A 57671-nucleotide genomic window follows, 5' to 3' on the forward strand; every position below is an offset into this window, starting at 1 on the left:
TCCTGACGCTGTTTATTGGTGGGCCGCTTCTTGGCTTCATGCTGCTGCGCGTCGCGGGTGTTGACGGTTGGGCGATGCGTTTGCTGCCTGTCGTTTCACTGCTGGCGCTGGTGGTGAGCGCAGTCGTCACCCTGATGCAGGGCGCGGAGCTGGCAACCATTCACAGCTCTGTTCAGCAGGCGTCTGCCCTGGTGCCGGCATACGGCTCGCTGATGGCCTGGCGCGTGGTACTGCTGGTGGCGGCACTGGTGTGCTGGATTGTGCCTCAGCTTAAGGGGTATCAACCCGCGCTGCCGCTCCTGTCACTGGCTTTTGTGCTGGTCCTCGCAGGTGAACTGATCGGCCGCGGTGTGTTCTACGGTTTGCATATGACCGTAGGTATGGCCGTCGCCAGTTAACGTTGCAGTGGGTGAGATAAAGCCGGGACGGAGCGCCCGGCTTTTTTTATTTTAATCATGAAATTTTTCGACTGACGTTTTGTTTTCACTTCGGGCATTAATAAATAAAAACAGATACATAATTCATATCTATAGCAGGCGTTGCATTAGCAGGATAAGTTTTTTAAATCGACAGGGAACATATCGTGCGTGGCGGTGAAACCAGTGGATTGACTTTGTTTTTGCCAGTGGCATGATGCGCACGAAATCTGAACTTCCTCACGGTTTTTAATCCATGACCATCTATACCCGGCCAGTGCTTTTATTGCTCTGTGGCCTGCTTCTGCTGACCCTGGCGATCGCAGTGTTAAATACGCTCGTCCCGCTGTGGCTCGCCCATGAAAACTTACCGACCTGGCAGGTGGGTATGGTCAGCTCGGCCTTTTTTACCGGCAACCTGCTGGGTACGCTGGTTACAGGAAGCCTGATTAAACGCTTTGGTTTTAACCGCAGCTATTATCTGGCCTCGCTGCTCTTCGCTGTCGGATGTGCCGGGCTGGGCCTGATGGTCGGCTTCTGGAGCTGGATGGTATGGCGCTTTATCGCCGGAGTGGGTTGCGCGATGATTTGGGTGGTGGTTGAAAGCGCGCTGATGTGCAGCGGCACGTCACGTAACCGCGGACGCCTGCTGGCAGCCTATATGATGGTTTATTACATCGGTACCGTGCTTGGTCAACTGATGGTGAGCAAACTGCCAACCGACCTGATGAGCGTTCTGCCGTGGGTGACGGGAATGGTGCTGGCAGCAATCCTGCCGCTGCTCTTTACGCGCATTGTGAACCAGAATAGCGAACACCAGGAAGCAACCCACGTCTGGCCAATGCTGAGACTGCGTCAGGCGCGTCTTGGCGTTAACGGCTGTATTATCTCCGGAATTGTGCTTGGTTCACTGTATGGCCTGATGCCGCTTTATCTGAACCATCAGGGCGTCAGCGATTCCGGGATCGGTTTCTGGATGGCGGTGATGGTGAGTGCGGGGATTGTCGGTCAGTGGCCGATTGGACGCCTGGCCGATCGCTTTGGTCGCCTGTTGGTGCTGCGTGTTCAGGTTTTCGTGGTGATCATGGGTTGTCTCGCCATGCTCAGCAATGCGGCGATGGCGCCTGCGCTGTTTATTCTGGGTGCCGCAGGTTTTACGCTCTATCCGGTCGCGATGGCCTGGGCCTGTGAGAAAGTTGAACACCACCAGTTAGTGGCAATGAACCAGGCGTTGTTACTGAGCTATACCATCGGCAGCCTGCTGGGACCGACCTTTACCGCGATGCTGATGCAGAATTACTCCGACAATTTGCTGTTTATTATGATCGCCAGCGTATCGTTTATTTATCTCTTAATGCTGCTGCGCAAAGTGGGAGAACACCCGACGCCTGTGGCGCATGCCTGATTAATAAAAAGCCAGTCGATGACTGGCTTTTTTGTCCCCATCACATATAAGACTTTTACGTATTGTTTGTTTATTGCACCAGGCGATAATTCAGGTGAGTTATATCACTAAAAGGCAACAATCATGTCTACTCGTCGTTTTACCACTACCGCTCTGGCAGTAGTGTTGTCTTTAACGTTTGCTGCAGCTCCGGTCATGGCTAACCCGGGTAACGGGAATGGCAGTGGTCACGGGAACAGTGGCGGACAAGGTAATGGCGGCAGTCACGGCAATTCCGGTAGTCATGGCAACGGAAATTCCGGTACCCACGGTAATAAACAAAATAACGGTCAGGAAAATCCAGGTAAATCGAATAAAAGCGTCAGTGACGATGTCGACGCCCGTGTGAGCTTCGATCATGCCCGTCACCTGGCACTCAATTACGGCTTAACAGGTTATGAGTCACTGCCTCCGGGTATTGCGAAAAACCTCGCACGCGGTAAACCGCTCCCTCCGGGCATTGCGAAGAAAACCGTGCCGGCTTCTATGCTGGGCCAACTTCCTTCCTATCCTGGTTATGAATGGCGTGTCGTCGGTGACGATCTGGTCTTAATTGCGCTGAGTACTGCGGTTGTGACCACCATTATTAATGGCGTCTTCAGATAATATAAAAAAGGCCCGGTTCTCACCGGGCCTTTTCTTAATACATTACCTTGTGGCCGTACTGTTCAAGAATACCTTTCACGCGTTCCATCGTCTCTTTCTTCGGCGGCTTAACGCCATCGAGTTTATATTCTTCGCCCATGGCGACCCACTTGTGTTTACCCAGTTCGTGGTAGGGCAGAAGCTCAATTTTCTCAACGTTGCCCATATCGCGGGTAAATTCTCCCAGCCGATGCGCGGAATCGTCATCATCTGACCAGCCAGGTACAACAACATAGCGGATCCAGGTTTTGATGCCTTTCCCGGAGATGTATTTGGCGAACTCCAGCGTACGGTGGTTGGAAACACCCACCAGATTCTGGTGGATCTCATCGTTCATCTGTTTGAGATCGAGCATCACGAGGTCGGTGACGTCGAGCAGTTCGTCAATGACCGGATCGTAGCGGCGGACAAAACCGTTTGTATCGAGACAGGTATGAATGCCTTCTTTGCGGCAGGCGCGGAACCAGTCGCGCACGAATTCGGCCTGCAGAATGGCTTCACCGCCGGAAGCGGTTACGCCGCCGCCGGATGCGTTCATAAAGTGACGATAAGTCACCACCTCTTTCATCAGTTCTTCGACGGTCACTTCTTTGCCGCCGTGCGTATCCCAGGTGTCACGGTTATGGCAGTACAGGCAGCGCATCAGGCAGCCCTGGAAAAAGGTGATAAAGCGGATACCCGGGCCATCGACAGTGCCACAGGATTCAAAGGAGTGAATGCGACCAATAATTGACATTGCGGTGATATCTCCAGCATCGGCCCGTCCGGGGCCTGTGTATGCACAGCTCAAAACCGGCTGTGTTTAAGTCTGTTTTGGCTGTTATCCATAGAGTATAGATAGCGGACGAAAGAGACTGTGATGGAGAGAGTGTTAAAAAGGCCCCACGTATGTGGAGCCTTTATTGTACGCCTTTTAACGCGTGATTTCAGTCAATTCCACTTACATGGACTGAGTGAAAGTACGGGTGATAACGTCCTGCTGCTGTTCTTTCGTCAGGGAGTTAAAACGTACTGCGTAGCCGGATACACGGATGGTCAGCTGAGGATATTTCTCAGGGTGTTCCATCGCATCAAGCAGCATTTCACGGTTCATTACGTTCACGTTCAGGTGCTGACCACCTTCAATGGACGCTTCGTGGTGGAAGTAACCATCCATCAGACCCGCGAGGTTAGTTTTACGTACTTCGTCGTCTTTACCCAGCGCATTTGGCACGATAGAGAAGGTGTAAGAGATACCATCTTTCGCGTAAGCAAACGGCAGTTTAGCAACGGAGGTCAGAGAGGCAACAGCACCTTTCTGGTCACGACCGTGCATTGGGTTAGCACCTGGGCCGAATGGCGCACCTGCGCGACGACCGTCTGGGGTGTTACCGGTTTTCTTACCATACACAACGTTAGACGTGATGGTCAGAACAGACTGAGTCGGGATAGCGTTACGGTAAGTGGTCAGTTTCTGAATTTTCTTCATGAAACGTTCAACCAGGTCAACCGCCATGTCATCAACGCGAGAGTCGTTGTTACCAAACTGCGGATATTCGCCTTCGATTTCGAAGTCAACAGCCAGACCGTCTTCGTCACGAATTGGTTTAACTTTCGCATATTTGATTGCAGACAGGGAGTCAGCCGCAACGGACAGACCTGCGATACCACACGCCATGGTGCGGATAACGTCACGGTCATGCAGCGCCATCAGAGAGGCTTCGTAGCTGTACTTGTCGTGCATGTAGTGGATAACGTTCAGGGCAGTGACGTACTGTTTAGCCAGCCAGTCCATGAAGTGATCCATACGCTCCATGACTTCATCGAAGTTCAGAACGTCGCCTTTGATTGGTTCAGACTTAGGACCAACCTGCATTTTCAGTTTTTCATCAACGCCGCCGTTGATTGCGTACAGCATGGTTTTCGCCAGGTTTGCACGCGCACCGAAGAACTGCATTTGTTTACCAACAACCATTGGGCTTACGCAGCATGCGATAGCATAGTCATCGTTGTTGAAGTCCGGACGCATCAGGTCATCGTTCTCGTACTGCAGAGAAGAGGTGTCGATGGACACTTTAGCGGCGAATTTCTTGAAGTTCAGAGGCAGTTTTTCAGACCACAGAACGGTGATGTTCGGCTCCGGAGAAGGACCCATGGTGTACAGGGTGTTCAGGAAGCGGAAGCTGTTTTTGGTAACCAGAGTACGGCCATCAACACCCATACCACCGATAGATTCCGTTGCCCAGATTGGGTCACCAGAGAACAGCTCATCGTATTCAGGGGTACGCAGGAAGCGAACCATACGCAGTTTCATGACCAGGTGGTCAATCATTTCCTGAGCGTCTTGCTCGGTGATTTTACCCGCTTTCATATCACGTTCGATGTAAGCATCCAGGAAGGTGGATACACGACCGAAGGACATTGCTGCACCGTTCTGAGACTTAACAGCGGCCAGGTAGCCGAAGTAGGTCCACTGGATAGCTTCCTGAGCGTTGGTTGCAGGACCAGAGATATCGCAGCCATATTTAGCCGCCATTTCTTTGATCTGACCCAGCGCGCGATGCTGTTCAGCGATTTCTTCACGCAGACGAATAGTCGCTTCCAGGTTTACACCGTTTTCCAGATCAGACTGCAGGGAAACAAACTGCGCGTATTTGTCTTTCATCAGGAAGTCGATACCGTACAGCGCAACGCGACGGTAGTCACCGATGATACGGCCACGGCCATAGGCATCTGGCAGACCAGTCAGAACGCCAGATTTACGGCAGTTCAGAATGTCTTTGGTGTAAACATCGAATACACCCTGGTTGTGGGTTTTGCGGTATTCGGTGAAGATTTTTTTCAGCATTGGGTCCAGCTCGCGGTTATACGCTTTGCAGGAACCTTCAACCATTTTGATACCACCGAACGGGATGATCGCACGTTTCAGTGGTGCTTCAGTTTGCAGACCAACGATTTTCTCAAGGGCTTTGTTAATGTAGCCAGCATCGTGAGAAGTGATGGTAGAAGCAACGGAGGTGTCAAAATCAACTGGCGCGTGAGTGCGGTTTTCCAGTTTTACGCCTTCCATTACGCTGTCCCACAGCTTGGTGGTCGCGTCAGTTGCACCAGCCAGGAAGGATTCGTCACCTTCATACGGGGTATAGTTTTTCTGAATGAAGTCACGTACGTTTACTTCATTCTGCCAGTCACCTTTCGCAAAACCTTCCCAGGCTGTGGCTAACTTTTCATTAAGCTCGGACATGTAACACCTACCTTCTTAAGTGGATTTTTTATTTACTGCCTGAGATAACCATCAATGATGGTCGTCGCCACGCAGGTAAATGACCCAGTATGTCAACCCAACTAACAGACCCCCACCGATAATGTTCCCGATAGTGACAGGGATCAGGTTATCAGTAATGAAATTCATAATAGTCAGGTGAGAGAAACTTTCCGGGGTTGAACCAACAGCAGTCCAGAACTCCGGGCTTGCAAAGTTGCGGATTACAATTCCCATTGGGATCATAAACATGTTCGCAATACTGTGCTCGAAGCCGCTGGCAACAAACATCGCAACCGGCAGAACCATAATCATGGCTTTATCCATCAGGCTACGACCCGAGTAGCTCATCCAGACAGCCAGGCAGACCATCAGGTTAGCGAGGATGCCGAGAGCAACGGCTTCGATAAATGTGTGGTGCATTTTGTGGTCTGCGGTCTGCAGGACGTTGAGTCCCCAGCCACCGTTGGCGGTCATATACTCGCCAGAGAGCCACATCAACAGAACAAAGAGCAGACAGCCAATCAGGTTGCCAACATAGACATTAAGCCAGTTGCGCGCCAGTTGACCCCAGGTAATTCTTCCGCTGGCTTTTGCCACGACAATCAACACTGTAGAAGTGAAGAGGTCGGCGCCGCAGATGACGCAAAGAATCAGTCCCAGTGAGAAGCAAATACCGCCAATCAGTTTCGCCATGCCGAAAGGCATCGCGGCAGTACCGGTGGTGGCAGTGATGTAGAAGACAAACGCGATAGAGATGAACACACCAGCCGTGATCGCCAGATAGAACGTCTTCATCGGGTGTTTCGTTGCTTTATAGACACCCGCTTCTTCGGCAACTTTGGCCATAGCAGCTGGGAGTAAAAGATCAAAAGGGTTGTCAGCTTTCACACTAACTCTCTCTTTATTAAGTCGGCGACGAGATACTAACAAAGCATTATAGAAGAGAAATTGATATAGATCATATCTCGCCTGGCTTATAGGCCCGCAATGTGTATGGATTTACAGCAAAAGCGGAGTAAGTATTTGATTATCCGTATAAAAATAAATTTTAAAAGTTATGAAAAGAGTTGAATTATTTCTTTCGGCCACCTCTGCAACAGTTAATTAATATGGAGTAATTACCATAAAAAGTAACAGTAAAGCCCAGGTAAATATTATTATATTTACCCATATTTAACTTTATTATTACAATCAACAGTCATTGCCGAAAAAAATAAAAAACGGGGCAATGAAATTGCCCCGTAATATAGCCCAGACGATTGAATACGCCTACAGCTGATAATGTTATATGCGCTTATTTTGACCAGTAAGCGGATTTCGCCTTCTGCAATTTTTCATACGCTTTCAGCAGAGACTGATGTGCCGGGAAGGCTTTCAGATCGCTATCCACAGCCTGAAGACCGTAGAACGGCGCTTCACCGCTCAGTGCTGCGCTGGCGGCTTCAACGGCGTCAGCACCGTACATGCGAACAAACGCATTCAGGTATTGCAGCGGCTGACGATCGTCTTCCTGCGCGAGAAGCAGCAGGGTTTGCAGGCAGCGATAGTAGTTAGTGCGCTCGGCAGAGAAGACAGACTGGTTAAACTCCATAGTCCACTCGGTCCAGGCCAGAGCCTGATCCAGATCGCCGCCAGCCAGTGCCAGCATTGCTTTCAGCTCACCAATACGCAGGGTATACCAGCCGTTATCTTTACCGGTCGCCAGACCCAGCAGCTCGCGTACGCGGGTGAAGTCATCATGGCCTTCTTCGTCCAGTTGCGCGATCAGGTTCAGGTAATCTTCTTTTTCCCATTCGCTGCCCGGCAAGGCCAGCAGGGTTTCACGCAGGTGCGCGCCCATGCTGTTGTTCGCCAGCCACAGATCTTCTGCCGGATAGATGTCGGACATGCCCGGCACCAGAATGCGGCAGGCGTACACGCCAAGGTGTTCGTAGTCAGCGATGTAGACTTCTTTATCTTCCGCCTTAAAGATAGCCATCAGCGTGGCGAACTCTTCTTCGGTGGTACCTGCAAAGCTCCAGTCGACGAACGGATAGTCCGCGTCCTGCTTAAACAGATCCCAGGAGATCAAACCGCTGGAGTCGATGAAGTGGGTTTCAAGGTTGGTGTGCTCGGCCACTTCTTCGTCGTCAAAGGTCGGTGGCGTAAACACGTCCAGATCTTTCAGGCCACGGCCCTGCAGTAACTCGGTGACGGTACGCTCCAGCGCCACGCCAAAGTCAGGGTGCGCGCCGAAAGAGGCGAAGCAGGTTCCGTTTTCAGGGTTAAACAGCACCACACAGATAACCGGGTATTTACCGCCCAGCGAGCCGTCATAGGCAAAGATTGGGAAACCTTCCGCTTCCAGCCTGGCAATGGATTCCACCACGCCCGGGTAGCGCGCCAGCACGTCAGCCGGAATTTCAGGCAGGCTGATGGATTCGGCAATGATGCGGTTTTTAATGTGGCGTTCGAAGACTTCAGACAGCCCCTGTACGCGCGCTTCATTACGGGTATTACCGGCAGACATACCGTTGGACACATACAGGTTGCCAACGATGTTCATCGGGATATAGACGGTCTGCTCATCAGACTGACGCGTGAACGGCAGGGCGCAGATACCACGATCCTCATTGCCGGACTGCAGATCGATCAGCATGCTGGCGGTCAGTTCGTTTTCCGGATCGTAGAACGCACGCAGACGCGCGTCGAGAATGCCTTCCGGCAGCGCGTCGTCTTCAGGCAGCGGGAACCATTTTTCGTTCGGATAGTGCACAAACGGGCCGTTGGCGATGGTTTCACCCAGCCAGAAATCGGCGAAGAAATAGTTGGTCGACAGACGTTCAAAATACTCACCCAGCGCAGAGGCTAGTGCCGCTTTTTTTGTCGCACCTTTACCATTGGTAAAGCACAGGGCACACTCTTTATCGCGAATATGCACGGACCAGACATGAGGCACCGGGTTGAGCCAGGAGGCTTCTTCGATATTAAAGCCCAGGTCGGTCAGTTTCTGCTGGAAGCGAGCGATGGAATCTTCCAGAGCGGCGTCTTTGCCGGGGATAAACGTTTGAGTCATGGCGTTCACTTTTATCGTACGTAAAGCGCGCAATGATACGGGTTTTGCGTGACAGGTGCTATCTTCGGCGAAAATAAAAGACTCGACTATGCTTACAGACAGTAACTTACTGTTAAGGCATAGAAAAATGAAAGCATTTGATCTCCAGCGGATGGCGTTTGATAAAGTTCCTCCCGAATTTTTGGGCGAAGTGGCCCTGCGCAGCCTGTATACCTTTGTATTGGTCTTCCTGTTTCTCAAAATCACCGGGCGGCGTGGTGTCCGGCAGATGTCCCTCTTTGAGGTGCTGATTATTCTGACGCTGGGTTCAGCGGCGGGGGATGTCGCCTTTTACGACGATGTGCCGATGGTGCCGGTCTTTATCGTTTTTGTCTCACTGGCGCTACTTTACCGGCTTGTCATGTGGCTGATGTCGAAAAGTGAAAAGCTGGAAGATCTTCTCGAAGGGAAGCCGGTGGTTATCGTCGAGAACGGGCGGCTGGCCTGGGAAAATGTACAGAGTGCCAACATGACCGAGTTCGAGTTTTTTATGGAACTGCGTCTGAACAGCGTTGAACAACTCGGGCAGGTGCGGCTGGCAATCATGGAAACGAACGGGCAAATCAGCGTCTATTACTATGCTGACGACGAGGTGAAGCCGGGGCTCTGTATTCTGCCGGATATGCTTATTGAGCGTTTCACGACCGTGCCTGAGTCAGGCGAATATGCCTGTATAAGATGTAGCCATGTTGTGGCGATGCAACCGGGCGATCATCAATTATGTCCCCGCTGTACAAATCCGGAATGGACGAAGGTTAGCCGGGCCAAACGCCTTACCTGACAGCCATATTGTCGGTTTTGCCGCAGTGAGATGGCAGATTGTATTGTGTGACGCGGGACACATTTCACCGGTCATAAGTTTTAGACATTGCGGCGCGTGTCACTGAATGATAAAACCGATATCCACAGTTATAACTTATTGCTTTTAGCGTGGTGAGGGGAAATGGCTCAAGTCTTTAATTTCAGTTCAGGTCCGGCGATGTTGCCGGCAGACGTGCTTAAACAGGCTCAACAGGAACTTTGTGACTGGAACGGTCTGGGTACGTCGGTGATGGAAATCAGCCACCGTGGTAAAGAGTTTATTCAGGTGGCGGAAGAGGCAGAAAAGGATTTTCGCGATCTGCTGAACATTCCCTCAAACTACAAAGTTTTGTTCTGCCACGGCGGTGGCCGCGGTCAGTTTGCTGGCGTCCCGCTGAATATCCTCGGCGACAAAACCACGGCAGACTACGTTGATGCGGGTTACTGGGCGGCAAGTGCGGTTAAAGAAGCCAAAAAGTACTGCTCGCCAAATGTTATCGACGCCAAAATTACCGTTGATGGCCTGCGTGCCGTGAAGCCGATGAGCGAATGGCAGCTCTCTGATAACGCTGCGTACCTGCACTATTGCCCAAATGAAACCATCGACGGGATTGCCATCGACGAGACCCCGAACTTCGGTAAAGACGTGGTGGTTGCAGCCGATTTCTCCTCTACCATTTTGTCCGCGCCAATTGACGTCAGCCGCTACGGTGTTATCTATGCGGGTGCGCAGAAAAATATCGGCCCGGCGGGTTTGACTATTGTCATCGTGCGCGAAGATTTGCTGGGTAAAGCCCATCAGTCTTGCCCGTCTATTCTGGATTATACGGTCCTCAACGATAACGACTCCATGTTCAACACCCCCCCTACGTTTGCCTGGTACCTCTCTGGCCTGGTCTTTAAATGGCTCAAGCAAAACGGCGGCGTGGCGCAGATGGACAAAATCAATCAGCAGAAAGCCGACCTGCTGTATGGCGTGATCGATAAGAGCGATTTCTACCGTAACGATGTCGCGAAAGCTAACCGTTCTCGTATGAATGTGCCGTTCCAGCTGGCGGACAGCAACCTGGATAAAGTCTTCCTTGAAGCGTCCTTCGCTGCAGGCCTGCATGCGCTGAAAGGCCACCGTGTTGTAGGCGGTATGCGAGCCTCTATCTATAACGCGATGCCGCTGGAAGGGGTTAAAACCCTGACCGATTTCATGATCGACTTCGAACGTCGCCACGGTTAATTACGCTGTTTTTCACCCCCGTAGCCCTGCTGCGGGGTTTTTATTATGTTGAGTTGAGAGTTAAGTTTCATGGAATCCCTGACGTTACAACCTATCGCGCGGGTAGATGGCACCATTAATCTGCCTGGTTCAAAAAGTGTCTCGAACCGCGCTCTGCTGCTGGCAGCTCTGGCAAACGGCACCACCGTCCTCACAAACCTGCTGGACAGCGATGACGTGCGCCATATGCTCAATGCGCTGAAAGCGTTGGGAGTTCATTACACGCTGTCTGACGACCGCACCCGCTGTGAAGTGACCGGCAACGGCGGCGCGTTACGCTCGGCTGAAGAGCGTGAACTGTTTCTGGGTAATGCGGGGACGGCGATGCGCCCGCTGGCGGCGGCCCTGTGCCTGGGCAGCAACAATATTGTGCTGACCGGTGAGCCACGCATGAAAGAGCGTCCCATAGGCCATCTGGTAGATGCCCTTCGTCAGGGCGGCGCGCAGATTGAGTATCTGGAGCAGGAAAATTACCCGCCTCTGCGTCTGCGCGGTGGTTTCAATGGCGGTAACGTCGACGTGGATGGCAGCGTCTCCAGCCAGTTCCTGACGGCTCTGCTGATGACTGCGCCGCTGGCACCACAGGATACGGTCATCACCATCAAAGGCGACCTGGTCTCTAAACCGTACATTGATATTACGCTGCACCTGATGAAAACCTTCGGGGTTGAGGTGGAGAACCGCGCTTATCAGCAATTCGTGGTTCGCGGTGCGCAGCAGTACCAGTCTCCGGGTCATTACCTTGTGGAAGGTGATGCTTCGTCTGCCTCCTATTTCCTGGCGGCAGGGGCGATTAAGGGCGGTACGGTGAAAGTGACCGGCATTGGCCGTAACAGCGTTCAGGGCGATATCCGTTTTGCTGACGTGCTGGAAAAAATGGGCGCCACGATTACCTGGGGCGATGATTTCATCTCCTGCACCCATGGCGAGCTGAACGCTATCGATATGGACATGAACCATATCCCGGATGCGGCGATGACCATTGCCACGGCGGCGCTCTTCGCAAAAGGCACCACGACGCTGCGTAACATTTACAACTGGCGCGTAAAAGAGACCGACCGTCTGTTCGCGATGGCGACCGAACTGCGTAAAGTGGGCGCCGAAGTGGAGGAGGGCGAAGACTACATCCGCGTCACGCCTCCGGCAAAACTGCAATTTGCGGAAATCGGCACCTATAACGATCACCGCATGGCAATGTGCTTCTCGCTGGTGGCGCTCTCCGATACGCCTGTGACCATTCTCGACCCGAAATGTACGGCGAAAACCTTCCCGGACTACTTCGAGCAATTGGCGCGTATCAGTACCCCTGCCTGATTTGCCTTCGCGCCAGCCTCTGTGCTGGCGCGCTCACACCGTTCCCACTCATTGACGTGATGATCTACACTTCTGAAGATGTGCGCCTGCCGCCTGCAAGCAACGCGAACGATGTAGAAGTATCATTGCGCAATAATTCTTCATCTAAATACCTGTAATTCGCGTTTTTGCACACAACGTTAACGATTGTGGGCATTGGCGCGTATAATGCGCGGCGTTTACGTTAACGGTATGCCTGTTTAAGGAGATAAAGATGACGGCAATTGCCCCGGTCATAACCATTGATGGCCCAAGCGGTGCAGGAAAGGGCACCTTGTGCAAGGCAATGGCGGAAGCATTGCAATGGCATCTGCTGGACTCTGGTGCTATTTACCGCGTGTTAGCGCTTGCGGCGCTGCATCACCATGTTGATGTGGCCTCCGAAGACGCGCTGGTTCCGCTGGCTACCCATCTTGATGTTCGCTTTATCTCAACCAACGGAAATCTGGAAGTGATTCTCGAAGGTGAAGATGTCAGCGGTGAAATTCGGACTCAGGACGTGGCGAATGCCGCTTCACAGGTTGCCGCTTTCCCGCGCGTGCGTGAAGCACTGCTGCGCCGTCAACGCGCCTTCCGTGAACTGCCTGGTCTGATCGCTGACGGGCGTGACATGGGAACCGTTGTCTTCCCTGATGCGCCAGTGAAAATTTTCCTCGACGCCTCCTCGGAAGAACGGGCTCAACGCCGCATGCTTCAGTTGCAGGAAAAGGGGTTTAGTGTTAACTTTGATCGCCTTTTGTCCGAGATAAAAGAGCGCGATGACCGCGATCGTAACCGCGCCGTCGCCCCACTTGTTCCTGCAGAAGATGCATTAGTTCTGGATTCAACCAGTTTAACTATTGAGCAAGTGATTGAAAAAGCGCTACAATATGCGCGCCAAAAACTGGCACTCGCGTAATTGCGACCGATTTAGCAGTACCCCCGCTGCAATGGATTGACGGCGGGTATGTGAAACAACCCCATCCGGCACGGAGCCAGGTGGACGTTATATTAACCTGAAGATTAAACATGACTGAATCTTTTGCTCAACTATTTGAAGAATCCTTAAAAACAATCGAAACCCGTCCGGGTTCCATCGTTCGTGGTGTTGTTGTTGCTATCGACAAAGACGTAGTACTGGTTGACGCCGGTCTGAAATCTGAGTCCGCCATTCCGGCAGAGCAGTTCAAAAACGCCCAGGGCGAGCTGGAAATCCAGGTTGGTGACGAAGTTGACGTTGCTCTGGATGCAGTAGAAGACGGCTTCGGCGAAACCCTGCTTTCCCGTGAAAAAGCTAAACGTCACGAAGCTTGGATCACGCTGGAAAAAGCTTACGAAGAAGCTGAAACTGTGGTCGGTGTTATCAACGGCAAAGTTAAAGGTGGCTTCACTGTTGAGCTGAATGGTATTCGTGCGTTCCTGCCAGGTTCTCTGGTAGACGTTCGTCCAGTCCGTGACACCCTGCACCTCGAAGGCAAAGAGCTTGAGTTCAAAGTAATCAAGCTGGACCAGAAGCGTAACAACGTTGTTGTATCCCGTCGTGCCGTTATCGAATCCGAAAACAGCGCAGAACGCGATCAGCTGCTGGAAAACCTGCAGGAAGGCATGGAAGTCAAAGGTATCGTTAAGAACCTCACTGACTACGGCGCATTCGTTGACCTGGGCGGCGTTGATGGCCTGCTGCACATCACCGACATGGCGTGGAAACGCGTTAAGCACCCAAGCGAAATCGTGAACGTGGGCGACGAAATCACTGTTAAAGTGCTGAAGTTCGACCGCGAGCGTACTCGTGTATCCCTCGGCCTGAAACAGCTGGGCGAAGATCCATGGGTAGCTATCGCTAAGCGTTACCCAGAAGGTACTAAACTGACTGGTCGCGTTACCAACCTGACTGACTACGGCTGCTTCGTTGAAATCGAAGAAGGCGTTGAAGGCCTGGTGCACGTTTCCGAAATGGACTGGACCAACAAAAACATCCACCCATCCAAAGTTGTTAACGTTGGTGATGTAGTGGAAGTTATGGTTCTGGATATCGACGAAGAACGTCGTCGTATCTCCCTGGGCCTGAAACAGTGCAAAAACAACCCATGGCAGCAGTTCGCGGAAACCCACAACAAGGGTGACCGTGTTGAAGGTAAAATCAAGTCTATCACTGACTTCGGTATCTTCATCGGCCTGGACGGCGGCATCGATGGCCTGGTTCACCTGTCTGACATCTCCTGGAACGTTGCAGGCGAAGAAGCAGTTCGTGAATACAAAAAAGGCGACGAAATCGCTGCAGTTGTTCTGCAGGTTGACGCAGAGCGTGAACGTATCTCCCTGGGCGTTAAACAGCTCGCAGAAGATCCGTTCAACAACTGGGTTGCACTGAACAAGAAAGGCGCAATCGTAAACGGTAAAGTCACTGCAGTTGACGCTAAAGGCGCAACCGTAGAACTGGCTGACGGCGTTGAAGGTTACCTGCGCGCTTCTGAAGCTTCACGTGACCGCGTTGAAGATGCGACTCTGGTTCTGAACGTTGGTGACGACGTTGAAGCTAAGTTCACCGGTGTTGACCGTAAGAACCGTGCAATCAGCCTGTCTGTTCGTGCTAAAGACGAAGCTGATGAGAAAGATGCAATCGCCACTGTTAACAAACAGGAAGATGCAAACTTCTCTAACAACGCAATGGCTGAAGCTTTCAAAGCAGCTAAAGGCGAGTAATATCAGGTTGTCCGCATCATTTTGAGCTGTAACGCATTTACAGCGAGAAGGATGAGGAGCAAACTTGACAGATTAGAGGATTCGTCCTGTAATCAATAACAAAGGGCGGCTACGGCCGCCCTTGTTTAATGAGCTGTTCAGCTAATTGGTTTGAAAGGAACCGGAGGAATCATGACCAAGTCAGAATTGATTGAAAGACTTGCCAGTCAGCAACCGCATATCCCTGCGAAAGCAGTGGAGGATGCCGTAAAAGAGATGCTGGAGCATATGGCCTCCACTCTTGCCCAGGGCGAGCGCATTGAAATCCGCGGTTTCGGTAGTTTTTCTCTGCACTATCGTGCTCCACGTACCGGGCGTAACCCGAAAACTGGCGATAAAGTCGAACTGGAAGGTAAGTACGTTCCACACTTTAAGCCGGGTAAAGAACTGCGCGATCGCGCCAACATTTACGGCAACTGAGTTTAGCCATCAGCGCTAAACTGGGTTCGAAAGAAAGCACCTGCGGGTGCTTTTTTTGTGCCTGTCGCTTTTATTCTGAAGATGCCGCGCAATTTTCCTTTTGTTTTCTGCAAACGGATAAAAAAGTTTCAGCGCCCGCTGTAAACCGCGTTTCTTCTGGCTGACGACTCACCCTGCCTGCTTCCATACTGTCACCCTCAAACAGGGAGGTAGTAATGGGCATTCCCGCGATAAGTCTTTGCGCCATTCTGGCGATCATGCCGTTACTCTGGTTACCTGTCCTGCCTGAACGTCATACCGTGTGGGTAATGATAGCCGGTGGGATAGCGCTGGCCGCCCAGCGACACAACGTCCTGAAGTATATGGGGATCATGGTGTTATTTTGTGCCTGGGGTCTTCTTGCTGCGCAGGAAAGCGTCTGGCCGATGCAACATTTAACGACGGGAGCAGTGCAGGCAGAGATAGAAATCACGGCCACCGATGGTGCAACAATGCATAAGGGCAACATTCTGCGTGTCGATGGTCAACGCTGGTGGGCATCCACGGGCGTGACGCTGTATGGCAATTACCTGCCGCAAAAGGTGTGTGCCGGTCAGCGCTGGGCCATGACGCTCAGGCTCCGGCCTGTGCATGGCGAGCTAAACGACGGGGGATATGATCCCCAGCGAAGCGCCTTTGCCCGACACCAGACGCTCAGCGGACGTTTCACGCAGGCGAAAATCGTCGATGAAAACTGCAGCTTGCGTGCTCAGTACCTGATGTCACTGCAACACCGACTTTCTGCTTTTCACTGGGGCGCGGTTATGCTTGGGCTGGGGATGGGAGAACGTCTGGAGGTGCCCCGGGAAATTAAAGATCTGATGCGCGACACCGGCACGTTGCACCTGATGGCAATTTCGGGTCTGCATATTGCGCTGGCCGCATCCATCGTCTGGTTACTTGTGCGTGGGCTTCAGTTTTTGATGCCGGGCCACTGGATCCACTGGCAGATTCCTCTCCTGGCCGGGTTGCTCTTTGCCGCTTTCTACGCCTGGCTTACCGGGCTGCAACCGCCCGCATTGCGAACGGTTATCGCACTTGCCGTGCTGGCGGCATTGCGCATTGGCGCCCGTCAGTGGTCTCCCTGGCAGGTGTGGTGTTGCTGTATCGCGGCAATCCTGATAAGCGATCCCTTAGCCGTGCTTTCTCAAAGTCTGGCCCTTTCAGCTTTTGCCGCCGCCGCGCTGATTTTCTGGTTTCAGTGGCTGCCTCTTCCTCGCGGGCACCAGGCTCGCTGGTTACAGCCTTTGCTGAATCTGCTCTATCTGCAAACCGGCATGTTGCTTCTGCTTGTGCCATTACAGGTGCTGATTTTTCATGGGTTTAGCCTCTCTTCCCTGGTGGCTAATCTCTTTGCCGTCCCCCTGGTCACTTTTGTCTGCGTACCGCTGATCCTGGCCGGCATGTTGCTTCATCTGTTGCCGCTGACGGCGCTGGAAAGTGCCCTCTGGTTTGCAGCTGATAAATCCCTGGGGGGGTTGTTCTGGATGCTGATGCGCCTGCCGGATGGCTGGCAGAATGTTGATGAACGGTGGCAATACCTGACGTTATTGCCCTGGCTTGCCATTATCGGCTGGCGCTTTCATGCATGGAAATCCGTTCCTGCAGTTTGTCTGGCAGGGAGTGTCTTACTGGCATTTCCACTCTGGCGAACGGTGCGGAGTGAGGGCTGGACACTGCATATGCTGGATGTGGGGCAGGGGCTGGCAATGGTCATTGAACGCCATGGTAAAGCCCTTCTTTATGATACCGGGCTCGCCTGGCCGGGTGGTGATAGCGCCCGGCAGTTAATCATTCCGTGGCTACGCTGGCACCATTTGCAACCAGAAGGCGTCATTCTCAGTCATGAGCATCTCGACCATGCGGGCGGCCTGGCGACGCTGCAAAAAACATGGCCCACGTTATGGATAAGAAGCCCGTTAGATCGGGCGGAGCATCGGCCTTGTTTTCGCGGGCAGAGATGGATATGGGAGGGGTTAACCTTCACCGTCCACTGGCCACCTGAGGGCTATTCCGAAAGGGGGAACAATCGCTCCTGTGTGGTAAAAATCGACGATGGTGAGCAGAGTGCGTTGCTTACGGGGGATATTGAAGCGCAAGCGGAACAGACTATGCTTAGCCATTACTGGCGTCATCTGACGTCCACTGTGATACAGGTACCCCATCATGGCAGCAATACGTCTTCATCATTGCCACTGGTGCAACGGGTAGAGGGGAGGATCGCGCTCGATTCTGCGGCCCGCTATAACGCATGGCATTTTCCGTCGGCAAAAGTTATCAGACGTTATCGAAAAGAGGGCTATATCTGGCACGATACCCCCCATTCTGGACAAATATCGGTGACATTCTCGCAACATCGATGGCAAATACAGCGCGTACGTGATGAATATTTACCGCGTTGGTATCATCAGTGGTTTGGCGCGCCCGGAGATAACGGGTAGAATATGCGGCTATTTCAACAGATGCTGGTTTTTTGAATGCATAACGACAAAGATCTCTCCACGTGGCAAACCTTCCGCCGACTCTGGCCGATGATTGCACCTTTTAAAGCAGGCTTGATCGTGGCGGGTGTAGCGTTAGTCCTCAACGCAGCCAGCGATACGTTTATGTTATCGCTTCTCAAACCGTTACTGGATGACGGTTTTGGTAAAACAGATCGCTCAGTGCTGATATGGATGCCACTGGTGGTTATTGGACTGATGATCTTACGCGGTATCACCAGCTACATTTCGAGCTACTGTATCTCCTGGGTTTCCGGGAAAGTCGTTATGACCATGCGCCGTCGGCTGTTTGGCCACATGATGGGCATGCCAGTAGCGTTCTTTGATAAGCAGTCTACCGGTACCTTGCTGTCACGTATTACCTACGACTCCGAGCAGGTGGCATCATCGTCGTCCAACGCGCTGATTACCGTGGTGCGTGAAGGTGCATCGATTATCGGTCTGTTCATCATGATGTTTTATTACAGCTGGCAGCTGTCACTGATCCTTATCGTGCTGGCACCGGTTGTCTCTATTGCTATTCGCGTCGTTTCAAAGCGTTTTCGCAACATCAGTAAGAATATGCAGAACACGATGGGCCAAGTTACGACCAGCGCTGAGCAGATGCTGAAAGGGCATAAAGAGGTGTTGATTTTCGGCGGGCAGGAAGTCGAAACCAAACGCTTTGATAAAGTCAGCAACAAAATGCGTCTGCAGGGGATGAAAATGGTTTCGGCCTCTTCAATTTCTGACCCTATCATCCAGCTGATCGCTTCTCTGGCGCTGGCCTTTGTTCTGTATGCGGCCAGCTTCCCGAGCGTGATGGAGACGCTGACGGCAGGTACCATCACCGTGGTCTTCTCATCGATGATTGCCCTGATGCGTCCGCTGAAATCACTGACGAACGTCAACGCTCAGTTCCAGCGCGGGATGGCTGCCTGCCAGACCCTGTTCAGCATTCTGGATACCGAACAGGAGAAAGATGAAGGTAAACGCGAGATTGAACGCGCCCACGGCGATGTTGAATTCCGCAATGTGACTTTCACCTATCCTGGCCGCGAAACGCCGGCTTTGCGTAATATCAACCTGTCCATTCCCGCGGGTAAAACCGTTGCGCTGGTAGGCCGCTCCGGCTCAGGTAAATCCACCATCGCCAGCCTGATCACCCGTTTCTATGATATCGACGAGGGTGAAATCCTGCTGGATGGCCATGACCTGCGGGAGTATACCCTGCAGTCGCTGCGTAACCAGGTGGCGCTGGTCTCCCAGAATGTGCATCTCTTCAACGATACGGTGGCAAATAATATTGCCTATGCGCGTACAGAAGAGTACAGCCGTGCAGAGATTGAAAAGGCCGCTCGTATGGCCTATGCGATGGACTTTATCAACAAGATGGATAACGGTCTGGATACCATTATCGGTGAGAACGGTGTACTGCTCTCCGGTGGCCAGCGCCAGCGTATCGCCATTGCTCGTGCGCTGTTGCGTGATAGCCCGATTCTGATTCTGGATGAAGCAACCTCTGCGCTGGATACGGAATCTGAACGTGCCATTCAGTCGGCGCTGGATGAGCTGCAAAAGAACCGTACGTCGTTGGTAATTGCGCACCGTCTGTCGACTATCGAGCAGGCTGACGAAATCGTTGTTGTTGAAGATGGCGTGATTGTCGAACGCGGAAGCCACTCTGATTTGCTGGCGCACCGCGGCGTTTACGCCCAACTGCATAAGATGCAATTCGGCGAATGATTGCACGCATCTGGTCCGGTGAATCACCGCTGTGGCTGCTGCTTCTGCCGCTTTCCTGGCTTTATGGCCTGGTGAGCGGCCTCATTCGTCTGCTTTACCGCCTGGGGTTAAAGCGAGCATGGCGCGCGCCGGTGCCGGTTGTCGTGGTGGGTAACCTGACGGCTGGCGGCAACGGTAAAACACCGGTGGTGATCTGGCTGGTGGAGCAACTGCAAAAACGCGGTATACGCCCAGGCGTGGTATCGCGTGGGTATGGCGGAAAAGCGGCGCAGTATCCCCTGTTGTTGACCGCGGAAACTACGACCGCTGAAGCGGGTGATGAGCCAGTATTGATTTACCAGCGTACAGGCGCACCTGTTGCGGTTTCCCCGGTACGCAGTGATGCCATTCAGGCACTTCTTGCCGAATACACGGTAGACATTATTATTACTGACGATGGTCTGCAGCATTACGCGCTGGCGCGTGATAAAGAGATTGTGGTCATTGACGGGGTTCGCCGGTTCGGTAACGGCTGGTGGCTACCCGCAGGACCAATGCGCGAACGCGCTTCGCGTCTCAGGTCCGTTGATGCGGTGATTGTTAACGGTGGAGAGGCTAAACCGGGTGAGATCCCTATGCATCTCAGGCCGGGAATGGCGGTGAATCTATTGACCGGAGAGCGCCGTGCTGTCTCGTTGTTACCCGCGCTGGTAGCCATGGCGGGTATCGGTCATCCTCCGCGTTTCTTCGCGACGCTGGAACAGTGTGGTGCCCGGCTTGAAAAACGCGTTCCGCTGGCCGATCATCAGGCGCTGGTGCCAGATCAGGTCGCGGCCCTGACAGCTCCGGGGCAGACGCTAATCATGACTGAAAAAGATGCGGTGAAATGCCGCGCCTTTGCGAAGGATAACTGGTGGTATCTGCCGGTTGACGCTGAACTCAGCGGTGAGCAACCGGAACAATTGCTCAAGGAACTGATTGCGTTAGTGCAGTAATGGCTTACGCGGTTCTGGTGGCGCTTTGACTGACAGGAAAACGCATGTCTTTACCGCAACTCTCGCTTTCAGCCGCACGTCATTTGCACCTTGCCGCACAGGGGCTGCTCAAAAAGCCCCGCCGCCGCGCGCAGCCCGCCGATATTCTCTCTACCGTTCAGCGCATGTCGCTCCTTCAAATTGACACCATTAATATCGTGGCCCGTAGCCCTTACCTTGTGCTGTTTAGTCGACTGGGGAATTATCCGCCTCAGTGGCTGGATGACGCCCTCAGTAAGGGGGACTTAATGGAGTACTGGGCGCACGAGGCCTGTTTCCTGCCGCGCAGCGATTTTGCCCTGGTTCGCCATCGCATGCTGGCCCCCGAAAAGATGGGCTGGAAATACCGCCAGGAATGGATGCAGGAGCACGCGACTGAAATAGCACAGCTTATCGAGCATATTCAGCAAAACGGCCCTGTACGTTCCGCCGATTTTGAACATCCGAGAAAAGGGACTAGCGGCTGGTGGGAGTGGAAGCCGCACAAACGCCACCTTGAAGGACTGTTTACGTCCGGCAAAGTCATGGTGATTGAACGGCGTAATTTTCAGCGCGTGTATGACCTGACGCACCGCGTGATGCCCCACTGGGACGATGAGCGTGACTTACTTACCCAGGAGGCAGCGGAAGCCATCATGCTGGAGAACAGCGCCCGCAGTCTGGGCATTTTCCGGCCGCAGTGGCTGGCGGATTACTATCGCCTTCGCCAGCCGGCCCTGAAACCGCTGCTGGAAATGTGGCAGCGTGAACATCGTGTTATCCCCGTCACGGTAGAAACCCTCGGGGACATGTGGCTGCATTCGGATCTCCTCCCGCTTTTACCCCAGGCTCTGGACAGTAAGCTTCAGGCAACCCACAGCGCGGTGTTATCGCCTTTCGATCCGGTCGTGTGGGACAGAAAACGGGCCGAACAGCTGTTTAATTTCAGCTATCGGCTTGAGTGTTACACCCCCGCGCCAAAGCGTCAGTACGGCTACTTTGTGTTGCCTCTGCTGCACAAAGGGCAACTGGTCGGTCGAATGGACGCCAAAATGCACCGCAAAACCGGCACGCTGGAGATTATCGCGCTCTATCTTGAAGAGGGGATCAAGACCACCGCGGCGCTGGAAAAAGGATTAACCTCCGCCATTAGCGAATTCGCATGCTGGCAGGGGGCCCACGACGTGGCGCTGGGTAGGGTGCCTGACGGGTTGTTTAGCACCTGTCGACGTGGCTGGGAAACAGACACTCCCTGAAAAAGGAATGTGTTAAGCTTTAGCGATTACCCATACGGAGGAACTATGGATCACCGTTTACTTGAAATTATTGCCTGCCCGGTGTGCAACGGCAAACTTTACTACAGCCAGGACAAACAAGAGCTGATTTGCAAGCTGGACAGTCTGGCATTCCCGCTGCGCGACGGTATTCCGGTATTGCTGGAAAACGAAGCCCGCTCCCTGGTGGCAGAAGAGAGCAAACCATGAGTTTTGTTGTCATTATTCCTGCGCGTTATGCATCAACCCGTCTGCCGGGTAAACCGCTGGTGGATATCAACGGCAAACCGATGATTGTGCATGTCCTTGAACGTGCGCGTGAGTCCGGTGCTGAGCGCGTTATCGTGGCAACCGATCATCCGGACGTTGCCCGTGCGGTTGAGGCGGCTGGCGGAGAAGTGTGCATGACCCGCGCCGATCACCAGTCCGGCACAGAGCGGCTGGCAGAAGTGGTTGAGAAATGCGGTTTCAGTGATGATACGGTCATCGTTAACGTACAGGGCGACGAGCCGATGATCCCGGCGGTCATTATTCGCCAGGTGGCGGAAAACCTGGCGCAGCGCCAGGTCGGTATGGCTACGCTCGCGGTACCTGTGCTCCACGCTGAAGAGGCGTTTAATCCGAACGCGGTGAAAGTGGTGATGGATGCCGAGGGCTATGCGCTCTACTTCTCTCGCGCCACTATTCCCTGGGATCGTGATCGTTTTGCGGTTTCAAAAGAGACCATTGGTGATTCATTCCTGCGTCATCTGGGGATCTACGGCTACCGCGCTGGCTTTATTCGTCGTTATGTCACCTGGACACCCAGCCCGCTGGAGCATATCGAAATGCTGGAGCAGCTCCGCGTGCTCTGGTACGGGGAAAAAATCCACGTTGCCGTTGCGCAGGAAGTGCCAGGTACGGGTGTTGACACCCCGGAAGATCTTGAGCGCGTCCGCGCCGAATTGCGTTAATAGCGCCCGCATCCCTCCTTACGGGGGGATGTTCTCTCCCGGTTATTTTCCCTTTCTTTTCCATAATTGATCTCTGTCGGGTGACATCTTCTGTCCGCGCGCTCATTATAAAAGCAGTAGTCTTAATGGGGGTAATCTCATATGGAACAGCTGCGTGCTGAACTGAGCCATCTGCTGGGTGAGAAGTTAAGCAGGGTTGAGTGTGTGAACGAAAAAGCAGATACCGCACTCTGGTCGTTATATGACAGCCAGGGAAACCCAATGCCGCTGATGGCCCGAAGTTTTACCTCGCCGGGCGTTGCCAGGCAGCTGGCCTGGAAAATGTCGATGCTTGCGCGACAAGGGACCGTCCGCATGCCGACGGTGTATGGCGTGATGACGCATGAAGAACACCCCGGCCCCGATGTCCTGCTGATTGAGCGGTTACGTGGCGTGCCTGTGGAAGCGCCTGCTCGTTCACCGGAACGCTGGGAGCAGCTGAAAGATCAGATTGTCGAGGCGCTGCTAGGCTGGCACAGACAAGACAGCGGTGGGCTCGTCGGCCCGGTAGACAGCACCCAGGAAAACCTGTGGCCACTGTGGTACCGCCAGCGGGTCGAAGTGTTGTGGGGCACCCTTAATCAGTTTAATAACACCGGTTTGACCATGCAGGACAAACGTATTTTGTTCCGCACCCGGGAGTGTTTGCCCGCGCTGTTTGACGGCTTTAACGACAACTGCGTGCTGGTTCACGGCAATTTTACCCTGCGCAGCATGCTGAAAGACCCTCGCAGCGACCAGCTTCTGGCAATGGTAGGGCCGGGGATCATGCTCTGGGCACCGCGCGAGTACGAGTTGTTCAGGCTCAGTGACAGCGGGGCCGCAGAGGGGTTACTCTGGCATTATCTCCAGCGCGCGCCGGTTGCAGAAGCGTTTCTCTGGCGCCGCTGGCTCTATCTGCTCTGGGATGAAGTGGCGCAACTGGTCAATACTGGCCGTTTTAATCGCGCCAACTTCGATCTCGCCACGAAATCACTCCTGCCCTGGCTCGCCTGACGCGCCTTTTAGCCATTGCCAGAGGCGTCCAAGCGTTTCGTAACCGACACGATCGCTGTGCATCAGCCACACCGGGGACGGGATCGCCCGTTCCCACGGGTTAAGCGGCGCGTCGATGGCCATCTGGTTAGCCGGCGCGGGGAGGGGATGCAGGCCAACTCTTTCGAAGAAAATCATCGCCCGCGGCAGGTGCGAGGCGGACGTAACCAGCAGGAACGGAGCATCGCCAATCGCCTGCTTCACGGCGGCAGCTTCTTCTTCAGTGTCTTTTGGGCTGTCCAGCGTGATGATAGCGGAACGCGGTACACCCAGCGATTCAGCCACTCTGGCTCCGGCTTCGGCCGTGCTGACCGGGTTTGTTTTTGCCGCCGCACCGGTAAAGATCATTTTCGATCCCGGATTCGCCAGCCACAGGCGAATGCCTTCGTTCAGTCGAGGCAGGCTGTTGTTAATCAGGTTTGAACTGGGCGCCCAGTTCGGATCCCAGGTGTAACCCCCACCCAGCACCACGATATACTTCACCTCCTGATGACCCAGCCATGTCGGGTACCTGTTTTCGACAGGGCGTAACAGGCTATCCGCGACCGGTTGCAGACTCAGCAGCAGGAGGACCAGCCAGCCGACGGTAATAAGCGTTTTGCCACTTTTCTGAAAGCGACTAAACCACACCAGCGCCAGCCCCAGCGCAATGATGATAAGCAGCAGTGGAAGGGGAAGCATCATCCCCCCAATGTATTTCTTCAGGGTAAAAAGCATCCTTTTTGGTTCCTTTTTTAACCATATAGCAGGTGATTACTCGTGATATTACACCAGAGAGGTTCATTCTCCGCGCGGGTGTGACAAAATAGCGGTTTTGCAGTTAGCGAGTGGAACTCTCCCAATGCGGGATCGCAATTTTGATGACATCGCGGAAAAGTTTTCGCGCAACATTTATGGCACCACGAAAGGGCAGTTGCGTCAGACGATCCTCTGGCAGGATCTGGACAACATCCTGGCCTCGTTTGAGGGGCAAACGTTGCGCGTGCTGGACGCTGGCGGCGGTGAAGGGCAGACGGCTATCAAAATGGCCCAGCGCGGTCATCACGTAACGCTTTGCGATCTTTCTGCTGAGATGATCGCGCGTGCGACGCGTGCCGCAGAAGAGAAAGGTGTGAGCGACAACATGCATTTTATACAATGCGCCGCTCAGGACATCGCACAGCATTTGGAAACCCAGGTTGATCTGATATTGTTTCATGCAGTGCTGGAGTGGGTTGCCGATCCGCAAAGCGTGTTACGCACCCTGTGGTCGATGTTGCGCCCGGGCGGTACGCTGTCACTGATGTTCTACAATGCTAACGGCTTCCTGATGCACAACATGGTTGCGGGTAACTTCGACTATGTTCAGGTCGGGATGCCAAAAAAGAAAAAACGCACGCTTTCCCCGGATTATCCGCGCGATCCGCAGCAGGTGTATGGCTGGCTGGAAGAGATTGGCTGGCAGATAACCGGGAAAACGGGCGTCAGGGTGTTTCATGATTATCTGCGTGAAAAACACAAACAGCGTGACTGTTTTGACACCTTAACAGAATTGGAAACGCGGTATTGCCGTCAGGAACCTTTTGTCAGTCTTGGCCGCTATATTCACGTCACCGCGCACAAGCCGCAGATGCAAGGATAACCTATGAGTGAATTTTCCCAGACAGTCCCCGAACTGGTTGCCTGGGCCAGGAAAAACGATTTCTCCATCTCGCTGCCGGTAGACAGACTCTCTTTCCTGCTGGCGGTTGCCACGCTGAACGGCGAACGGCTGGATGGTGAAATGAGCGAGGGTGAACTGGTGGATGCGTTCCGCCATGTCAGTGATGCGTTTGAGCAAACCAGCGAAACCATTAGCGTGCGTGCCAACAACGCAATCAACGATATGGTGCGTCAACGTCTGCTGAACCGCTTTACCAGCGAGCAGGCGGAAGGAAACGCCATCTATCGTCTGACGCCACTGGGTATCGGCATCACCGATTACTACATCCGCCAGCGTGAATTTTCCACGCTGCGTCTTTCCATGCAGCTCTCGATTGTGGCGGGTGAACTTAAGCGCGCTGCCGATGCAGCGGATGAAAACGGTGACGAATTCCACTGGCACCGTAACGTCTATGCGCCGCTGAAATATTCGGTGGCAGAGATTTTCGACAGCATCGATCTGACCCAGCGTCTGATGGATGAACAGCAGCAACAGGTAAAAGACGATATCGCGCAGTTGCTGAATAAAGACTGGCGTGCGGCCATCTCCAGCTGTGAAATGTTGCTGTCGGAAACCTCGGGTACGCTGCGTGAACTGCAGGATACGCTGGAAGCGGCAGGGGATAAGCTTCAGGCGAACCTCCTGCGCATCCAGGATGCGACCATGGCCCATGACGATCTGCATTTTATTGACCGTCTGGTGTTCGATCTGCAGAGCAAACTCGATCGTATTATCAGCTGGGGTCAGCAGTCGATTGACCTGTGGATCGGTTATGACCGTCACGTGCATAAATTTATCCGTACCGCGATCGATATGGATAAAAACCGCGTCTTTGCTCAGCGTCTGCGCCAGTCGGTACAGACCTATTTCGATGCGCCATGGGCGCTGACTTACGCCAGCGCCGATCGTCTGCTGGATATGCGCGACGAAGAGATGGCCCTGCGCGATGAAGAAGTGACCGGTGAACTGCCACCGGATCTGGAATATGAAGAGTTCAACGAAATTCGTGAGCAACTTGCGGCGATGATCGAAGAACAGCTCGCTGTCTACAAAACCAGACAGGTGCCGCTGGATCTTGGGCTCGTGGTGCGCGACTATCTGGCGCAATATCCTCGCGCGCGCCACTTCGACATCGCCCGCATCGTGGTAGACCAGGCCGTGCGTCTGGGCGTCGCGCAAGCAGATTTCACCGGGCTGCCGCCGAAGTGGCAGCCGATTAACGATTACGGAGCCAAGGTACAGGCGCATGTCATTGACAAATATTGAACAAGTGATGCCAGTTAAGCTGGCACAGGCGCTGGCGAATCCGTTGTTTCCGGCGCTGGACAGCCAACTGCGTGCCGGTCGTCACATTGGCTTAGACGAGCTGGACAATCACGCCTTTTTGATGGACTTCCAGGAGTACCTGGAGGAGTTTTACGCCCGCTATAACGTGGAGCTTATCCGCGCACCGGAAGGGTTTTTCTACCTGCGTCCACGTTCCACAACCCTGATTCCGCGTTCCGTGCTCTCTGAGCTGGATATGATGGTCGGCAAAATTCTTTGCTACCTCTATCTCAGCCCGGAGCGTCTGGCAAATGAAGGCATCTTCACCCAGCAGGAGCTTTACGACGAGCTGCTGGCGCTGGCGGATGAGAGCAAGCTGCTTAAGCTGGTGAACAACCGCTCCACGGGCTCGGATCTTGACCGCCAGAAATTGCAGGAAAAAGTTCGCTCTTCCCTTAACCGTCTGCGTCGTCTGGGCATGGTCTGGTTTATGGGCCATGACAGCAGCAAATTCCGCATCACGGAATCTGTCTTCCGCTTCGGCGCCGATGTGCGTGCGGGCGACGATGCGCGTGAAGCGCAGCTTCGCATGATCCGCGACGGTGAAGCGATGCCGGTGGAAAACCATTTGCAGCTCGATGATGAGCATGAAGAGAATCTGCCGGATAGCGGGGAGGAAGAGTAATGATTGAACGCGGTAAATTTCGCTCACTAACGCTGATTAACTGGAACGGCTTCTTTGCCCGGACGTTCGATCTGGATGAACTGGTTACGACGCTCTCCGGTGGTAATGGTGCGGGTAAATCCACCACCATGGCGGCGTTTGTTACGGCACTGATCCCCGATCTGACGCTGCTCCATTTCCGTAACACCACCGAAGCGGGGGCGACCAGCGGCTCTCGCGATAAAGGCCTGCACGGCAAACTCAAAGCAGGCGTCTGTTATTCGGTACTGGACGTCATTAACTCCCGACATCAGCGTGTGGTGGTGGGGGTACGTCTGCAGCAGGTCGCAGGCCGTGACCGTAAAGTGGACATTAAACCGTTTGCCATCCAGGGTCTGCCAACCTCCATGCAGCCCACAGCGCTGCTGACGGAAACCCTGAATGAGCGCCAGGCGCGCGTGCTGACGCTGCAGGAGCTGAAAGATAAGCTCGAAACCATCGAAGGCGTGCAGTTCAAGCAGTTCAACTCCATTACGGATTACCACTCCCTGATGTTCGATCTGGGCGTTGTGGCGCGTCGTCTGCGCAGCGCGTCTGACCGTAGCAAATACTACCGTTTGATCGAAGCATCGCTGTACGGTGGTATCTCCAGCGCCATTACCCGCTCCCTGCGCGACTACCTGTTACCGGAAAACAGCGGCGTGCGTAAGGCCTTCCAGGATATGGAAGCTGCGCTGCGTGAAAACCGCATGACGCTCGAAGCCATTCGCGTGACGCAGTCTGACCGTGACCTGTTTAAGCACCTGATTAGCGAGGCCACCAACTACGTGGCGGCGGACTATATGCGTCACGCCAATGAACGTCGTGTCCATCTCGATCAGGCGTTAGAGTACCGCCGCGAGCTGTTTACCTCCCGTAAACAGCTGGTGGCTGAGCAGTATAAGCACGTCGAAATGGCGCGTGAACTGGGCGAGCACAACGGTGCCGAAGGCGATCTGGAAGCCGATTACCAGGCTGCCAGCGATCACCTGAACCTGGTGCAGACCGCCCTGCGTCAGCAAGAGAAGATCGAGCGCTACGAAGCGGATCTCGATGAGCTGCAAATTCGTCTCGAAGAGCAAAATGAAGTGGTGGCGGAAGCTGCCGACATGCAGGAAGAGAACGAAGCACGTGCCGAGGCCGCCGAGCTGGAAGTGGATGAGCTGAAAAATCAGCTGGCCGATTACCAGCAGGCGCTGGACGTGCAGCAGACGCGTGCAATTCAGTATACCCAGGCACTTCAGGCGTTACAGCGTGCAAAAGAGCTGTGTCATCTGCCTGACCTCACCCCGGAAAGCGCTGACCAGTGGCTGGATACCTTCCAGGCCAAAGAGCAGGAAGCGACCGAGAAACTGCTCTCGCTTGAACAGAAGATGAGCGTCGCGCAAACGGCGCACAGTCAGTTTGAGCAAGCGTACCAGCTGGTTGTGGCAATTAACGGCCCGCTTGCGCGTAACGAAGCGTGGGAAGTTGCCCGTGAACTGCTGCGCGACGGTGTGAACCAGCGCCATCTGGCCGAGCAGGTTCAGCCGCTGCGTATGCGCCTGAACGAACTGGAACAGCGTCTTCGCGAACAGCAGGAAGCCGAGCGTATGCTGGCGGAGTTCTGTAAGCGCCAGGGCAAAAATTACGATTTCGACGATCTTGAAGCTCTGCATCAGGAGCTCGAAGCGCGTATTGCTGCGCTTTCCGATTCCGTATCCAACGCCAGTGAACAGCGCATGACGCTGCGCCAGGAGATGGAACAGCTGCAGTCCCGTTCTAAGGTGCTGCTGCAGCGTGCACCAGTCTGGCTGGCTGCCCAAAGCAGCCTGAATCAGCTCAGTGAACAGTGCGGCGAACAGTTTGAGTCCAGCCAGGACGTGACCGAATATCTGCAACAGCTGCTGGAGCGCGAGCGCGAGGCGATTGTTGAGCGCGATGAAGTCGGCGCCCGTAAACGTGAGATCGATGAAGAGATTGAGCGTTTAAGCCAGCCTGGTGGTTCGGAAGATTCACGTCTGAACGCCCTGGCTGAACGTTTTGGCGGCGTGCTGTTGTCCGAAATCTATGACGATGTCGGTCTGGACGATGCGCCGTACTTCTCAGCCCTGTATGGCCCATCACGTAATGCGATTGTGGTCCCGGATCTGTCGCTGATTGCTGACCAGCTGGCAGGACTGGAAGATTGCCCGGAAGACCTCTATTTAATCGAAGGGGACCCGCAGTCGTTCGATGACAGCGTATTCAGCGTCGATGAGCTGGAAAAAGCGGTTGTCGTCAAAATCGCCGATCGTCAGTGGCGTTATTCTCGCTTCCCTGAGCTTCCGCTGTTTGGTCGCGCAGCGCGTGAAAACCGGATTGAAAGTCTGCACGCCGAGCGTGAGACGCTGTCTGAACGTTTTGCGACCCTGTCGTTTGACGTGCAGAAAACCCAGCGTCTTCATCAGGCGTTCAGCCGCTTTATCGGCAGCCATCTGGGCGTGGCGTTTGAAGCTGACCCGGAAGCCGAAATTCGCAAGCTCAACACTCGTCGCGGCGAGCTTGAGCGTGCGATCTCAAACCATGAAAATGACAACCAGCAAAGCCGCGTTCAGTTCGAACAGGCGAAAGAAGGCGTTGCGGCCCTTAACCGCATCCTGCCTCGCCTGAATCTGCTGGCAGATGACACGCTGGCTGACCGCGTGGATGAGATTCAGGAACGTCTGGATGAAGCTCAGGAAGCGGCACGTTTTGTTCAGCAGTACGGTAATCAGCTGGCGAAGCTCGAACCAATGGTCTCCGTGTTGCAGAGCGATCCGGAGCAGTTCGAGCAGTTAAAAGAAGATTACGCCTGGTCGCAGCAGGTGCAGCGCGAAGCGCGCCAGCAGGCGTTTGCCCTGACGGAAGTGGTGCAGCGCCGGGCCCACTTCGGCTACTCCGATTCCGCGGAGATGCTGAGCGGTAATAGCGATCTCAATGAGAAGCTGCGTCAGCGCCTTGAACAGGCTGAAGCGGAACGTACTCGCGCCCGTGATGCGATGCGTAGCCACTCGGCACAGCTGAACCAGTACAATCAGGTCCTGGCCTCGCTGAAAAGCTCCTTCGACACCAAGAAAGAGCTGTTAAACGATCTTCAGAAAGAGTTGCAGGACATTGGCGTCCGTGCTGACAGCGGAGCAGAAGAGCGGGCGCGTATCCGCCGTGATGAACTGCATGCGCAGCTCAGTAATAACCGCGCACGTCGTAATCAGCTGGAAAAAGCGCTGACCTTCTGTGAAGCGGAAATGGATAACCTGACTCGTCGCCTGCGTAAGCTGGAGCGTGATTATCACGAAATGCGTGAGCAGGTCGTGACCGCGAAGGCGGGCTGGTGCGCCGTCATGCGGATGGTGAAAGACAATAACGTTGAACGCCGTCTGCATCGTCGCGAGCTGGCCTATCTCTCTGCGGATGAACTGCGCTCTATGTCGGATAAGGCGCTGGGTGCCTTGCGTCTGGCGGTGGCGGATAACGAACACCTGCGCGATGTGCTGCGTATGTCCGAAGATCCGAAACGCCCTGAGCGTAAGATCCAGTTCTTCGTGGCCGTTTATCAGCACCTGCGTGAGCGTATTCGTCAGGACATCATTCGTACCGACGATCCGGTCGAAGCCATTGAGCAGATGGAAATCGAACTGGGCCGCCTGACGGAAGAGTTGACCTCCCGCGAGCAGAAGCTGGCTATCAGTTCCCGCAGCGTGGCGAATATCATCCGTAAAACCATCCAGCGCGAGCAGAACCGAATTCGCCAGCTGAACCAGGGCTTGCAGAGCGTATCGTTTGGTCAGGTGAACAGCGTGCGTCTGAACGTGAACGTGCGTGAAGCGCACTCGACGCTGCTGGAAGTGTTGTCTGAACAGCACGAACAGCATCAGGATCTGTTCAACAGCAACCGTCTGACCTTCTCCGAAGCGCTGGCGAAACTGTATCAGCGCCTTAATCCGCAGATTGACATGGGGCAACGCACGCCGCAAACCATTGGTGAAGAGCTCCTGGATTACCGTAACTACCTGGAAATGGAAGTGGAGGTTAACCGTGGTTCAGACGGCTGGCTCCGTGCGGAGTCCGGTGCACTCTCTACCGGTGAAGCTATCGGTACCGGGATGTCGATTCTGGTGATGGTGGTCCAGAGCTGGGAAGATGAGGCGCGTCGTCTGCGCGGCAAAGATATCTCCCCATGTCGACTGCTGTTCCTGGATGAAGCTGCGCGTCTTGACGCCCGCTCAATTGCCACGCTGTTTGAACTCTGTGAGCGTCTTGATATGCAGCTCATTATCGCAGCGCCGGAGAACATCAGTCCTGAGAAAGGCACCACGTATAAACTGGTGCGTAAGGTATTCCAGAATACCGAACACGTTCACGTGGTCGGGTTACGCGGTTTTGCCCCACAGCCGCCAGAATCCTTACCGGAAACAACGGCAGACGCGTCCTGAGGCGTTTTCTAACCGTGAGCGGCGCACCAGCGCCGCTTTTTTTTTCGCTTAACTTGTGTTTAAGGCTGCGTTATCTTTAAACTTCTTTACATAAGGTAAGGCAACAGGTTTGCCGTCACCCTATAATAAGAGAAAGCCCCAACGTGATGGGCATGTCGTGAAAACAGGGGGCAAGGGATGTTGCTAAAGAAAAAATGTGGTCGTCAGCTGTCTGCGCTAAGTTTATGCCTGGCAGTGACGTTTGCTCCACTGTTAACCGCTCAGGCCGACGAGCCTGAAATTGTGCCGACTGACAGCACAGCAACGACTGGCACACAGCCAACGTCGCTGTCTCAACCGCTGGAGCAGTCTCCTGCGACGGCCATCATGGCCGGTATTAAACCGTTGCCAGAAGGCATCGACGCGGAATCGCTTCGCCAGCAGTTGCTGTCTGGGCTGCCAGCAGGCTACACGCCTGTCTATACCAGCCAGCTCACGCTGCTCTATGCGGCGCGTGACATGAAACCCATGTGGGAAAACCGCGATGCGGTGCGCGCCTTCCAGCAACAGCTGGCAGAAGTCGCCATTGCAGGGTTCCAGCCGCAGTTCACAAAATGGGTTGAGCTCTTAACCGATCCTGCTGTCACCGGGCAGGCGCGGGACGTGGTGCTTTCCGATGCCATGATGGGGTATCTCCAGTTTGTGGCCGGTATTCCGGTCAATGGTAACCGTTGGTTGTACAGCGATAAGCCTTACAAGCTGGTGACTCCGGCACTGTCGGTAATTAACCAGTGGCAACTGGCACTGGATAGTGGCGATCTGCCGCGCTTTATTGCGAGCCTCGCGCCGGCACATCCGCAATACGCGACCATGCATCAGTCGCTTCTGGAACTGGTCGGGGATTCACGTCCATGGCCGCAGATGCGTGGTACCGCGACGCTGCGTCCTGGACAGTGGAGCAGCGATGTGCCTGCCCTGCGTGAGATCCTCAAACGCTCCGGTATTCTGGATAGCGGGCCTAAAATTGCCCTGCCGGGTGACGATGCGCAAAGCGTCGTTGTCAGCCCGTCAGCCCCGGTGAAAGAGAAAAAAGCCGCCGTTCTGAGTGATAAGCCCGCGGCCTACGATCGGGAGCTGGTTGCAGCGGTTAAGCAGTTTCAGGCTGCTCAGGGGCTGGGTGCTGATGGCGTGATTGGCCAGTCAACGCGCGACTGGCTGAACGTCTCACCTGCGCAGCGGGCAGGGGTGCTGGCGCTCAATATCCAGCGTTTACGCTTGCTGCCAGGGACCCTCTCTACCGGCATCATGGTGAATATTCCGGCGTATTCGCTGGTCTATTACCAGAACGGCAGTGAAGTGCTGGCGTCACGCGTGATTGTGGGACGTCCCGATCGCAAAACGCCGATGATGAGCAGTGCGCTGAACAACGTGGTGGTTAACCCGCCGTGGAACGTACCGCCGACGCTGGCGCGTAAAGACATTCTGCCCAAGGTCTGGAACGATCCGGGTTACCTGGAACGCCATGGCTATACGGTGATGCGCGGCTGGAACAGCAAAGAGGCGATAGACCCCTATATGGTCGACTGGTCAACCATTACCGCGTCTAATCTGCCATTCCGGTTCCAGCAGGCACCCGGTGCACATAACTCGCTCGGACGCTACAAGTTCAATATGCCGAGTTCAGATGCTATCTATCTGCACGATACGCCGAACCACAATCTGTTCCAGAAAGATACCCGCGCGCTGAGTTCAGGCTGTGTGCGTGTCAATAAAGCCTCGGAGCTGGCTAATATGCTGTTGCAGGATGCAGGCTGGAACGATACGCGCATCTCTGACGCCCTGAAGCAGGGGGATACGCGTTACGTTAATATTCGCCATAATATTCCGGTCAATCTTTATTATCTGACGGCGTTTGTGGGTGAGGACGGGCGAACGCAGTATCGTACAGATATTTACAATTATGATCTCACGGCGCGATCCGGCGCACAAATTTTGCCAAAAGCTGAACAATTAATCAGGTAAATGAAGCAGTTCGGGAAAATAGGTTGTCGTAAGTAATGGTGAATACGGGGCTATATGGCTGGAGGCCGCGTATTTACTGGGGTTGGGTGCCTTGACGTAGTCGGCTTTGCCAGTTAAGGTGCCCTTCGTGCGCTAAGCATATTTACGATAAACATTGACCTGTAGACCTGATTATCATGGACAAATTTGACGCTAATCGCCGCAAACTGCTGGCGTTAGGTGGTGTTGCGCTCGGCGCAGCGGCCATCTTGCCGACGCCAGCATTTGCCACCCTCTCGACACCTCGTCCGCGAGTTTTAACGCTCAACAATCTCCACACCGGTGAGTCGTTAAAAGCGGAGTTCTTCGATGGCAGAGGCTATATTCAGGATGAATTAGCAAGACTTAACCATTTTTTCCGTGATTTCCGCGCGAATAAAATAAAAGCCATCGACCCAGGACTGTTTGATCAGTTATTCCGCCTTCAGGGCCTGCTGGGTACCAGCAAGCCAGTGCAGCTTATTTCTGGTTATCGCTCTGTTGATACCAATAATGAACTGCGCGCCCACAGCCGTGGGGTAGCGAAAAAAAGCTATCACACGAAGGGACAGGCAATGGATTTCCATATTGAAGGCGTTTCGTTAGCCAATATTCGCAAAGCTGCGTTATCTATGCGCGCAGGTGGTGTAGGATATTACCCAAGTAGCAACTTTGTGCATATTGATACCGGTCCGGTCCGGCACTGGTAATAACGAAACACAGGAGCAGTATGAACTATCGTATTATTCCGGTTACTGCATTCTCCCAGAATTGTTCATTAATCTGGTGTGAGCAAACCAAACTGGCCGCGCTTGTCGATCCCGGCGGTGACGCTGAGAAAATCAAGCAGGAAGTCGCTGATAGCGGTGTCTCGCTGATGCAGATTTTACTGACGCATGGTCATCTTGATCATGTTGGTGCGGCGGCGGAGCTGGCACAGCACTTCGGTGTGCCTGTGATCGGTCCGGAAAAAGAAGATGAGTTCTGGCTGCAGGGTTTACCAGCCCAGAGCCGCATGTTTGGCCTTGATGAGTGTCTGCCCCTGACGCCCGATCGCTGGCTAAATGAAGGAGAGCGCGTTAACGTAGGGAATGTGACTTTACAGGTGTTGCATTGTCCTGGGCATACGCCAGGCCATATTGTCTTCTTTGATGACCAGTCCCGTCTGCTGATTTCCGGCGATGTGATTTTCAAAGGTGGCGTAGGACGCAGCGATTTTCCACGTGGCGACCACGGACAGCTGATTCAGTCGATTAAACAGAAGTTGTTGCCGCTGGGCGATGATGTGACGTTTATCCCTGGACACGGTCCGATGTCGACGCTGGGTTATGAACGACTCTATAACCCGTTCCTTCAGGACGAAATGCCTGTCTGGTAACCAGAATAAAAAAAAGCCTGCATTACGCAGGCTTTTTTTATGGGGGCAATTTACAGCACGGCGACGATGGCTTCGCACAGCGGCGCCATATTGTCTGGGGTCATGCCTGCAACGTTGACGCGGCCAGACGCCACGGCGTAGACGCCAAACTCTTCACGCAGACGCAGAACCTGTTCTTTGGTCAGGCCGCTGAAAGAGAACATACCGTTCTGCTTAATAATAAAGCTGAAGTCACGGTCAGCGCCTTTCTCCGCAAGGGTGTTCACAAACAGCAGACGCATGCGCTGAATACGCTGACGCATATCGTTCAGCTCTTGTTCCCAGATAGCACGCAGTGCATCGTTGCTCAGGATAGTCGCAACGACAGAGGCACCGTGTGCAGGCGGGTTAGAGTAGTTAGCGCGGATCACGGATTTCATCTGGCTGAATGCACGATCAACGGTTTCAGTGTTCGCCGCAACCAGCGTACAGGCACCGACACGCTCATTGTACAGACCGAAGTTCTTGGAGTAAGAGCTTGCCACGATCAGTTCCTGATGCACGGCAGCAAAAGCGCGCAGGCCTTCCGCATCTTCTTCCAGACCACGGGCGAAGCCCTGGTATGCAAAGTCAAACAGCGGCAGCCAGCCTTTTTCTACGGAGAGCTTCGCCAGCTGTTCCCACTGTTCAAGCGTTGGATCAATACCGGTTGGGTTGTGGCAGCAGCCGTGGAACAGCACCACATCACCCGCCTGAGCCTCATTCAGGCTGGCCAGCAGACCGTCGAAGTCCAGAGAGTGGTTAGCCGCGTCGTAGTAAGCATATTCGCGTACTTCCAGGCCTGCAGAGTTGAATACGCTCTTGTGGTTTGGCCAGCTTGGGTTGCTCACCCAGACACGCTTAACAGAGGTGTTTTTCGCAAGGAAATCCGCCGCGACGCGCAGCGCGCCGGTACCGCCAGGGGTCTGTGCTGTACGCGCACGCTTGTCGCTCACAATTGCACTGCCTTTGCCGAACAGCAGTTCCTGAGTGCAACGACCAAATTCAGGGATACCATCAATACCGAGGTAATTTTTGGTGGTTTCATTTTCCAGCAGATACTGCTCAGCTTTTTTAACGCTGGTCAGCACCGGGGTTTTGCCGGTTTCATCTTTATATACACCAATACCCAGGTTGATTTTACCAGGGCGGTCGTCGGCACGAAACAGATCGGCCAGGCCCAGAATAGGGTCGGCAGGAGCGGCGGTAATGTTCTCAAACATGACGAAGTTCCATTGTGATTACAGAAGTGAAATCCGCTATCAGGTTAACGGTAGATTTACAAAATGCCAACCGTTTGCGACAAAAAGCGTGCGGCTTTTCAAAAGTCGCCATTTTTTGCTATCAGACATAAAAAAACAGGGCCGAAGCCCTGTTCATTAAGCATATAACAAAGTGGTGTACTGATTAGAACTGGTAGGTCACACCCACAGCTGCCATATCGTCGTTGCCGTTCAGACCGCCAACCGCTTTCGCGTAGTCGGTGTCTTTGTCCAGCAGGTTGATGTAGTAGTCAGCCCACACGTTGAAGTTTTTGTTGAAGTAGTAAGTGGTACCCACCTGGATGAATTTAGCCAGGTCTGCATCGCCACCGCTGAAGCCGCCGACGGCAGCCAGGTCTTTACCTTTGGTCTGCACGTAGGAGATGGCTGGACGCAGGCCGAAGTCAAACTGGTACTGAGCAACCACTTCGAAGTTCTGAGTTTTGTTAGCAAAACCAGCATCACCGCTAGAACCGGTACGGGTGGTGTTACGGGTTTCTGCATAGGTGGTTGCCAGGTACAGGTTGTTAGCGTCGTATTTCAGACCAACACCCCATGCTTCAGCTTTGTCACCCTGACCATCAGCCTTCTGGTTCAGAGTACGGTTAGCGTTGCTGTAAGATGCGATTGCACCGAAGCCTTCGCCGAAGTCGTAACCCAGGGAGTAACCTACGCCGTCACCGTTAGAGGTTTTAACGTCAGCACGGTCGTTTTTACCCTGGTACTGTACGCCCATGCTCAGACCGTCAACCAGACCGAAGAAATCGCTGTTACGATAGGTCAGCAGGCCAGTGCCACGGCTGGTCATAAAGTTATCAACGTAGTTACCGCCCCAGGTCATACCTGAGAAGGACGGCGCCATATCGGTGTATGACTCAACGTCATAAACGATACCGTAGTTACGACCATAGTCGATGCTGCCAGCGTCACCCGCTTTCAGGCCCGCGAAAGCCAGACGGTTTTTGTTCGCCTGAGCAGTGTTCTCAGCCTGGTTAGCCATGAAACGGTATTCCCACTGGCCATAACCGGTCAGTTGGTCGTTGATCTGAGTTTCACCTTTGAAACCGATCTGCGCGTAGGTAGCGTCGTTGTTATTCGTGTTATCGCCAGAGGTCACGAAATCGTGCTCGGCGTTAACTTTCCCGTAGAAGTCCAGTTTGTTGCCGTTCTTGTTATAGATTTCTGCAGCGTTAGCTGCACCGGCTACCAGCAGGGCAGGGATTACCACTGCCAGAATATTGCGCTTCATCATTATTTATTACCCTCATTGGTTTTTTTATGACACTCGCCACTGCCGTCAATAAATTCTGTCAATAAATATTTCCGGAACTATTGATGAGAGTTAGGTGTCTTTATGTATCTGACAGGCATCTTTCCATTCATAGAACCGTTTCGCTAGCCTGAAAGTGCTACAATTCTCAAGATTAAGTTACAAAAAGAAATCATGTGTAACTAAATGTGTATTTTTCGGAACTTTGTGAACCACCTCAAATTTCAGCGTCCACTGGCGAATTAAACGGCAGATACTTTGATATCTATATGAAAAGCTTATAATTAATTTAGATAAAGGCAATTCGTATAAACAGAAGCCAAACGGCTCATTTTTTCTTATGACCCGAAAAAGACTTCTGGATGGCTGTAAAACTGGTTGAATTTTGTGCTATTGCTTCAGATTGCAATAAGCGCAATAAGAATAGGGTTTATTTTTTGTGCGTAGATGTTTCGTGGAAACAAAACGTAACAGGTAGTGGTTGTAACGGGGGTGTGGTTTAAAAATGCTGACTTTGCGCTGACGAAAACTGACAATGCAGAATAAAATAATGGCCAGCAATTGCTGGCCATTTGTTATTCAGTCGATTAGAAACTGGCGTTACGCGGTGTGCGTGGGAATGGAATAACGTCACGGACGTTCTGAACACCGGTGACATAGGCGATCAGACGCTCAAAGCCCAGACCAAAACCGGCATGCGGGACGGTACCGTAACGGCGTAAATCGCGATACCAGCTGTAATCCGCAGGATTAAGGCCCATCTCTTCCATGCGTGCGTCCAGTACGTCAAGACGCTCTTCACGCTGAGAACCACCGATGATTTCACCAATGCCCGGTGCCAGGACGTCCATCGCCGCAACGGTTTTACCGTCTTCGTTAAGGCGCATATAGAAGGCCTTAATGTCTTTCGGGTAGTTTTTCACCACAACCGGTGCTTTGAAGTGCTTCTCGGCCAGGTAACGCTCGTGCTCAGACGCCAGGTCAACGCCCCAGTAAACCGGGTTCTCAAACTTCTCACCGCATTTCTCGAGGATGGCCACTGCGTCGGTGTAGTCCACCTGCGCGAAATCTGCTGAGACGAAACGCTCCAGACGTGCGACTGCATCGCTGTCGACACGTTCTGCGAAGAATTTCATGTCGTCAGGACGCTCTTCCAGCACCGCTTTGAAGACATATTTGAGCATCGCTTCTGCCAGACCCGCGACATCATCCAGATCTGCGAACGCCACTTCAGGCTCCAGCATCCAGAATTCCGCCAGGTGACGGCTGGTGTTGGAGTTTTCTGCACGGAAGGTTGGACCAAAGGTGTAGATTTTGGACAGCGCGCAGGCGTAAGTTTCCCCGTTGAGCTGGCCAGAAACCGTCAGGAAGGCCTCTTTACCGAAGAAGTCTTTGTCATAGTCCACTTTACCTTCTGGCGTACGCGGCAGGTTTTCCATGTCCAGCGTAGAGACGCGGAACATTTCACCCGCGCCTTCCGTATCGGACGCGGTGATCAGTGGGGTAGACACCCAGAAATAACCCTGCTCGTCGAAGAAACGATGCAGCGCCTGTGCCAGCGTATGACGCACGCGGGCAACCGCACCAATCAGGTTGGTGCGTGGACGCAGGTGCGCCACTTCACGCAGGTATTCGATGCTGTGACGTTTTGCCGCCATTGGGTAGGTGTCGGGATCTTCAACCCAGCCAGTGACTTCAATGGCTGAGGCCTGAATTTCGAAACTCTGACCCTGACCAGGTGATGCCACAACAACACCGGTTACGATAACGGAACAACCCGTTGTCAGGCGCAGAACGTCATCATTGTAATTGGGCAGAGAATTATTAATGACGGCCTGTACAGGATCAAAGCAGGAACCGTCATAGACGGCAAGGAAGGAGATGCCAGCTTTAGAATCTCGGCGAGTACGCACCCATCCGCGCACGGTGACTTCTTGGTCAACGGCGACACGGCCCTGGAGTACGTCGGCTACAGGCACAACGCTCATAATATTCTCTCTGTTAATAGTCGGAAAAAATAAACACTTGTCCACCCTTACTGGGGGGGATATCTATGTTACCTGGCATCCGCCATCAGACAAGCAGATTTCGCAGTCAAAAGAGAAGAATTAAGAAATAAATTGAGGAGAGGGGAGCCTGAAAGGCTCCCGAAAGCGGTTAACTGGCTTTTTTGATCTGCGGCAGATCGAATGCTTTGCGTAATGCGCGCACAAAGGCTTTGTCATGGCAGATGGTTTTACCGGGGCTATCGGAGAGCTTCGCTACCGGCTTACCGTTACATTCCACCAGTTTTATCACGATGTTCAGAGGTTTTACCTGAGGGATGTCGCAGGTCAGGCGGGTGCCAATCCCAAAGCTCAGGTTAATTCTGGAGGTGAAATGACGATAGAGATCGACCGCTTTCGCCAGATCGAGGTTATCAGAGAAGACCAGCACCTTGCTCATTGGGTCAATGCCCAGTTTTTCGTAATGGGCAATGGCCTTTTCACCCCATTCAACCGGATCCCCGGAATCATGGCGTAATCCCTGATAACGTTCGGCAAATTCAGGGCCAAAATCACGCAGGAACGCGTCCATCGTAATACAGTCGGTAAGCGCGATGCCCAGTTGATTGGGATACTCTTCCAGCCACGCGGCCAGTGCGGCACGCTGGCTGTTTGCCAGGTCCGGGCTTATCTGCTGATGCGCCTGGAACCACTCATGCGCCTGGGTACCCATTGGGGTCAGATCCAGACGACGTGCCAGATCGTAGTTGCTGGTGCCCACGAACCACGGCTCCTGCTGCAGACGCTTCACAATAGCCTGCTGCACTTCGCGAGAGAAACGGCGACGCGTGCCAAAATCCATCAGGCGGAAGCGGGACATATCGAGCCCTTCGGTCAGCGTTGAGAATGCGGCCAGTTTATTTTCCAGCGACGCGACCGCCTGCTCAACGCCGGTTTCCGGCGAACGGTAGCGGTGGGCCAGTTCACTGATCACCGCGAGAAGCGGAACTTCCCACATGATCACTTCACGCCACGGGCCTTCAAGACGAATATCCAACTTGCCGTTATCATTGACCACGGTCACCTGCTCCGGCTTATAGCGGAAGTCGCGCAGCCAGTTCAGGTAGTCAGCTTTAAAGAAGGGCAGGCCAGAGAGCCACTGATATTCGTCGTCCTGCAGCGTCAGATGCTGCATAGCATCGACCTGTTCACGAATGGAGTCTGCGTAGATACCGAGCAAGTCGTCACCACGGCAGCGGAATTCCGCCGCGACATGGACGTCATAGTAATGGTGGAAAACGGCTTGCTGCATATGCAGTTTATACGCGTCGGTATCCAGCAATGTATGCAGAACAGGAGAAGCGAATTGAGTCATAGGTGCGCAGTAGCATCCTCTCACAGGAGCGTTTAGTACAATAAACAACTCCGGAGTATACCTTGTTTAGTGATTTATTGAACCCCGATCACAACATAAGCGCTCTTTATGGTCGAGGGCATTTTGTGCCCCGTGTTATACAAATGTAGCGAAAAAGGTGTTTGTACCTGAAAAGATGAACATTCTGCATAGCGCGTTTTACACAACAGGAATAGACTGGATTCGTTATTCGACAAACGATGCATAAGGTTTTCTATGACACAACAGCCACAAGCCAAATACCGCCACGACTACCGTGCGCCGGATTACCTGATTAGCGATATCGATCTGACTTTTGACCTGGATGCCACTAAAACCGTTGTCACGGCGGTAAGCCAGCTCACGCGCCAGAGCGCGACGGCTGTGCCGCTGCGTCTGGATGGTGAAGACCTGACGCTGGTCTCCGTGCAGATCAATGATCAAGCATGGTCTGACTATAAAATAGAAGGCAACCAGCTGGTTATCGACAACCTGCCGGAACGCTTTACGCTGCGCATCGTGAATGAAATCAGCCCGGCTGCCAACACGGCGCTGGAAGGGCTTTACCAGTCTGGCGTGGCCCTGTGCACCCAGTGTGAGGCCGAAGGTTTCCGCCACATTACCTGGTATCTTGACCGCCCGGACGTGCTGGCACGCTTTACAACGAAAATCATTGCCGATAAAACCCTCTATCCGTTCCTGCTTTCCAACGGCAACCGCGTAGGTGAAGGCGAGCTGGAAAACGGTCGCCACTGGGTACAGTGGCAGGATCCATTCCCGAAACCGTGCTACCTGTTTGCGCTGGTGGCGGGTGATTTCGACGTGCTGCGTGATACGTTCAAAACCCGTTCAGGCCGCGACGTCGCGCTGGAGTTGTTCGTCGACCGCGGCAACCTGGACCGCGCGCCATGGGCGATGACCTCGCTTATCAACTCCATGAAGTGGGATGAAGAGCGCTTTGGCCTCGAGTATGACCTCGACATCTATATGATCGTTGCTGTCGACTTCTTCAACATGGGCGCGATGGAGAATAAAGGTCTTAACGTCTTTAACTCCAAATACGTCCTGGCACGTACCGATACCGCGACCGATAAAGATTACCTGGATATTGAACGCGTCATCGGACACGAGTATTTCCATAACTGGACCGGAAACCGCGTCACCTGCCGTGACTGGTTCCAGCTGAGCCTGAAAGAGGGCCTGACCGTCTTCCGTGACCAGGAGTTCAGTTCGGATCTGGGTTCCCGTGCGGTGAACCGCATTAACAACGTGCGCACCATGCGTGGCCTGCAGTTTGCGGAAGATGCCAGCCCAATGGCACACCCTATCCGTCCCGATAAAGTCATCGAGATGAATAACTTCTACACCCTGACGGTGTACGAAAAAGGGGCGGAAATTATCCGCATGATCCATACCCTGCTGGGTGAAGAGAACTTCCAGAAAGGGATGCAGCTCTACTTCGAGCGTCATGACGGCAGCGCAGCCACCTGCGACGATTTTGTGCAGGCGATGGAGGATGCGTCTAATGTCGATCTTTCCCATTTCCGCCGCTGGTACAGCCAGGCCGGGACGCCGATTGTCACCGTCAAAGACGACTACAACCCGGAAACCGAGCAGTACACCCTGACCATCAGCCAGCGCACACCGCCAACGGCAGAGCAGGAAGAAAAACACCCGCTGCACATTCCGTTCAGTATTGAACTGTATGACAACGAGGGTAATGTGATCCCGCTGCAGAAGGGCGGCCATCCGGTCCACCACGTCCTGAACGTGACCCAGGCGGAACAGACCTTTATCTTTGATAATGTCTATTTCCAGCCGGTTCCCGCGCTGCTGTGTGAATTCTCTGCGCCCGTGAAACTGGAATATAAGTGGAGCGACCAGCAACTGACGTTCCTGATGCGCCATGCGCGCAATGACTTCTCACGCTGGGATGCGGCGCAAAGCCTGCTGGCGACCTACATCAAGCTGAACGTTAATCGTCATCAGCAGGGCCAGCCGCTGTCGCTGCCGGTTCACGTTGCGGATGCATTCCGCGCAGTCCTGCTGGATGAGAAGATTGACCCGGCGCTGGCGGCTGAAATTCTGACGTTGCCATCCGCAGGCGAAATCGCCGAACTGTTCGACATCATCGATCCGATTGCCATTGTGGCGGTGCGTGAAGCGCTGACCCGTACGCTGGCGAACGAGCTTGCGGACGAATTCCTCGCAATCTACAACGCCAATAAGCTTGACGCTTATCGTGTGGAACATGCTGACATCGGTAAACGTTCCCTGCGTAACACCTGCCTGCGTTATCTGGCCTTCGGTGAGCGCGAGCTGGCAAACACGCTGGTGAGCAAGCAGTATCACGAAGCAGACAACATGACCGACGCGCTGGCAGCCCTGGCTGCAAGTGTTGCCGCTGAACTGCCGTGCCGTGATGCGCTGATGCAGGAGTACGATGACAAGTGGCATCAGGATGGTCTGGTGATGGACAAGTGGTTCATCCTGCAGGCCACCAGCCCGGCGGCCGATGCCCTCAGCAATGTACGCAGTCTGCTGAAGCATCGCTCCTTCACCATGAGCAACCCAAACCGCGTGCGTTCCCTGATTGGCGCGTTTGCCAGCAGCAACCCGGCGGCGTTCCATGCGGAAGATGGCAGCGGTTATCAGTTTATGGTGGAAATGTTGACCGAGCTGAACAGCCGTAACCCACAGGTGGCGTCACGCCTGATTGAGCCGCTGATCCGTCTGAAACGCTATGATGCACAGCGCCAGGCGAAAATGCGTGCTGCGCTTGAGCAGCTGAAAGGGCTGGAAAACCTGTCTGGCGATCTGTACGAGAAGATCGCTAAGGCACTGGCCTGATCGAAAGACCCATCCTCCCTCTCCCGGTGGGAGAGGGAGGATGTCAGCCGTGAGCCGTCATTAACGCTCGCTCGCTGACCCCGCGCTTCATCACCCGATTCAGCACTTCCGCCTCCAGCTCTGCCAGTCTTGCCGACCCTACGCGGCGCGGACGCGCAATATCGACCGTGACATCAAGACCGATTTTCCCTTCTTCTATTAGCAGCACGCGGTCTGCCATCGCGACGGCTTCGCTCACGTCGTGCGTCACCAGAAGCACCGTAAAGCCATGCTTTTGCCAGAGTGCGGCAATCAGGTCCTGCATTTCGATTCGCGTCAGGGCGTCGAGCGCGCCGAGTGGCTCATCCAGCAGCAGCAAGCCCGGACGATGTATCAGCGCCCGCGCCAGCGCCACGCGTTGCTTCTGCCCGCCGGAGAGCGCCGCAGGCCATTCACCCGCACGGTTTTCCAGCCCTACGGCGGCCAGCGCCTGGCGGGCTTCATCCCGCCAGTTGCCGTTGAGGCCCAGTCCGACATTATCAATCACCGTTTTCCAGGGCAGCAGGCGCGCGTCCTGAAACATCATGCGGGTATCATCCTGAATAGTGGCCAGCGGTGTCGCGCCTGCCAGAATTTCGCCGCCGTTGGGGGATTCCAGCCCGGCTAAAAGGCGTAACAACGTACTCTTGCCGCCGCCGCTGCGGCCCACAATGGCGACAAATTGTCCGGCAGGAATATGCAGATCCAGCGCGTTGAGAATCGTGTTTTCGCCATAGCGCTTCGTGACACCGTTAAGGAGCAGCGGTGTACCCTGAGTCAGTCGGGCAGTATTCATGCTTTAGCCTCCTGTGAAATATAGGCTGGATTCCAGCGCAGCCAGCTGCGTTCCAGCCACTGGGCGCTGACGTCGGCAAGTTTGCCGAGCAGGGCATAGAGGATAATGGCCACCACCACCACGTCCGTTTGCAGAAATTCGCGGGCGTTCATCGCCAGATAGCCAATCCCTGAGTTTGCAGAGATGGTCTCTGCCACAATCAGCGTCAGCCACATCAGGCCGAGCGCAAAGCGCACGCCGACCATTATGGAGGGCAGGGCGCCCGGCAGGATCACATGCATAAAGAGGGCAAAACCGGACAGGCCGTAACTGCGTGCCATTTCGACCAGTCCGCGATCGATGTTGCGGATCCCATGCCAGGTATTAATGTAAATCGGGAACAGCGTACCCAGCGCGACGAGAAAAATTTTGGCGCTCTCATCAATACCAAACCATAAAATGACCAGCGGGATCAGCGCCAGATGCGGCACATTACGCAGCATCTGAATGGAGGTATCGAGCAGCCGCTCGCCCCAGCGAGAAAGCCCGCTGATCAGACCCAGTACCAGGCCGATGCTTCCGCCAATCGAAAAACCAATTACCGCGCGCCATGAGCTGATGGCCAGATGCTGCCAGAGTTCGCCGCTGACGCTCAGCGACCAGAATGCCTCTATTACGCCCTCCGGAGAGGGCAGAATACGGCTCGACAGCCAGCCGGCAGAGGACGCGAGTTGCCAGACAAGCACAATGCCAACGGGTAAAAACCATGGGGCGGCACGTAGCAACCATTTTTGTGAGGGGGCAGACATGGCAACTCCTTAGCTTTGTGCGGCTCTTCGCGGGATAAACTCGTTAGCCACGGCTTCGCCCTGAAGCTGGAGCTGGCGGGGCTGCGGTACGTCCGGGATGGCGACATCCAGATGCGGGAATAACAGCTCGCCCACTTTGTAGGCCTCTTCCAGGTGCGGATAACCGGAGAGGATAAAACTGTCGATACCCAGGTCCGCGTATTCATTGATCCGCGCAGCCACAGTTGGACCGTCGCCGACCAGCGCGGTACCCGCACCGCCGCGCACCAGGCCGACGCCCGCCCACAGGTTCGGGCTGATCTCCAGATTCTCGCGCTTACCGTTGTGCAATGACGCCATTCTGTGCTGGCCGACGGAGTCGGTTTTCGCAAACGCCGCTTGAGCTTTAGCGATAGTCTCATCATCGAGATGCGCGATCAGCCGGTCGGCCGCCTGCCAGGCTTCTTCATTGGTTTCACGCACAATCACATGCAGGCGAATACCAAAGCGTACCTTGCGACCATGCGCTGCCGCTTTAGCGCGCACCTGGGCAATTTTCTCTTTGACCAGCTCGGGCGGCTCACCCCAGGTGAGGTAGAGATCAACCTGTTCTGCCGCCAGATCCTGCGCCACATCTGATGAGCCGCCGAAGTAAAGAGGAGGGCGCGGCTGCTGCACCGGCGGGAAGTAGAGCCTGGCGTCGCGAACGTGAATATGTTTACCTTCGAAGGTGACGGTTTCCCCCTCCAGCAGACGTCGCCAGACGCGGGTGAACTCGGCGGACGCTTCATAGCGTTCGGTGTGATCGAGGAACACGCCGTCACCCGCCAGCTCCTGCGGATCGCTTCCGGTGACCAGGTTAAACAGGGCCCGGCCGTTAGAGAGCCTGTCGAGCGTTGCCGCCTGGCGCGCCGCGACGGTCGGGGAGACCACGCTCGGACGCAGTGCCACGAGGAACTTCAGGCGTTGGGTCACGGGGATCATCGATGCGGCTACCAGCCACGCATCCTCGCACGAGCGTCCGGTGGGGATCAGTACGCCGGTAAAACCGATTCGGTCGGCTGCCTGCGCAATCTGCTGCAGATAGCCGTGGTCAACCGGGCGTGAACCCTCTTCTGTGCCAAGATAGTGTCCATCACCGTGGGTGGGTAAAAACCAGAAAAGATTCAGACTCATGATTTGGTTCCTTCTTTGCCTGCGGGTTGCCAGATGCGTTCGCGAATATTCACCTGTTTTGGAACAAGGCGATTTTGATAGAAGAGATCTGCGGTTTGCTGCTGCAGCGCAGCGACGTGTGCGTCCACCGGGGTAATGGTGGTCTGTGGACGGTGATCGAGATAGCTCGCGATCACCGGCTCAGGTAAGCCCATGGTTTTCGCCAGCAGGGTAATGCTCTCCTGACGTTGGCTTTGCGTTAGCGCATCCGCCTGAGTAAAGGTGTTGAGAACATCCTGAATAAAAGCGCCATTCTTTTCCGCATACGGGCGCGCGGCGAGGTAGAACGAGCCGGTTTGTTTCAGCGTGGTGCCATCTTTTAATACCCGCACGCCACCCTGCAGTAAAGCTGCGGAGTAGTAGGGATCCCAGATAGCCCATGCGTCGACATTGCCCTGCTGGAAAGCGGCTCGAGCATCAGCCGGCGTCAAATAAACGGGTTGAATGTCGGTGAATTTAAGCCCGGCCTCCTGCAGGGCCCGCAGCAGCAGGTTATGCGAGCTTGAGCCTTTCTGGAATGCAACCTTGTGGCCTTTGAGATCGGCGACCGTCTTAATGGTGCTATTTTCAGGGACCAGAATGACCTCAGCCTTCGGTTTGGCCGGCTCAACGCCGACATAAACCAGGTCGGCCCCCGCCGCCTGCGCGAATATTGGCGGAATATCCCCGGTGCTGCCGAGGTCGATGCTTCCGACATTCAGGGCTTCCAGCATTTGCGGGCCAGCAGGGAACTCAATCCAGGAGAATGTGGTCTTCGGGAAGCGTTTTTCCAGAAGCTGATGGCTTTTGGCCAGCACCATACTGACGCTGCCTTTCTGATAGCCGATGCGTAAATGTTCAGGCGCCGTCTCTGCCGCGTGGGCCAGCGAGGTGAGCGCTAACAGCCCGGCCAGTCCGAGACGGGTTAATCTTTTAAACATGGGCGACTCCCTGTGACGGGTTAAACGCCGGGGCGTGGATATCTCTGCGGTGCAGGGCATGCCAGAAGGTTTCCAGGGCGCTGTCGAGGCGGGTTTGCAGATTCGGCGTGAAGCGAGGCTTGTGTTGATAATCGATAACCTGCGAGTCGTCGGCAAAGACGCCGTGGAGGATCTCCTGCGCTTTTAGCGCATTGAGTACCGGCTTGAGGGCATAATCCACCGCCAGTAAATGGGCCACCGTGCCGCCCGTTGCCAGTGGCAGAACCACTTTGCCGTCCAGCGCACGTTCAGGCAGCAGATCGAGCAGGGTTTTCAGGGCCCCGGAAAACGAAGCTTTATAGATAGGCGTCGCCACGATTAAGCCATCAGCCCCTTTAAGCTGTTCAGTCAGCGTTTGCAGCGCCGGACTGTCAAAACGGGCGTAGAGCAGATCCTCGGGGTCGAAGTTATGCAGATTCCAGTGGCATACTTCCACATCCAGAGCATTGAGCTTTTCACGGGCATATTCCAGCAGCGCGCTGGAGCGAGAGGGGAATCGTGGACTTCCGGCCAGGGTTATGACGCGCATGCATGCTCCTTATAACTAATTGTTTGCTTTTATCTAACATTCATAACAATTTTCAGGAGTGTGACACTGCCCGGTTATTCCACTAAATGATTTATCTGCAATTAAAATGCGAAAAAGCGCATAAGAACGGGGCTGCAAGGTAAACGATTGCGTCTAACGGTGTTTTTTTTGCCACAGGTCAATTCCCTTTCCGGGCCGGATCGCACATAATCCCCTCCCGGTTTGCACACCGGGAATCCAGGAGAGTTCATGTACTACCCCTTCGTTCGTAAAGCCCTTTTCCAGCTCGACCCTGAGCGCGCTCATGAATTTACATTCCAGCAGTTACGTCGTATTACCGGAACGCCGCTGGCCGCACTGGTGCGTCAAAACGTGCCGGAAAAACCTGTGCAATGCATGGGCCTGACCTTTAAAAATCCGCTGGGTCTTGCGGCGGGTCTGGATAAAAATGGTGAGTGCATTGATGCCCTGGGCGCGATGGGCTTTGGCTCCATCGAAATCGGTACCGTCACGCCGCGTCCGCAGCCTGGTAATGATAAGCCGCGTCTGTTCCGCCTGGTCGAAGCCGAAGGGCTGATCAACCGCATGGGCTTTAATAACCTCGGCGTTGATCACCTTGTTGAGAACGTAAAAAAAGCCCATTTTGATGGTGTATTGGGCATCAATATTGGCAAAAATAAAGACACGCCGGTAGAGCAGGGTAAAGATGACTATCTGATTTGTATGGAAAAAGTCTATGCCTACGCGGGGTATATTGCGGTGAATATTTCCTCACCAAATACCCCAGGTCTGCGCTCTTTACAATATGGCGAAGCACTGGACGATCTTCTGGGTGCCATTAAAAATAAACAAAATGAGCTCCAGGCGATCCACCATAAATATGTTCCGGTCGCGGTTAAGATCGCACCGGATCTTTCTGCTGAAGAATTGATCCAGGTTGCCGACAGTTTAGTTCGCCATAATATTGACGGAGTGATTGCGACCAATACCACACTCGATCGCTCGCTCGTTCAGGGAATGAAAAACTGTGACGAAGCGGGTGGGTTAAGTGGACGTCCGGTACAATTAAAAAGCACAGAAATTATTCGTGCCCTGTCAGCAGAATTAAAAGGACGACTGCCGATTATTGGCGTCGGTGGTATCGACTCCGTGATTGCGGCTCGCGAGAAGATGGCGGCGGGTGCCTCACTGGTGCAAATCTATTCCGGTTTTATTTTTAAAGGACCGCAGCTGATTAAAGAAATCGTTACTCATATCTAATCTTTTCTCTTTATCAGACAACCAGGGCTTTATTTCCAGCCCTGGTTGTTTTATATTCCGTCATTGTTGCTTATTTAGTCATTATAGTCTTTTATTAATGGTGTTATAAACGAAGCGGCAAACAGGACATTTTTAGTACAGGAAGTTTGGGGACGGGAGAGAAACATGCGAATTAAACCTGACGATAACTGGCGCTGGTATTTTTGTGACGAGCATGATCGCATGATGCTCGATTTAGCCAATGGTATGTTGTTTCGTTCCCGTTTTGCTCGCCGAATGTTAACCCCGGACGCCTTCTCCCCGTCAGGCTTTTGTGTTGACGACGCTGCGCTTTATTTCTCCTTTGAAGAAAAATGCCGCGACCTGGTGCTTTCTAAAGAGCAGCGTGCCGAACTGGTATTAAACGCGTTAGTGGCTATTCGATTCCTGAAACCGCAAATGCCGAAAAGCTGGCATTTTTTACCGCACAGCATGAACTGGACCCCCGCCACCGGCGATGCGGCGAGCGTAAACCTGAGCGATACCGCTGAAGAGGTGAGCCTGCTGGTGGTTGAGCCTGGCGAAAATGCCGCACTCTGTCTGCTGGCCCAGCCCGGTGTGACCATTGCCGGGCGGACGATGCAACTGGGGGATGCCATTAAGGTAATGAATGACAGGCTGAAACCGCAGCAACGCGTAGACGCTTTCAGCCTCGAGCAGGCCGTTTAAGCTTCCAGCTGTACCGACGTTTTCGGAATACAGCTGCAGCACAGAATTGTACCATCATCGCCAATCGCGGATTTTTTCAGCGCGCTGACTTCCCCTTCGACCAGCTTGATTCGACAGCACCCACAGATGCCTGCCCGGCAGGAGTAAGGTACGCGGATCCCCGCTTGTTCCAGCTGTTCAAGTAAAACCTGCTGATTGTTGCCGCGGATAACGGTGCCCTGCCAGTGAATGTCTAAGGGCGAGCTGGCTGGCGTCTCAACGTCGACGAACTCTTCTTCCTGACCTGCACCATACACTCTTGCGGGCCCACGGGCGAGAATTTCGACTTCGTCACCCACGCGGATGACGCCGCTTGAGCGCGGAATGAGGTTCTGGCCGAAATCCACATCGCCATTGTCCTGCGCTGTGCGGAATGACTGCAGGGTTTTTAACGGCTCGCCGGAAGGGTGTTTCTGGCCTTTTTCGGGACTGACGGTGGTAAAGATACAGCGGCTGCAGGGCTTCACGACATCAAATACCACGCTGCCGATACGGATCACTTTCCAGGTATCCTCTTCCCAGGCGTCAGCGCCTGTAACAACCAGGTTGGGACGAAACTGCTCCATCTGGACGCTGGCTTTACAGCGACGCTGCAGGTCGCGCAGGGAGGCGTCGTTAGTCAACAGGAAGGGGAAGCCGTCCGCGAATGAGAGCGGGACCGCCTCGTGGCGCTTAACGCGCCGCGTCAGCGCCGGGCCGACCCAGCGCAGCTGCACATCCCGGGAGAAGAAGCCGCTCAGCCAGCGGTTAATGTCATCCGGGGCGATGCGCGCGGTAAAATGATTGCCCCACACTTCCGTTGGCGCTTCGACAGGCGCAAAATCAGTAAAGCGGATCACCACGCTGGAGCCATCCGGCGCGGTGAGATGCAAACCGTCATAAAGCGGGGAAGGAGTAAAGCGAACCATTTGTGGGAACTGGCGTGCGGTAATGAACGTACCGTCAGGTTCGGTGACCATAAAGATACGATCGAAGGCAAATCCGCTCATGTCGGCCAGCGCGTGTGAAACGCCGATCCCGCGCATGGATTTCACCGGATGAATAAAAAGCCTGGATAACGTCGCCACTGCACAGCCCCTCGAATGAAAATAAGCCTTCAACTTTATGACATACACGCCATATTAGCTATAATGCGCGACAATTTTCTAAGAGTAAAAGTGACGATATGAATTCTCTGTTTGCCAGTACGGCCCGTGGGCTGGAAGAGCTGTTAAAAACTGAACTGGAAACCCTGGGTGCGCAAGAGTGCCAGGTGGTTCAGGGTGGTGTCCATTTTGAGGGCGACACACGGCTTATTTACCAGAGCCTGATGTGGAGCCGTCTGGCATCACGCATCATGCTGCCGATGAAAGAGTGCAAGGTTTACAGCGACCTTGACCTCTATACCGGCGTACAGATGATCGACTGGACAGAGATCTTCTCCCCAAATGCCACCTTTGCCGTACACTTTAATGGCGTGAACGATGAGATCCGCAACAGCCAGTACGGTGCCCTGCGCGTTAAAGACGCCATTGTGGACTGCTTCACGCGTAAAAATAAGGAACGCCCAAACGTCGATCGTGAAAATCCCGATCTGCGGATCAACGTCTGGCTCAACGGCGACACCGCCAGTATCTCTCTGGATCTGAGCGGCGCGGGTCTGCACCTGCGTGGTTATCGCGATCGTACCGGTATGGCGCCCATCAAAGAGACTCTCGCCGCCGCCATCGTGATGCGTTCCGGCTGGCAGCCAGGCACACCGCTGCTCGACCCGATGTGTGGCTCCGGTACGCTGCTGATTGAGGCCGCTATGCTGGCCACCGACCGCGCACCGGGCCTGCACCGCGGCCATTGGGGCTTCAGCGGCTGGGCGCAGCACGATGAGGCGCTGTGGAAAGAGGTCAAAGACGAAGCGCAGACCCGTGCACGTAAAGGTCTGGCGGAGTACACCTCCCATTTCTACGGCTCTGACAGCGACTCACGCGTCATTGAGCGTGCGCGCAGCAACGCCCGCCGTGCCGGTATCGGCGAGCTGGTCACCTTCGAGGTGAAAGACGTCGCGAACCTGACCAATCCGCTGCCAAAAGGCCCATACGGTACCGTTATCAGCAACCCGCCTTACGGCGAGCGTCTTGATAGCGAACCGGCGCTAATTGCCCTGCACAGCCTGCTGGGCCGTAATATGAAAAATGACTTTGGCGGCTGGAACCTGTCGCTGTTTAGCGCCTCCCCAGAACTGCTGAGCTGTCTGCAACTGCGTGCCGAACGCCAGTTTAAGGCGAAAAACGGCCCGCTGGACTGCGTGCAGAAAAACTACCATCTGGCCGAGAAAGCGGCGGACAGTAAACCATCGGGTGTGGCGGAAGATTACGCTAACCGCCTGCGTAAGAATCTGAAGAAATTCGAAAAATGGGCGAAACAGGAAGGTATCGAATGTTATCGCCTGTATGATGCCGATCTGCCGGAGTACAACGTGGCGGTTGACCGTTACGCTGACTGGGTTGTGGTGCAGGAATATGCGCCGCCAAAAACGATTGATGCACAAAAAGCGCGTCAGCGTATGCTGGACGTGATTGCGGCAACGATTTCGGTGCTGGGCATTGCGCCTAACAAACTGGTGCTGAAAACCCGTGAGCGTCAGAAAGGGAAAAATCAGTATCAGAAAATGGGTGAGAAGGGTGACTTTATCGAGGTGGGCGAATACAACGCGCGCCTGTGGGTTAACCTGACCGATTATCTGGATACCGGTCTGTTCCTTGACCACCGTATCGCCCGCCGCATGCTGGGCCAGATGAGCAAGGGTAAAGACTTCCTGAACCTGTTCTCCTATACCGGCAGCGCCAGTGTGCATGCTGGCCTTGGCGGCGCGCGCAGTACCACCACGGTGGATATGTCCCGTACTTACCTGGAATGGGCAGAACGTAACCTGCGCCTGAACGGTCTCACCGGGCGTCAGCATCGTCTGATGCAGGCTGACGTGCTGGGCTGGCTACGCGAAACGGACGAACAATTTGATCTGATCTTCATCGATCCCCCAACGTTCTCTAACTCCAAGCGTATGGAAGATAGCTTTGACGTTCAACGCGATCACCTGCGCCTGATGACCGACCTGAAACGCCTGCTGCGTAAGGGCGGTACCATTATGTTCTCGAATAACAAACGCGGCTTCCGCATGGATCATGAGGGGCTGGCTGCTCTGGGGCTGAAAGCACAAGAAATTAGCCAAAAAACGCTGTCCCAGGACTTTGCCCGTAATCGTCAGATCCATAACTGCTGGTTGATCTCCGCGGTCTGAAAGGAATAATACATGTCTTTAATTAGTATGCACGGCGCGTGGCTCTCTTTCAGCGACTCGCCGCTTCTCGACAATGCAGAACTGCACATCGAGGACAACGAGCGCGTCTGTCTGGTCGGCCGTAATGGCGCGGGTAAATCCACGCTGATGAAAATCCTCAACCGCGAACAGGGCCTGGACGACGGGCGTATTGTTTACGAGCAGGATCTTATCGTCTCTCGCCTGCAGCAGGATCCGCCGCGTCACGTGACCGGTAGCGTTTACGATTTTGTTGCCGAAGGTATCTCTGAGCAGGCCGAATACCTGAAGCGTTATCACGAGATTTCTCACCTGGTGATGACCGACCCGAGCGACAAGAATCTTAACGAACTGGCGAAAGTGCAGGAGATGCTCGATCACCACGGCCTGTGGCAGCTCGAAAACCGCATCAATGAAGTGCTGGCGCAGCTCGGACTGGAACCGGACATGGAGCTGTCGGCGCTTTCTGGCGGCTGGCTGCGTAAGGCTGCGCTTGGCCGCGCGCTGGTCAGCGGGCCGAAAGTGCTGCTGCTGGATGAACCGACGAACCACCTGGATATCGAAGCGATAGACTGGCTGGAAGGGTTCCTCAAAACCTTCAACGGGACCATTATCTTCATCTCCCACGACCGTTCGTTTATCCGCAATATGGCCACGCGTATTGTCGATCTCGATCGCGGCAAGCTGGTGACCTACCCTGGCGATTACGATACCTATCTGCTGGAGAAAGAAGAAAACCTGCGTGTGGAAGAGTTGCAGAACGCTGAATTCGACCGCAAGCTGGCGCAGGAAGAGGTCTGGATCCGTCAGGGCATCAAAGCTCGTCGTACCCGTAATGAAGGCCGCGTTCGCGCGCTGAAAGCGATGCGTCGTGAACGCAGCGAGCGCCGCGAAGTGATGGGCAGCGCCAGAATGCAGGTTGAAGAGGCCTCCCGTTCCGGCAAAATTGTCTTCGAAATGGAAAACGTCAACTATCGGGTTGATGGCAAAGTGCTGGTGAAAGACTTCTCCGCACAGGTTCAGCGTGGGGATAAAATCGCGCTGATCGGGCCGAATGGCTGCGGTAAAACCACGCTGTTGAAGCTGATGCTGGATCAGCTGAAGCCTGACAGCGGCCGCATTCACTGCGGTACTAAGCTCGAAGTGGCTTACTTCGACCAGCACCGTGCGGAGCTGGATCCGGACAGAACGGTGATGGATAACCTGGCGGAAGGTAAACAAGAGGTGATGGTTAACGGTAAGCCGCGCCATGTGCTGGGCTACCTGCAGGACTTCCTGTTCCATCCGAAACGCGCGCTGACGCCGGTACGCGCGTTGTCAGGCGGTGAGCGAAATCGTCTGCTGCTGGCACGTCTGTTCCTGAAGCCAAGTAACCTGCTGATCCTCGATGAACCAACAAACGACCTGGACGTGGAAACGCTCGAACTGCTGGAAGAGCTGATCGACGGCTATCAGGGAACCGTGATGCTGGTAAGCCACGACCGTCAGTTCGTCGATAACACCGTGACCGAGTGCTGGATCTTCGAAGGTGAAGGGCGAATCGGTCAGTATGTGGGCGGCTATCACGATGCAAAAGGACAGCAGTCGCAGTCTCAGGCGCTAAAACAGGCTAAATCCAGAACCAGTTCCGAACCTGCTGTAACAAAAGCAGAAACTGTCAAGAAAACCTCGGTTAAACTAAGCTATAACCTGCAGCGCGAACTGGAAGGACTCCCTCAGCGTCTTGAAGAGCTGGAAGCCGCACTTGAAGATCTGCAGGCGCAGGTCGCTGATGCGTCATTCTTTACCCAATCGCATGACTATACTCAAAAAGTACTGGCAGAACTGTCCGCGGCTGAAAAAGCCCTGGAAGAAGCATTTGAGCGCTGGGAGTACCTTGAGTCTCTGAAGAACGGCGCATAAACAGGGATACAATATGTGTGACCAGCACCATGCCGACAGGCATATATTATGCTCTCAATGCGATATGCTCGTGGCGTTGCCAGAGCTTGGTCACGGACATAAAGCCCTGTGTCCCCGTTGCGGTACGACGTTGACAACCGAGTGGGACGCACCAAGGCAGCGTCCCACTGCTTATGCGCTGGCGGCGTTGTTCATGCTGCTGCTTTCCAATCTCTTCCCCTTCATTTATATGAAGGTGGGAGGGATGACCAGCCAGGTCGATTTGCTTGAAATTCCGGGGGTTATGTTCTCGGAAGACTATGCCAGCCTCGGCACCTTTTTCCTCCTGTTCGTACAGATCGTCCCGGCTTTTTGTCTGGTCGTCATTCTGTTGCTGGTGAACCGCGTCGCGATGCCCCTCGCGCTTAAAATCTGGCTCGCGCGTATCCTGTTCCAGTTAAAAAGCTGGGGTATGGCCGAAATCTTTCTGGCAGGTATCCTGGTCAGTTTCGTCAAACTGATGGCGTATGGCGATGTGGGTATCGGCAGCAGCTTTGTACCCTGGTGTCTGTACTGCGTGCTGCAACTGCGCGCCTTCCAGTGTGTGGACAGACGTTGGGCGTGGGACGATATCGCGCCGGCACCGACGCTGGTACAGACGGTAAAGGTGGGGGTGCCAGGCATCCGTCAGGGGCTTCGTTCTTGTCCATGCTGCACCGCTGTGCTGCCAGCCGATCTGGATGTGTGCCCGCGCTGCGAAACAAAAGGATACGTGCGACGTAAAAATAGCCTGCAGTGGACAATGGCGCTGCTGGTGACTTCTATCATGTTGTACCTGCCGGCCAATATCCTGCCGATTATGATCACCGATTTGCTCGGTGACAAAATGCCCTCGACAATCCTTGCCGGGGTAATACTGCTGTGGGGTGAAGGCTCCTATCCCGTTGCGGGGGTGATCTTTATTGCCAGTATTATGGTACCCACGTTAAAAATGATCGCTATTGCCTGGCTCTGCTGGGATGCGAAAGGCCATGGCAAACGCGACAGCGAACGCATGCACCTGATTTATGAAGTCGTCGAGTTTGTTGGACGCTGGTCAATGATTGATGTGTTTGTTATTGCCGTTCTCTCTGCACTGGTGCGGATGGGCGGATTGATGAGTATTTATCCCGCGATGGGGGCATTAATGTTTGCGCTGGTCGTTATTATGACCATGTTCGCGGCCATGACCTTCGACCCTCGTTTATCGTGGGATCGTGAGCCTGAATCAAGCCATGAGGAACAGTAAGAGCATGGAAAATAAGAGTGGAGAGGCGAAAGTGCAGAAGGTCAAAAACTGGTCGCCGGTGTGGATTTTCCCCATCGTGACCGCGCTGATCGGTGCATGGATCCTGTTTTATCATTACAGCCATCAGGGACCGGAAGTGACGCTCATCACCACCAATGCCGAGGGGATTGAGGGCGGTAAAACGACCATCAAAAGCCGTAGCGTCGATGTGGGCGTGGTCGAAAGCGCAACCCTGACCGACGATTTAACCCATGTGGAAATCAAGGCACGCCTGAACGCGGGCATGGAAAAACTGCTGCACGGTGATTCAGCTTTCTGGGTGGTCAAGCCGCAGGTAGGACGTGAAGGGATCAGCGGCTTAGGTACGCTGCTCTCCGGTGCCTACATTGAACTGCAGCCGGGTAAAAAAGGAAGCCAGCCGGCGCAATACCAGCTTCTTGACTCGCCACCGCTTGCGCCGCCAGATGCGAAAGGCATCCGCGTGATCCTGGACAGTAAAAAAGCGGGCCAGTTAACGGCGGGCGATCCCGTGCTGTTCCGCGGTTATCGCGTGGGATCGGTTGAAACAAGTACCTTTGATCCGCAAAAGCGCACCATCAGCTATCAGCTGTTCATCAATGCGCCAAACGATCGGCTGGTCACCAGCAACGTCCGTTTCTGGAAGGACAGCGGGATCGCGGTTGATCTGACGTCAG

At 54.2% G+C, this 57671-nt stretch carries 45 protein-coding genes (2 of these 45 only partly in view); 30 read left to right on the forward strand and 15 right to left on the reverse strand.

Annotation, left to right across the window (positions count from 1 at the left end):
* From QRN24_RS20895 to QRN24_RS20905, 3 genes are all read left to right on the forward strand, one after another.
* A protein-coding gene (locus tag QRN24_RS20895) for a dimethyl sulfoxide reductase anchor subunit family protein (protein ID WP_014169375.1) crosses the window boundary here: on the forward strand, positions 1-398 show its end. 466 nt of this gene lie to the left of the window's left edge; only the last 398 of its 864 coding nucleotides appear in the window; the start codon falls outside the window, past its left edge; its stop codon occupies positions 396-398.
* Positions 399-672: 274 nt separating this feature from the next.
* Entirely contained in the window at positions 673-1821 is a 1149-nt protein-coding gene (locus QRN24_RS20900) for an MFS transporter (RefSeq protein ID WP_284943035.1), read from the forward strand.
* Between the two features lie 123 nt (positions 1822-1944).
* Positions 1945-2466 (forward strand): anti-virulence regulator CigR family protein, encoded by a 522-nt coding sequence (locus tag QRN24_RS20905; RefSeq protein WP_020884824.1) that lies wholly within the window; start codon positions 1945-1947, stop codon positions 2464-2466.
* 34 nt (positions 2467-2500) lie between these two features.
* Here QRN24_RS20905 and pflA read toward each other — a convergent pair whose 3' ends face one another.
* The 4 genes from pflA to ycaO form a co-directional block, all read right to left on the reverse strand.
* Complete coding sequence (pflA, locus tag QRN24_RS20910) at positions 2501-3241, reverse strand: pyruvate formate lyase 1-activating protein (protein ID WP_020884823.1); 741 nt, start codon at positions 3239-3241, stop codon at positions 2501-2503.
* A gap of 204 nt (positions 3242-3445) precedes the next feature.
* Positions 3446-5728, reverse strand: coding sequence for a formate C-acetyltransferase (gene pflB, locus QRN24_RS20915; RefSeq protein WP_014169380.1), 2283 nt, complete (start codon positions 5726-5728; stop codon positions 3446-3448).
* A gap of 51 nt (positions 5729-5779) precedes the next feature.
* Entirely contained in the window at positions 5780-6637 is an 858-nt protein-coding gene (gene focA / locus QRN24_RS20920) for a formate transporter FocA (RefSeq protein WP_025204555.1), read from the reverse strand.
* A 406-nt stretch (positions 6638-7043) separates the two neighbouring features.
* Positions 7044-8804 (reverse strand): 30S ribosomal protein S12 methylthiotransferase accessory factor YcaO, encoded by a 1761-nt coding sequence (ycaO, locus tag QRN24_RS20925; RefSeq protein ID WP_020884821.1) that lies wholly within the window; start codon positions 8802-8804, stop codon positions 7044-7046.
* A 127-nt stretch (positions 8805-8931) separates the two neighbouring features.
* Between ycaO and QRN24_RS20930 the strand changes: the two genes are divergently transcribed.
* The 13 genes from QRN24_RS20930 to QRN24_RS20990 all read left to right on the forward strand — a co-directional run bounded on the left by QRN24_RS20930 (position 8932) and on the right by QRN24_RS20990 (position 23927).
* Positions 8932-9624, forward strand: a complete 693-nt coding sequence (locus QRN24_RS20930; RefSeq protein ID WP_020884820.1) for a DUF421 domain-containing protein — start codon at positions 8932-8934, stop codon at positions 9622-9624.
* Between the two features lie 162 nt (positions 9625-9786).
* Positions 9787-10875 carry a 3-phosphoserine/phosphohydroxythreonine transaminase gene (gene serC, locus QRN24_RS20935; RefSeq protein WP_025204554.1) on the forward strand — a complete coding sequence of 363 codons (1089 nt, stop codon included), beginning with the start codon at positions 9787-9789 and terminating at the stop codon, positions 10873-10875.
* A 69-nt stretch (positions 10876-10944) separates the two neighbouring features.
* Positions 10945-12228 (forward strand): 3-phosphoshikimate 1-carboxyvinyltransferase, encoded by a 1284-nt coding sequence (gene aroA, locus QRN24_RS20940; RefSeq protein ID WP_044857540.1) that lies wholly within the window; start codon positions 10945-10947, stop codon positions 12226-12228.
* Positions 12229-12481: 253 nt separating this feature from the next.
* Positions 12482-13165: a (d)CMP kinase gene (gene cmk / locus QRN24_RS20945; RefSeq protein ID WP_014169386.1), complete on the forward strand. Its 684-nt coding sequence runs from the start codon at positions 12482-12484 to the stop codon at positions 13163-13165.
* A 110-nt stretch (positions 13166-13275) separates the two neighbouring features.
* A complete protein-coding gene (rpsA, locus tag QRN24_RS20950; protein ID WP_014169387.1) occupies positions 13276-14949 on the forward strand; it encodes a 30S ribosomal protein S1 in 1674 nt (557 codons plus the stop codon).
* A 171-nt stretch (positions 14950-15120) separates the two neighbouring features.
* Positions 15121-15408 (forward strand): integration host factor subunit beta, encoded by a 288-nt coding sequence (ihfB, locus tag QRN24_RS20955; RefSeq protein ID WP_008499965.1) that lies wholly within the window; start codon positions 15121-15123, stop codon positions 15406-15408.
* Between the two features lie 215 nt (positions 15409-15623).
* Positions 15624-17888, forward strand: a complete 2265-nt coding sequence (locus QRN24_RS20960) for a ComEC family protein (protein WP_284943036.1) — start codon at positions 15624-15626, stop codon at positions 17886-17888.
* Between the two features lie 36 nt (positions 17889-17924).
* Positions 17925-19673: a lipid A ABC transporter ATP-binding protein/permease MsbA gene (gene msbA, locus QRN24_RS20965; protein ID WP_020884816.1), complete on the forward strand. Its 1749-nt coding sequence runs from the start codon at positions 17925-17927 to the stop codon at positions 19671-19673.
* The gene (gene lpxK / locus QRN24_RS20970) at positions 19670-20647 is read left to right on the forward strand and encodes a tetraacyldisaccharide 4'-kinase (RefSeq protein WP_284943037.1); all 978 of its coding nucleotides are present in this window, start codon (positions 19670-19672) and stop codon (positions 20645-20647) included. Before msbA ends, lpxK begins: the two co-directional genes overlap by 4 nt.
* A 44-nt stretch (positions 20648-20691) precedes the next feature.
* Positions 20692-21921, forward strand: a complete 1230-nt coding sequence (locus QRN24_RS20975) for a winged helix-turn-helix domain-containing protein (RefSeq protein ID WP_044857922.1) — start codon at positions 20692-20694, stop codon at positions 21919-21921.
* 45 nt (positions 21922-21966) lie between these two features.
* Entirely contained in the window at positions 21967-22149 is a 183-nt protein-coding gene (gene ycaR / locus QRN24_RS20980) for a protein YcaR (protein WP_006174474.1), read from the forward strand.
* Positions 22146-22892 carry a 3-deoxy-manno-octulosonate cytidylyltransferase gene (gene kdsB, locus QRN24_RS20985; RefSeq protein WP_113656733.1) on the forward strand — a complete coding sequence of 249 codons (747 nt, stop codon included), beginning with the start codon at positions 22146-22148 and terminating at the stop codon, positions 22890-22892. Before ycaR ends, kdsB begins: the two co-directional genes overlap by 4 nt.
* A 141-nt stretch (positions 22893-23033) precedes the next feature.
* Positions 23034-23927 carry a YcbJ family phosphotransferase gene (locus QRN24_RS20990; protein ID WP_014169395.1) on the forward strand — a complete coding sequence of 298 codons (894 nt, stop codon included), beginning with the start codon at positions 23034-23036 and terminating at the stop codon, positions 23925-23927.
* Here QRN24_RS20990 and elyC read toward each other — a convergent pair.
* Positions 23904-24683: an envelope biogenesis factor ElyC gene (gene elyC, locus QRN24_RS20995; RefSeq protein WP_138013687.1), complete on the reverse strand. Its 780-nt coding sequence runs from the start codon at positions 24681-24683 to the stop codon at positions 23904-23906. The genes QRN24_RS20990 and elyC overlap by 24 nt on opposite strands.
* Before the next feature lie 124 nt (positions 24684-24807).
* Between elyC and cmoM the strand changes: the two genes are divergently transcribed.
* The 7 genes from cmoM (at position 24808) to QRN24_RS21030 (ending at position 35446) form a co-directional block, all read left to right on the forward strand.
* Complete coding sequence (cmoM, locus tag QRN24_RS21000) at positions 24808-25587, forward strand: tRNA uridine 5-oxyacetic acid(34) methyltransferase CmoM (RefSeq protein ID WP_032677804.1); 780 nt, start codon at positions 24808-24810, stop codon at positions 25585-25587.
* 3 nt (positions 25588-25590) lie between these two features.
* The gene (gene mukF, locus QRN24_RS21005) at positions 25591-26913 is read left to right on the forward strand and encodes a chromosome partition protein MukF (RefSeq protein WP_014169399.1); all 1323 of its coding nucleotides are present in this window, start codon (positions 25591-25593) and stop codon (positions 26911-26913) included.
* Complete coding sequence (gene mukE, locus QRN24_RS21010; protein WP_014169400.1) at positions 26894-27598, forward strand: chromosome partition protein MukE; 705 nt, start codon at positions 26894-26896, stop codon at positions 27596-27598. Before mukF ends, mukE begins: the two co-directional genes overlap by 20 nt.
* Entirely contained in the window at positions 27598-32049 is a 4452-nt protein-coding gene (mukB, locus tag QRN24_RS21015) for a chromosome partition protein MukB (RefSeq protein ID WP_014169401.1), read from the forward strand. Before mukE ends, mukB begins: the two co-directional genes overlap by 1 nt.
* Before the next feature lie 177 nt (positions 32050-32226).
* Positions 32227-34050, forward strand: coding sequence for a L,D-transpeptidase (ldtD, locus tag QRN24_RS21020; protein ID WP_284943038.1), 1824 nt, complete (start codon positions 32227-32229; stop codon positions 34048-34050).
* Positions 34051-34226: 176 nt separating this feature from the next.
* Positions 34227-34778: a peptidoglycan L,D-endopeptidase MepK gene (gene mepK / locus QRN24_RS21025; RefSeq protein ID WP_014169403.1), complete on the forward strand. Its 552-nt coding sequence runs from the start codon at positions 34227-34229 to the stop codon at positions 34776-34778.
* A gap of 20 nt (positions 34779-34798) precedes the next feature.
* Positions 34799-35446, forward strand: coding sequence for an MBL fold metallo-hydrolase (locus QRN24_RS21030; RefSeq protein WP_284943039.1), 648 nt, complete (start codon positions 34799-34801; stop codon positions 35444-35446).
* Between the two features lie 50 nt (positions 35447-35496).
* Here the strand turns inward: QRN24_RS21030 and aspC are convergent, their stop codons facing one another.
* The 4 genes from aspC to pncB all read right to left on the reverse strand — a co-directional run bounded on the left by aspC (position 35497) and on the right by pncB (position 41356).
* Positions 35497-36687 (reverse strand): aspartate transaminase, encoded by a 1191-nt coding sequence (gene aspC, locus QRN24_RS21035; RefSeq protein ID WP_020884809.1) that lies wholly within the window; start codon positions 36685-36687, stop codon positions 35497-35499.
* 184 nt (positions 36688-36871) lie between these two features.
* The gene (locus QRN24_RS21040) at positions 36872-37978 is read right to left on the reverse strand and encodes a porin (RefSeq protein WP_050736580.1); all 1107 of its coding nucleotides are present in this window, start codon (positions 37976-37978) and stop codon (positions 36872-36874) included.
* Positions 37979-38583: 605 nt separating this feature from the next.
* Positions 38584-39984 carry an asparagine--tRNA ligase gene (gene asnS / locus QRN24_RS21045; RefSeq protein ID WP_032677806.1) on the reverse strand — a complete coding sequence of 467 codons (1401 nt, stop codon included), beginning with the start codon at positions 39982-39984 and terminating at the stop codon, positions 38584-38586.
* A gap of 169 nt (positions 39985-40153) precedes the next feature.
* Positions 40154-41356 carry a nicotinate phosphoribosyltransferase gene (pncB, locus tag QRN24_RS21050; protein WP_025204545.1) on the reverse strand — a complete coding sequence of 401 codons (1203 nt, stop codon included), beginning with the start codon at positions 41354-41356 and terminating at the stop codon, positions 40154-40156.
* A gap of 255 nt (positions 41357-41611) precedes the next feature.
* Between pncB and pepN the strand changes: the two genes are divergently transcribed.
* Positions 41612-44224: an aminopeptidase N gene (gene pepN / locus QRN24_RS21055; protein ID WP_014169413.1), complete on the forward strand. Its 2613-nt coding sequence runs from the start codon at positions 41612-41614 to the stop codon at positions 44222-44224.
* Positions 44225-44267: 43 nt separating this feature from the next.
* Here the strand turns inward: pepN and ssuB are convergent, their stop codons facing one another.
* The 5 genes from ssuB to ssuE are packed head-to-tail and all read right to left on the reverse strand — an operon-like array spanning position 44268 to position 48508.
* The gene (gene ssuB / locus QRN24_RS21060; RefSeq protein WP_025204544.1) at positions 44268-45038 is read right to left on the reverse strand and encodes an aliphatic sulfonates ABC transporter ATP-binding protein; all 771 of its coding nucleotides are present in this window, start codon (positions 45036-45038) and stop codon (positions 44268-44270) included.
* The gene (gene ssuC / locus QRN24_RS21065) at positions 45035-45826 is read right to left on the reverse strand and encodes an aliphatic sulfonate ABC transporter permease SsuC (protein WP_044866350.1); all 792 of its coding nucleotides are present in this window, start codon (positions 45824-45826) and stop codon (positions 45035-45037) included. The genes ssuB and ssuC overlap by 4 nt, the downstream gene beginning before the upstream one ends.
* A 9-nt stretch (positions 45827-45835) precedes the next feature.
* Positions 45836-46981, reverse strand: coding sequence for an FMNH2-dependent alkanesulfonate monooxygenase (gene ssuD, locus QRN24_RS21070; RefSeq protein WP_014169416.1), 1146 nt, complete (start codon positions 46979-46981; stop codon positions 45836-45838).
* Positions 46978-47940, reverse strand: coding sequence for a sulfonate ABC transporter substrate-binding protein (locus QRN24_RS21075; protein WP_020884802.1), 963 nt, complete (start codon positions 47938-47940; stop codon positions 46978-46980). Before QRN24_RS21075 ends, ssuD begins: the two co-directional genes overlap by 4 nt.
* Positions 47933-48508 (reverse strand): NADPH-dependent FMN reductase, encoded by a 576-nt coding sequence (gene ssuE, locus QRN24_RS21080; protein WP_025204542.1) that lies wholly within the window; start codon positions 48506-48508, stop codon positions 47933-47935. Before ssuE ends, QRN24_RS21075 begins: the two co-directional genes overlap by 8 nt.
* Positions 48509-48757: 249 nt before the next feature.
* On the opposite strand from ssuE, the gene pyrD reads away from it, so the two are divergent.
* Together pyrD and zapC are read left to right on the forward strand one after the other, a co-directional pair.
* The gene (gene pyrD, locus QRN24_RS21085) at positions 48758-49768 is read left to right on the forward strand and encodes a quinone-dependent dihydroorotate dehydrogenase (protein ID WP_210864210.1); all 1011 of its coding nucleotides are present in this window, start codon (positions 48758-48760) and stop codon (positions 49766-49768) included.
* Positions 49769-49933: 165 nt separating this feature from the next.
* Positions 49934-50476, forward strand: coding sequence for a cell division protein ZapC (zapC, locus tag QRN24_RS21090; RefSeq protein WP_025204541.1), 543 nt, complete (start codon positions 49934-49936; stop codon positions 50474-50476).
* Here the strand turns inward: zapC and QRN24_RS21095 are convergent.
* Positions 50473-51582: a YcbX family protein gene (locus QRN24_RS21095; protein WP_284943040.1), complete on the reverse strand. Its 1110-nt coding sequence runs from the start codon at positions 51580-51582 to the stop codon at positions 50473-50475. The genes zapC and QRN24_RS21095 overlap by 4 nt on opposite strands.
* 98 nt (positions 51583-51680) lie before the next feature.
* Here QRN24_RS21095 and rlmKL point away from each other — a divergent pair, with 98 nt between their 5' ends.
* The 4 genes in view from rlmKL to pqiB are tightly spaced (at most 13 nt apart) and all read left to right on the forward strand, a layout consistent with a single transcriptional unit that may run on beyond the window.
* Positions 51681-53789 (forward strand): bifunctional 23S rRNA (guanine(2069)-N(7))-methyltransferase RlmK/23S rRNA (guanine(2445)-N(2))-methyltransferase RlmL, encoded by a 2109-nt coding sequence (gene rlmKL / locus QRN24_RS21100; RefSeq protein WP_014169422.1) that lies wholly within the window; start codon positions 51681-51683, stop codon positions 53787-53789.
* Positions 53790-53801: 12 nt separating this feature from the next.
* A complete protein-coding gene (locus QRN24_RS21105) occupies positions 53802-55709 on the forward strand; it encodes an ABC transporter ATP-binding protein (RefSeq protein ID WP_219372862.1) in 1908 nt (635 codons plus the stop codon).
* 13 nt (positions 55710-55722) lie between these two features.
* A complete protein-coding gene (pqiA, locus tag QRN24_RS21110) occupies positions 55723-56976 on the forward strand; it encodes a membrane integrity-associated transporter subunit PqiA (protein ID WP_020884797.1) in 1254 nt (417 codons plus the stop codon).
* Between the two features lie 4 nt (positions 56977-56980).
* A protein-coding gene (pqiB, locus tag QRN24_RS21115) for an intermembrane transport protein PqiB (protein WP_020884796.1) crosses the window boundary here: on the forward strand, positions 56981-57671 show its 5' end (the start). Its footprint extends 950 nt past the window's final position; only the first 691 of its 1641 coding nucleotides appear in the window; its start codon is at positions 56981-56983; the stop codon falls past the right edge of the window.

Origin of the sequence: Enterobacter sp. MEB024 (assembly GCF_030209635.1) — a bacterium.
Classification (GTDB): Bacteria; Pseudomonadota; Gammaproteobacteria; order Enterobacterales; family Enterobacteriaceae; genus Enterobacter; species Enterobacter ludwigii.

What these genes read in the sequence shown, in the direction of transcription:
- lpxK (WP_284943037.1), top strand. Translation starts at nt 19,670, where the DNA reads ATGATTGCACGCATCTGGTCCGGTGAATCACCGCTGTGGCTGCTGCTT.
- QRN24_RS20990 (WP_014169395.1), top strand. Translation starts at nt 23,034, where the DNA reads ATGGAACAGCTGCGTGCTGAACTGAGCCATCTGCTGGGTGAGAAGTTA.
- pncB (WP_025204545.1), bottom strand. Translation starts at nt 41,356, where the DNA reads ATGACTCAATTCGCTTCTCCTGTTCTGCATACATTGCTGGATACCGAC.
- kdsB (WP_113656733.1), top strand. Translation starts at nt 22,146, where the DNA reads ATGAGTTTTGTTGTCATTATTCCTGCGCGTTATGCATCAACCCGTCTG.
- serC (WP_025204554.1), top strand. Translation starts at nt 9,787, where the DNA reads ATGGCTCAAGTCTTTAATTTCAGTTCAGGTCCGGCGATGTTGCCGGCA.
- ssuC (WP_044866350.1), bottom strand. Translation starts at nt 45,826, where the DNA reads ATGTCTGCCCCCTCACAAAAATGGTTGCTACGTGCCGCCCCATGGTTT.
- msbA (WP_020884816.1), top strand. Translation starts at nt 17,925, where the DNA reads ATGCATAACGACAAAGATCTCTCCACGTGGCAAACCTTCCGCCGACTC.
- pyrD (WP_210864210.1), top strand. Translation starts at nt 48,758, where the DNA reads ATGTACTACCCCTTCGTTCGTAAAGCCCTTTTCCAGCTCGACCCTGAG.
- pqiA (WP_020884797.1), top strand. Translation starts at nt 55,723, where the DNA reads ATGTGTGACCAGCACCATGCCGACAGGCATATATTATGCTCTCAATGC.
- pflB (WP_014169380.1), bottom strand. Translation starts at nt 5,728, where the DNA reads ATGTCCGAGCTTAATGAAAAGTTAGCCACAGCCTGGGAAGGTTTTGCG.
- ycaR (WP_006174474.1), top strand. Translation starts at nt 21,967, where the DNA reads ATGGATCACCGTTTACTTGAAATTATTGCCTGCCCGGTGTGCAACGGC.
- QRN24_RS21040 (WP_050736580.1), bottom strand. Translation starts at nt 37,978, where the DNA reads ATGATGAAGCGCAATATTCTGGCAGTGGTAATCCCTGCCCTGCTGGTA.
- ssuB (WP_025204544.1), bottom strand. Translation starts at nt 45,038, where the DNA reads ATGAATACTGCCCGACTGACTCAGGGTACACCGCTGCTCCTTAACGGT.
- ldtD (WP_284943038.1), top strand. Translation starts at nt 32,227, where the DNA reads ATGTTGCTAAAGAAAAAATGTGGTCGTCAGCTGTCTGCGCTAAGTTTA.
- zapC (WP_025204541.1), top strand. Translation starts at nt 49,934, where the DNA reads ATGCGAATTAAACCTGACGATAACTGGCGCTGGTATTTTTGTGACGAG.
- mepK (WP_014169403.1), top strand. Translation starts at nt 34,227, where the DNA reads ATGGACAAATTTGACGCTAATCGCCGCAAACTGCTGGCGTTAGGTGGT.
- ssuD (WP_014169416.1), bottom strand. Translation starts at nt 46,981, where the DNA reads ATGAGTCTGAATCTTTTCTGGTTTTTACCCACCCACGGTGATGGACAC.
- elyC (WP_138013687.1), bottom strand. Translation starts at nt 24,683, where the DNA reads ATGCTTTTTACCCTGAAGAAATACATTGGGGGGATGATGCTTCCCCTT.
- QRN24_RS20900 (WP_284943035.1), top strand. Translation starts at nt 673, where the DNA reads ATGACCATCTATACCCGGCCAGTGCTTTTATTGCTCTGTGGCCTGCTT.
- cmoM (WP_032677804.1), top strand. Translation starts at nt 24,808, where the DNA reads ATGCGGGATCGCAATTTTGATGACATCGCGGAAAAGTTTTCGCGCAAC.
- pflA (WP_020884823.1), bottom strand. Translation starts at nt 3,241, where the DNA reads ATGTCAATTATTGGTCGCATTCACTCCTTTGAATCCTGTGGCACTGTC.
- aroA (WP_044857540.1), top strand. Translation starts at nt 10,945, where the DNA reads ATGGAATCCCTGACGTTACAACCTATCGCGCGGGTAGATGGCACCATT.
- mukF (WP_014169399.1), top strand. Translation starts at nt 25,591, where the DNA reads ATGAGTGAATTTTCCCAGACAGTCCCCGAACTGGTTGCCTGGGCCAGG.
- pepN (WP_014169413.1), top strand. Translation starts at nt 41,612, where the DNA reads ATGACACAACAGCCACAAGCCAAATACCGCCACGACTACCGTGCGCCG.
- rpsA (WP_014169387.1), top strand. Translation starts at nt 13,276, where the DNA reads ATGACTGAATCTTTTGCTCAACTATTTGAAGAATCCTTAAAAACAATC.
- ycaO (WP_020884821.1), bottom strand. Translation starts at nt 8,804, where the DNA reads ATGACTCAAACGTTTATCCCCGGCAAAGACGCCGCTCTGGAAGATTCC.
- mukE (WP_014169400.1), top strand. Translation starts at nt 26,894, where the DNA reads ATGTCATTGACAAATATTGAACAAGTGATGCCAGTTAAGCTGGCACAG.
- aspC (WP_020884809.1), bottom strand. Translation starts at nt 36,687, where the DNA reads ATGTTTGAGAACATTACCGCCGCTCCTGCCGACCCTATTCTGGGCCTG.
- ihfB (WP_008499965.1), top strand. Translation starts at nt 15,121, where the DNA reads ATGACCAAGTCAGAATTGATTGAAAGACTTGCCAGTCAGCAACCGCAT.
- cmk (WP_014169386.1), top strand. Translation starts at nt 12,482, where the DNA reads ATGACGGCAATTGCCCCGGTCATAACCATTGATGGCCCAAGCGGTGCA.
- QRN24_RS20975 (WP_044857922.1), top strand. Translation starts at nt 20,692, where the DNA reads ATGTCTTTACCGCAACTCTCGCTTTCAGCCGCACGTCATTTGCACCTT.
- mukB (WP_014169401.1), top strand. Translation starts at nt 27,598, where the DNA reads ATGATTGAACGCGGTAAATTTCGCTCACTAACGCTGATTAACTGGAAC.
- rlmKL (WP_014169422.1), top strand. Translation starts at nt 51,681, where the DNA reads ATGAATTCTCTGTTTGCCAGTACGGCCCGTGGGCTGGAAGAGCTGTTA.
- QRN24_RS21075 (WP_020884802.1), bottom strand. Translation starts at nt 47,940, where the DNA reads ATGTTTAAAAGATTAACCCGTCTCGGACTGGCCGGGCTGTTAGCGCTC.
- ssuE (WP_025204542.1), bottom strand. Translation starts at nt 48,508, where the DNA reads ATGCGCGTCATAACCCTGGCCGGAAGTCCACGATTCCCCTCTCGCTCC.
- asnS (WP_032677806.1), bottom strand. Translation starts at nt 39,984, where the DNA reads ATGAGCGTTGTGCCTGTAGCCGACGTACTCCAGGGCCGTGTCGCCGTT.
- QRN24_RS20905 (WP_020884824.1), top strand. Translation starts at nt 1,945, where the DNA reads ATGTCTACTCGTCGTTTTACCACTACCGCTCTGGCAGTAGTGTTGTCT.
- QRN24_RS20930 (WP_020884820.1), top strand. Translation starts at nt 8,932, where the DNA reads ATGAAAGCATTTGATCTCCAGCGGATGGCGTTTGATAAAGTTCCTCCC.
- QRN24_RS21105 (WP_219372862.1), top strand. Translation starts at nt 53,802, where the DNA reads ATGTCTTTAATTAGTATGCACGGCGCGTGGCTCTCTTTCAGCGACTCG.
- QRN24_RS21030 (WP_284943039.1), top strand. Translation starts at nt 34,799, where the DNA reads ATGAACTATCGTATTATTCCGGTTACTGCATTCTCCCAGAATTGTTCA.
- QRN24_RS20960 (WP_284943036.1), top strand. Translation starts at nt 15,624, where the DNA reads ATGGGCATTCCCGCGATAAGTCTTTGCGCCATTCTGGCGATCATGCCG.